The 57,671-nt window shown below is 65.6% G+C and carries 50 protein-coding genes and 1 pseudogene (2 of these 51 cut by a window edge); 29 read left to right on the forward strand and 22 right to left on the reverse strand.

Annotated features, from left to right (window positions below; all coding sequences use genetic code 11):
- Both FHW64_RS30005 and FHW64_RS30010 read right to left on the reverse strand, forming a co-directional pair.
- Positions 1–279 carry the 5' portion of an amidohydrolase family protein gene (locus FHW64_RS30005; protein WP_184532227.1) on the reverse strand. It extends 1,092 nt beyond the left edge of the window, so 279 of the gene's 1,371 nt are visible here — the first part of the coding sequence; its start codon is at positions 277–279; its stop codon lies off the left edge, out of view.
- Positions 280–293: 14 nt separating this feature from the next.
- Positions 294–1,451, reverse strand: coding sequence for a Xaa-Pro peptidase family protein (locus FHW64_RS30010; RefSeq protein WP_311733399.1), 1,158 nt, complete (start codon positions 1,449–1,451; stop codon positions 294–296).
- A 238-nt stretch (positions 1,452–1,689) separates the two neighbouring features.
- Between FHW64_RS30010 and FHW64_RS30015 the strand changes: the two genes are divergently transcribed.
- From FHW64_RS30015 to FHW64_RS30030, 4 genes are all read left to right on the forward strand, one after another.
- Positions 1,690–2,490 carry an ABC transporter ATP-binding protein gene (locus FHW64_RS30015; RefSeq protein WP_184532565.1) on the forward strand — a complete coding sequence of 267 codons (801 nt, stop codon included), beginning with the start codon at positions 1,690–1,692 and terminating at the stop codon, positions 2,488–2,490.
- Positions 2,487–3,263, forward strand: a complete 777-nt coding sequence (locus FHW64_RS30020; RefSeq protein ID WP_184532231.1) for an ABC transporter permease — start codon at positions 2,487–2,489, stop codon at positions 3,261–3,263. Before FHW64_RS30015 ends, FHW64_RS30020 begins: the two co-directional genes overlap by 4 nt.
- Before the next feature lie 197 nt (positions 3,264–3,460).
- Complete coding sequence (locus FHW64_RS30025) at positions 3,461–4,393, forward strand: ABC transporter substrate-binding protein (RefSeq protein WP_409350662.1); 933 nt, start codon at positions 3,461–3,463, stop codon at positions 4,391–4,393.
- Between the two features lie 149 nt (positions 4,394–4,542).
- Complete coding sequence (locus tag FHW64_RS30030) at positions 4,543–5,619, forward strand: LacI family DNA-binding transcriptional regulator (RefSeq protein WP_311733401.1); 1,077 nt, start codon at positions 4,543–4,545, stop codon at positions 5,617–5,619.
- A 168-nt stretch (positions 5,620–5,787) separates the two neighbouring features.
- On the opposite strand, the gene FHW64_RS30035 is transcribed toward FHW64_RS30030, so the two are convergent.
- Positions 5,788–12,636, reverse strand: a complete 6,849-nt coding sequence (locus FHW64_RS30035; RefSeq protein WP_184532237.1) for an autotransporter outer membrane beta-barrel domain-containing protein — start codon at positions 12,634–12,636, stop codon at positions 5,788–5,790.
- A 144-nt stretch (positions 12,637–12,780) separates the two neighbouring features.
- Between FHW64_RS30035 and FHW64_RS30040 the strand changes: the two genes are divergently transcribed.
- Positions 12,781–13,734: a LysR family transcriptional regulator gene (locus FHW64_RS30040; protein WP_260306499.1), complete on the forward strand. Its 954-nt coding sequence runs from the start codon at positions 12,781–12,783 to the stop codon at positions 13,732–13,734.
- A 7-nt stretch (positions 13,735–13,741) separates the two neighbouring features.
- Positions 13,742–14,134 (forward strand): VOC family protein, encoded by a 393-nt coding sequence (locus tag FHW64_RS30045; RefSeq protein ID WP_184532239.1) that lies wholly within the window; start codon positions 13,742–13,744, stop codon positions 14,132–14,134.
- A 51-nt stretch (positions 14,135–14,185) separates the two neighbouring features.
- Here the strand turns inward: FHW64_RS30045 and FHW64_RS30050 are convergent, their stop codons facing one another.
- The gene (locus tag FHW64_RS30050; RefSeq protein WP_184532241.1) at positions 14,186–15,850 is read right to left on the reverse strand and encodes an alpha-keto acid decarboxylase family protein; all 1,665 of its coding nucleotides are present in this window, start codon (positions 15,848–15,850) and stop codon (positions 14,186–14,188) included.
- A gap of 228 nt (positions 15,851–16,078) precedes the next feature.
- Here FHW64_RS30050 and FHW64_RS30055 point away from each other — a divergent pair, with 228 nt between their 5' ends.
- Together FHW64_RS30055 and FHW64_RS30060 are read left to right on the forward strand one after the other, a co-directional pair.
- Positions 16,079–17,203, forward strand: a complete 1,125-nt coding sequence (locus tag FHW64_RS30055) for a helix-turn-helix domain-containing protein (RefSeq protein ID WP_184532243.1) — start codon at positions 16,079–16,081, stop codon at positions 17,201–17,203.
- Between the two features lie 956 nt (positions 17,204–18,159).
- Positions 18,160–18,648: a hypothetical protein gene (locus FHW64_RS30060; RefSeq protein ID WP_184532245.1), complete on the forward strand. Its 489-nt coding sequence runs from the start codon at positions 18,160–18,162 to the stop codon at positions 18,646–18,648.
- Positions 18,649–19,036: 388 nt separating this feature from the next.
- On the opposite strand, the gene FHW64_RS30065 is transcribed toward FHW64_RS30060, so the two are convergent.
- From FHW64_RS30065 to FHW64_RS30125, 13 genes are read right to left on the reverse strand one after another with little or no spacing between them, the layout of a single operon-like run.
- Complete coding sequence (locus FHW64_RS30065) at positions 19,037–19,816, reverse strand: SDR family oxidoreductase (protein WP_184532247.1); 780 nt, start codon at positions 19,814–19,816, stop codon at positions 19,037–19,039.
- A 45-nt stretch (positions 19,817–19,861) separates the two neighbouring features.
- Entirely contained in the window at positions 19,862–20,653 is a 792-nt protein-coding gene (locus tag FHW64_RS30070; RefSeq protein WP_184532249.1) for an enoyl-CoA hydratase/isomerase family protein, read from the reverse strand.
- Positions 20,654–20,664: 11 nt separating this feature from the next.
- A complete protein-coding gene (locus FHW64_RS30075; RefSeq protein WP_184532251.1) occupies positions 20,665–21,327 on the reverse strand; it encodes an RraA family protein in 663 nt (220 codons plus the stop codon).
- Positions 21,328–21,332: 5 nt separating this feature from the next.
- Complete coding sequence (locus FHW64_RS30080) at positions 21,333–22,007, reverse strand: RraA family protein (RefSeq protein ID WP_184532253.1); 675 nt, start codon at positions 22,005–22,007, stop codon at positions 21,333–21,335.
- 5 nt (positions 22,008–22,012) lie between these two features.
- The gene (locus FHW64_RS30085) at positions 22,013–22,684 is read right to left on the reverse strand and encodes an RraA family protein (RefSeq protein WP_184532255.1); all 672 of its coding nucleotides are present in this window, start codon (positions 22,682–22,684) and stop codon (positions 22,013–22,015) included.
- Positions 22,685–22,705: 21 nt separating this feature from the next.
- The gene (locus FHW64_RS30090) at positions 22,706–23,707 is read right to left on the reverse strand and encodes a protocatechuate 3,4-dioxygenase (protein ID WP_184532257.1); all 1,002 of its coding nucleotides are present in this window, start codon (positions 23,705–23,707) and stop codon (positions 22,706–22,708) included.
- 21 nt (positions 23,708–23,728) lie between these two features.
- On the reverse strand, positions 23,729–24,964 hold the full coding sequence (locus FHW64_RS30095; protein ID WP_184532259.1) for a CaiB/BaiF CoA-transferase family protein: 1,236 nt from the start codon (positions 24,962–24,964) through the stop codon (positions 23,729–23,731).
- A gap of 11 nt (positions 24,965–24,975) precedes the next feature.
- Entirely contained in the window at positions 24,976–25,386 is a 411-nt protein-coding gene (locus tag FHW64_RS30100; protein WP_184532261.1) for a Zn-ribbon domain-containing OB-fold protein, read from the reverse strand.
- A gap of 5 nt (positions 25,387–25,391) precedes the next feature.
- Positions 25,392–26,594, reverse strand: a complete 1,203-nt coding sequence (locus FHW64_RS30105) for a thiolase domain-containing protein (RefSeq protein WP_184532263.1) — start codon at positions 26,592–26,594, stop codon at positions 25,392–25,394.
- Between the two features lie 25 nt (positions 26,595–26,619).
- On the reverse strand, positions 26,620–27,597 hold the full coding sequence (locus FHW64_RS30110; protein ID WP_311733402.1) for a Bug family tripartite tricarboxylate transporter substrate binding protein: 978 nt from the start codon (positions 27,595–27,597) through the stop codon (positions 26,620–26,622).
- Between the two features lie 41 nt (positions 27,598–27,638).
- Positions 27,639–28,757, reverse strand: coding sequence for an acyl-CoA dehydrogenase family protein (locus FHW64_RS30115; RefSeq protein ID WP_184532265.1), 1,119 nt, complete (start codon positions 28,755–28,757; stop codon positions 27,639–27,641).
- Between the two features lies 1 nt (position 28,758).
- Positions 28,759–29,961 carry an acyl-CoA dehydrogenase family protein gene (locus FHW64_RS30120; RefSeq protein WP_184532267.1) on the reverse strand — a complete coding sequence of 401 codons (1,203 nt, stop codon included), beginning with the start codon at positions 29,959–29,961 and terminating at the stop codon, positions 28,759–28,761.
- A gap of 10 nt (positions 29,962–29,971) precedes the next feature.
- Positions 29,972–32,068, reverse strand: a complete 2,097-nt coding sequence (locus FHW64_RS30125) for an acetate--CoA ligase family protein (protein WP_311733403.1) — start codon at positions 32,066–32,068, stop codon at positions 29,972–29,974.
- Between the two features lie 336 nt (positions 32,069–32,404).
- Here FHW64_RS30125 and FHW64_RS30130 point away from each other — a divergent pair, with 336 nt between their 5' ends.
- The 9 genes from FHW64_RS30130 to FHW64_RS30170 all read left to right on the forward strand — a co-directional run bounded on the left by FHW64_RS30130 (position 32,405) and on the right by FHW64_RS30170 (position 41,408).
- Positions 32,405–33,100 (forward strand): GntR family transcriptional regulator, encoded by a 696-nt coding sequence (locus FHW64_RS30130; RefSeq protein ID WP_260306482.1) that lies wholly within the window; start codon positions 32,405–32,407, stop codon positions 33,098–33,100.
- 32 nt (positions 33,101–33,132) lie between these two features.
- Positions 33,133–33,513 (forward strand): RidA family protein, encoded by a 381-nt coding sequence (locus FHW64_RS30135; protein ID WP_184532273.1) that lies wholly within the window; start codon positions 33,133–33,135, stop codon positions 33,511–33,513.
- 31 nt (positions 33,514–33,544) lie between these two features.
- Positions 33,545–34,534, forward strand: a complete 990-nt coding sequence (locus tag FHW64_RS30140; protein WP_184532275.1) for an amidohydrolase family protein — start codon at positions 33,545–33,547, stop codon at positions 34,532–34,534.
- A 139-nt stretch (positions 34,535–34,673) separates the two neighbouring features.
- Complete coding sequence (locus FHW64_RS30145; RefSeq protein ID WP_184532277.1) at positions 34,674–35,909, forward strand: aromatic ring-hydroxylating dioxygenase subunit alpha; 1,236 nt, start codon at positions 34,674–34,676, stop codon at positions 35,907–35,909.
- Between the two features lie 60 nt (positions 35,910–35,969).
- Complete coding sequence (locus FHW64_RS30150) at positions 35,970–36,944, forward strand: tripartite tricarboxylate transporter substrate binding protein (RefSeq protein WP_184532279.1); 975 nt, start codon at positions 35,970–35,972, stop codon at positions 36,942–36,944.
- Between the two features lie 19 nt (positions 36,945–36,963).
- Positions 36,964–38,244 carry an aromatic ring-hydroxylating dioxygenase subunit alpha gene (locus tag FHW64_RS30155; RefSeq protein ID WP_184532281.1) on the forward strand — a complete coding sequence of 427 codons (1,281 nt, stop codon included), beginning with the start codon at positions 36,964–36,966 and terminating at the stop codon, positions 38,242–38,244.
- 25 nt (positions 38,245–38,269) lie between these two features.
- A complete protein-coding gene (locus tag FHW64_RS30160) occupies positions 38,270–39,241 on the forward strand; it encodes a PDR/VanB family oxidoreductase (protein WP_184532283.1) in 972 nt (323 codons plus the stop codon).
- A 35-nt stretch (positions 39,242–39,276) separates the two neighbouring features.
- Positions 39,277–40,065: a crotonase/enoyl-CoA hydratase family protein gene (locus tag FHW64_RS30165; RefSeq protein ID WP_184532285.1), complete on the forward strand. Its 789-nt coding sequence runs from the start codon at positions 39,277–39,279 to the stop codon at positions 40,063–40,065.
- A 5-nt stretch (positions 40,066–40,070) separates the two neighbouring features.
- A complete protein-coding gene (locus FHW64_RS30170) occupies positions 40,071–41,408 on the forward strand; it encodes a 3-hydroxyacyl-CoA dehydrogenase (RefSeq protein ID WP_184532287.1) in 1,338 nt (445 codons plus the stop codon).
- Positions 41,409–41,430: 22 nt separating this feature from the next.
- Here the strand turns inward: FHW64_RS30170 and FHW64_RS30175 are convergent, their stop codons facing one another.
- Together FHW64_RS30175 and FHW64_RS30180 are read right to left on the reverse strand one after the other, a co-directional pair.
- Entirely contained in the window at positions 41,431–43,092 is a 1,662-nt protein-coding gene (locus FHW64_RS30175) for an FAD-dependent oxidoreductase (protein ID WP_184532288.1), read from the reverse strand.
- 4 nt (positions 43,093–43,096) lie between these two features.
- Complete coding sequence (locus FHW64_RS30180; RefSeq protein WP_184532290.1) at positions 43,097–44,077, reverse strand: tripartite tricarboxylate transporter substrate binding protein; 981 nt, start codon at positions 44,075–44,077, stop codon at positions 43,097–43,099.
- Positions 44,078–44,162: 85 nt separating this feature from the next.
- Here FHW64_RS30180 and FHW64_RS30185 point away from each other — a divergent pair, with 85 nt between their 5' ends.
- On the forward strand, positions 44,163–45,074 hold the full coding sequence (locus FHW64_RS30185) for a LysR family transcriptional regulator (RefSeq protein WP_184532292.1): 912 nt from the start codon (positions 44,163–44,165) through the stop codon (positions 45,072–45,074).
- Here the strand turns inward: FHW64_RS30185 and FHW64_RS30190 are convergent.
- Positions 45,049–45,981: a LysR family transcriptional regulator gene (locus tag FHW64_RS30190; RefSeq protein ID WP_184532294.1), complete on the reverse strand. Its 933-nt coding sequence runs from the start codon at positions 45,979–45,981 to the stop codon at positions 45,049–45,051. The two genes, FHW64_RS30185 and FHW64_RS30190, sit on opposite strands and share 26 nt — an antisense overlap.
- Positions 45,978–46,205, reverse strand: coding sequence for a hypothetical protein (locus tag FHW64_RS30195; protein ID WP_184532296.1), 228 nt, complete (start codon positions 46,203–46,205; stop codon positions 45,978–45,980). Before FHW64_RS30195 ends, FHW64_RS30190 begins: the two co-directional genes overlap by 4 nt.
- A 53-nt stretch (positions 46,206–46,258) precedes the next feature.
- On the opposite strand from FHW64_RS30195, the gene FHW64_RS30200 reads away from it, so the two are divergent.
- Together FHW64_RS30200 and FHW64_RS34585 are read left to right on the forward strand one after the other, a co-directional pair.
- A complete protein-coding gene (locus FHW64_RS30200; protein ID WP_184532298.1) occupies positions 46,259–46,537 on the forward strand; it encodes a helix-turn-helix domain-containing protein in 279 nt (92 codons plus the stop codon).
- A gap of 51 nt (positions 46,538–46,588) precedes the next feature.
- A pseudogene (locus tag FHW64_RS34585) lies at positions 46,589–46,771 on the forward strand (hypothetical protein); the annotation flags it as partial.
- A 38-nt stretch (positions 46,772–46,809) separates the two neighbouring features.
- Here FHW64_RS34585 and FHW64_RS30205 read toward each other — a convergent pair.
- Positions 46,810–47,493 carry a TetR/AcrR family transcriptional regulator gene (locus FHW64_RS30205; RefSeq protein WP_184532300.1) on the reverse strand — a complete coding sequence of 228 codons (684 nt, stop codon included), beginning with the start codon at positions 47,491–47,493 and terminating at the stop codon, positions 46,810–46,812.
- A gap of 206 nt (positions 47,494–47,699) precedes the next feature.
- Here FHW64_RS30205 and FHW64_RS30210 point away from each other — a divergent pair, with 206 nt between their 5' ends.
- The 9 genes from FHW64_RS30210 to FHW64_RS34590 form a co-directional block, all read left to right on the forward strand.
- Positions 47,700–48,623 (forward strand): VOC family protein, encoded by a 924-nt coding sequence (locus tag FHW64_RS30210; protein ID WP_184532302.1) that lies wholly within the window; start codon positions 47,700–47,702, stop codon positions 48,621–48,623.
- A gap of 52 nt (positions 48,624–48,675) precedes the next feature.
- Complete coding sequence (bphD, locus tag FHW64_RS30215; RefSeq protein WP_311733404.1) at positions 48,676–49,530, forward strand: 2-hydroxy-6-oxo-6-phenylhexa-2,4-dienoate hydrolase; 855 nt, start codon at positions 48,676–48,678, stop codon at positions 49,528–49,530.
- A gap of 33 nt (positions 49,531–49,563) precedes the next feature.
- Positions 49,564–50,805, forward strand: coding sequence for an MFS transporter (locus tag FHW64_RS30220; protein ID WP_184532306.1), 1,242 nt, complete (start codon positions 49,564–49,566; stop codon positions 50,803–50,805).
- A gap of 29 nt (positions 50,806–50,834) precedes the next feature.
- Positions 50,835–52,379, forward strand: coding sequence for a bifunctional 3-(3-hydroxy-phenyl)propionate/3-hydroxycinnamic acid hydroxylase (locus tag FHW64_RS30225; RefSeq protein ID WP_184532308.1), 1,545 nt, complete (start codon positions 50,835–50,837; stop codon positions 52,377–52,379).
- 34 nt (positions 52,380–52,413) lie between these two features.
- The gene (locus FHW64_RS30230) at positions 52,414–53,364 is read left to right on the forward strand and encodes an MBL fold metallo-hydrolase (protein WP_184532310.1); all 951 of its coding nucleotides are present in this window, start codon (positions 52,414–52,416) and stop codon (positions 53,362–53,364) included.
- Between the two features lie 16 nt (positions 53,365–53,380).
- Positions 53,381–54,181 (forward strand): 2-keto-4-pentenoate hydratase, encoded by an 801-nt coding sequence (locus tag FHW64_RS30235; RefSeq protein WP_184532317.1) that lies wholly within the window; start codon positions 53,381–53,383, stop codon positions 54,179–54,181.
- A gap of 27 nt (positions 54,182–54,208) precedes the next feature.
- On the forward strand, positions 54,209–55,156 hold the full coding sequence (locus FHW64_RS30240) for an acetaldehyde dehydrogenase (acetylating) (RefSeq protein ID WP_184532319.1): 948 nt from the start codon (positions 54,209–54,211) through the stop codon (positions 55,154–55,156).
- A gap of 15 nt (positions 55,157–55,171) precedes the next feature.
- Entirely contained in the window at positions 55,172–56,215 is a 1,044-nt protein-coding gene (gene dmpG / locus FHW64_RS30245) for a 4-hydroxy-2-oxovalerate aldolase (protein WP_184532321.1), read from the forward strand.
- 552 nt (positions 56,216–56,767) lie between these two features.
- Positions 56,768–57,671: the 5' portion of a hypothetical protein gene (locus tag FHW64_RS34590; protein ID WP_260306483.1), read on the forward strand. The gene runs 71 nt beyond the window's last position; only the first 904 of its 975 coding nucleotides appear in the window; the start codon lies at positions 56,768–56,770; its stop codon lies off the right edge, out of view.

A 57,671-nucleotide genomic window follows, 5' to 3' on the forward strand; every position in this document is an offset into this window, starting at 1 on the left:
CATTTCAAGCCACGTCGCCTGTTCCTCCCAGGCGGAGAAGCGCTCCGGCACACCGCGCGGCACGAGGTGCTGCCAGTTCCTGTGCTGCAGATTGATAAGGCCTGGCAGCACGAGCATGCCCGTGGCATCGAACACGCTGGTGGCACCGGCCGGACAGTCAGCCATCGCACCGACGCGGCCAATCGTCCCGCCCGGCGCGACCTCGACGAACCCACGCTCGAAGACGGACCTCTGCGAGTCCATCGTGACCACGTAGCCATTCTTGATGAGGAGAGTCATGATCGGCCACTCTTTCAATTGATCCGGATCACGTCGCTGGGCGACTTGTGGAGCGAGGCGAATCCGTTCTCGGTGACCAAGCCGGTCTCCCCCATCTGCATGCCCACCCGCTCGTCCGCAGTCGTCGGATTGGGCTGCAGGACGATCGTCATGCCGCTTTCGAGGACGAAGGGCGGCGGGGGAGCAAAACCCTTGGTTCGGAGGTTGGGCAGAAGAATGTCCACTCCAAAGCCGTGCAGCACGCTGTCCACCGACGTGAGGCCGGAGTCCTCGATAAATCCAGAGATCTCGTGGAGCTGCTGTGCCGTCGTGCCGGGCTTCATTGCGTTCGCAAGCAGCGCATGGACCTGGCACAGCACCGAGTACACACGTTCGTACTCCGGAGTCGGGTCTCCCAGAAAGAACGGGCGCAACAACTGGGCACAGTACATGCCATAGCTGACGGTGAGCTCGGTGTTGATGACATCGCCCGCCTGCAGCCGCCTGCGCGAGAGCTCCTGGTTGGGCACGCAACTGGTGGAGTGGCGCATCGAAGTGCTGTTGAGGTAGAGGAAATAGGGCTCGCACCCCTCCCGCCACGCGACCTCCTCGGACAGCACAAGCAGATCTCGCTCCTCGACGCCCGGCCGGGCTTCGCGCGCCATGGCTTCCATGACCGCGTCGCACGCTTGCGCCGCCTTTCGCTGAAAGTCCAGTTCCTCGGTGCTCTTGCGCGTGCGCAGGAATCGATAGGGCGCCGAGAGATCCGTGAAGGTCGCCGAAGGAAATGCCGTCCTGAGCGCATCCACGTCGCGATAGAAAAAGGTCCCGACCAGCCCGATCCTGGACTTGCCCAGGCCGCGCTTTTCAATCTCGGCGGCGACGACGCCCGCCGCATCCTTGCCAGCGCGGCGGATGTCCGGGATCCAGCCGTTCTCTTTCGCGCTCGCGTAGTGGTTGTAGTGGGTAATCCAATGGACCGCCTGCCCCTTCACGGGCAGCAGCACATAGGTCTCGTGGTACGGGGCAAGCTGTGAGAGGTAATGGATGTCGCCTTGGCTGTGGCGGCGGCTTCCACTGTGGCCAAAGATCAGCAAGGCATCCACGCCTGCCTCCTGCGCCATGGATCGCACCAATTGATGGCGCCGGGTCATTTCCTCGTCGGAAAACTTCGGGATTCCTTCAGTACTCATTTCAGATCTCCTTCATGCAACCGGTTGCATAGTACGCCCGAGATCCTCGTTTTGCAATAGGCCGTCGCCAGATCTCGTTAACGCATTGTCTTAGGGAAATTACGAGGTTTGATTACCCTTGACATCAGCAACTTCGCGATGCAACATGATGCAACCGATTGCATTTATAGGAGAGAACGGTGAAGCATCGCCATCACACGCCGGGTCTTCGGCGCATTCAAATCAACCGGGAGAAGACATGACGCCCCCGGCTGCGGCAGTCGGCGCCGAGAGCGCGATTTCGATCAGGGGCGTGTCCAAGCGATACGGAACCCGGCGTGGCGAGGTTCACGCGCTCGACGGCATCAATGTCGACATCAAGCCCGGTTCGTTTGTGGTCATCGTGGGACCGTCGGGTTGCGGGAAGTCCTCTTTGCTGAAGATGCTGGCGGGTCTTCAGCTCGCATCGACCGGCGAGATTCATGTCATGGGGCGCAAGCTGACCGCGCCACGCTCGGACATCGGTGTCGTGTTCCAGTCGCCGGTGCTCTTTCCCTGGCGCACAGTCATGGACAACCTCATGTTGCCCGTCGATGTGCGCAAGCTCGACCGGGGCAGCTTTCACGACCGCGCACTGGAAATGCTCAAGCTGGTCGGCTTGCAGGACTTCGCGGACCGCTACCCTTGGGAACTCTCGGGTGGCATGCAGCAGCGGGTCTCGATCGCGCGAGCCCTCATTGGCGAACCCGCTCTGCTACTGATGGACGAGCCATTCGGTGCTCTCGATGCGTTCACACGGGAGCACATGAACCTCGAGCTGCAACGCATCTGGATGAAGACGGGCAAGACCATCGTCCTGATCACCCATTCCATCTCGGAGGCGGTCTATCTTGCCGACCGCGTGCTCGTCATGTCACCTAGGCCGGGACGTTTTGTCGACGACATCGCCATCGACCTGCCGAGGCTTCGGCAATTGAGCGTCATGAGCACGCCCGAATTCGGGACCTACGTGGATCGCATCCGCGAGCTTTTCAATGTTGCCGGAGGCATCGACGCATGAACACCAAACACAACATGGCGTTGACCGCCGGTCTGCTCGCGCTTTCCCTCTTTCTGTGGGAACTGGGCGTCCGCGTCTTCGAAGTGCCCGGATACATCTTCCCGCCGCCTTCGCTCGTGCTCAAGGCCTTGTGGCGTGGCATCTCGAGCGGCCTGTATCTGGAGCACGGTGCGTACACCCTGGCTGAAACCTTTGTCGGCTTCGTGATCGCCGCGGTTGTCGGCGTCCTCCTCGGCGCCGTTGTCGCGACGAACAAGTACGTGGACTATTTTCTTTACCCGTACATCGTCATGTTTCAGGCCTTGCCGAAGGTCGCCCTCGCGCCTCTGTTCGCCTTGTGGTTCGGCCTGGGTATGCCGTCCAAGATCGTGAGCGCCGCCACCATTGCGTTCTTCCCGCTGATGATCAACACGATCGTCGGGTTGCGGTCGGCGGATGAGGACCGGGTCTTGCTGATGCAGTCGCTGGGCGCAACCAAGACGCAGGTGTTCTGGCATCTTCGGCTGCCCAATGCGCTGCCCTTCGTGCTTGCCGGCATGGACATCGCCATCGTGCTGGCGCTGATCGGCGCCATCGTCGCGGAGTTCGTCGGCGCCCAGGCCGGGCTTGGCACGGTGATCCAGCAGATGAACTTCAACCTCGACGTCTCAGGCCAGTTCTCCGTGCTGATCCTCCTGTCGGTATTCGGCCTGCTGCTCAGCCGCGTCATCGTCTTCATTCGCCGGCGCGTGCTGTTCTGGGACGCTTCGGAGAAGTCGCGAAACTCTCAATGACCATGAAGGAGATTCCTATGCATTCCCCCCTGCGCATGCATCGGGCCGTTCGCCGGATCGCTGCCGTCCTCGCCTCCACGCTGACATTCGCTGCGGCGTCGCACGCCCAGAACACGGAGCCGGCCAAGGTCCGATACGTGTTCGCGTTTCCGGTCATGTCGGTCATCGTGGCCAACCAGACCTCCATTCCCCGGTTCATGGGGTACTTCGAGCAGGAGAACGTCAGCGTTCAGTACAGCCTGACCGCAGCGGGAGGAACGGCCGGTGCCGTTCAGCTCATCGCGTCGCGCAATCAGGACATCGGCTCCGGAACCGTCAGCCCCATCCTGGAACGCGCTGCCCAAGGCAACGACGACCTTGGCATCTCCTTCTTCTACAACCAGCTGCGGGACTTCCATACGTACCTGGGCGTGTCCGCAAGCAGTCCCGTGAAATCGATTCGCGAACTGAAGGGACTGTCCATCGGCGTTCCCAGCCTGTCGAGCGATGGCGTCGTGGTCGCGCGCTACTACGCCAAGGAAGCTGGAATGGACCCCGAGAAGGACCTGAAGTTCGTGGCCGTCGGTGTCGGTGCGCAGGCCCTGCAAGCCCTCAAGACGGGGCAGGTTGCCGCCCTGTCCACCACCGAGGCACTTTTCGCGCAGATGGAGACGATGGGTCAGCAGTTCCGGATGCTACCCGTGCCCCCGGGTTCAAAGAACGCCTTCGGCCCCGGCATCTTTGCCAAGCGCGAATACATCCAGAACAACCGCAAGACGGTGGTGGGCGTCGGACGCGCCATCGCCAAGTCGACGCTGTTCATGCTGACCAACCCCGAGGCGGCTGTGCGCATCCATTGGAAGGTCTATCCGGAACAGATTCCCCAGGGCATTCCGTTCGAGCAGGCCGTCAAGGACGCGGTTCACGTCGTGAAGGCACAGCTCATCGGCCTGAAGATCGACGAGTCGGACAAGAACCAGCAGTTCGGCTACTACCGGCCCGAGTCGTGGTTCGACTTCCTGCGCATCTATGGAATGGACAATCGGATCAAGGATCCGACCAGGTTCTACACAAACGACCTGATCGCCGACATCAACAACTTCGACAAATCACAGGTCATTGAGCAAGCCCGCAATTTCAGGCTTCCGTGACCCCTTGCGGGCCGTCAGCGACGGCCCGCAGGTTCAGCATTTGATGTAATAGACGTATGACAGGTACAAAGGCCAAGCAAAGGAGCGCAGTCACTCTCAGGCAGGTTGCGGCCGCAGCGAACGTTCATCTTTCGACGGCCTCTCGGGCCATGAACCCGAAGACAAGGTCGATGATCGGCGCGGATGTGGTCAAGGAGGTCCTGGCCACCGCGGCGAAGCTTGGTTACCACTACGACACTGCAGCTGGCAGCTTGCGCAGCGGCACGTCCCATATGGTCGGGTTCGTGGTGCCCAACATCGGAAGTCCGGTTTTCGCACCGATGCTTGCAGGGCTCTCCAAGCGGCTCAAGCGCGAATCGTATTCGGTCATCACCGTGGAAGTGGGCAACACCACCGCCGGTGAACTGGAACTTGTTTCCGAGCTCTCGTCCCGCCGCATGGACGGGCTCATCCTCGCGACCGCACATCGGCAGGATCCGCTGGTTACCTATTGCGTCGACAACGGAATCTCGGCGGTGCTCGTCAACCGGGCCGAAGAGCATTCGCGGCTATCGGCTGCGGTCACCAACGATCTCGAGGCCATGCGCTTGGCTGTGGACCACCTCGTGAGTCTGGGTCACAGAAAGATCGGACACATCGCCGGTCCGCAGGATCTGTCCACCGGCTATCTTCGTCTGGCAGGATTTCGGCTCGCGCAGGCTGCGCATGGACTGGACACGGACAAGGCGTTCATTGAAGAAGCTGCCTCCTTCGATCGGCAAGGAGGACATACGGCAGCACTCAGGCTGCTGGATCGCATTCCCGATCTCACGGCCATTGCCGTCGCGTCCGACTTGCTGGCACTTGGCGCGTACGACGCACTGAGACAGCGAGGCTTGCGCTGCCCGGAAGACGTATCGATCGTGGGCCAGAACGACATGCCGTTCATTGACCTGGTATCCCCGCCCATGACCACGGTGCGTGTGGATTTCGAGGAGATGGGCGCAACCGCCGCCGAACTTCTCCTGCAGACGATGAGCCGGCAAGACCAGCCGTTGCGGAACATTGTGCTTTCGCCGTCGCTTGTGGTTCGATCATCCACCCAGCAGGTGACCAACAGTCGCCGTCCGCATTCCGGGCCAGACATCGCCGCGTCGCCCGCGAACGACGTGGGCGGGACATCCGTTCCTCCCCGCAAACCAGTTCGGCGCAACGGGCCATTGAAAAGCGGCAACTACGGCGGCTGAACCGGGATCTCCCGCATCTGCGCCAGAGCCCAAGCTCACGCCTGGAAGAGTCGCTGCGTAGCGAAGGTGATTGCGAGTAGCCGAACGTCGCAATGAAGAGATGCATCTTCAGCGGTTCCTTCCTGAAAAATTTCCCACCCCGGCACGACTGCTGGAGTGGGAGACACGTCAGAACAAGTACCTGAACTGAAGGATGCCGGCATTGGAGCGGTATCCACTCGCGTACTCGCCGTCGTACGCAAAGGTGAGCTCCTTGCCCCCGCCCAATGCCAGTGTGGCACCCAGTTGGACCTTGGCGCGCCGGGACGGAACACTGGACGCGGCCTCGAACGGCGGCACACCGAAGCTGCCCGCCCAGCCCTGCAAATGCGCTTGGCCCGTCGCGCGACCGTCGCTCGCCACGATTGCGCCGACAGCCGCAAACCCACGCAGATCCGCGCCCCCGATCGTCACCTGGTGGCTGCCGAGTTCCAGCATCGGCGAGGCCGCGAAGAAGTTCTGTGCGTTGCTGTCCATCTGAAGATTGAGCGCGCCCGCGCCCGATTCAGCGTAGTTGCCGGTTCGAACGCGCACGGCGTGCAGGTCCAGGTACGGCCGCAGGTAGAACCCGTCTGTTGGGACGCTGTAGGCGATTCGCGCATGCAGGCCGGCATGCCACATGTCGAACTCGCCCCTGGCCTGTGCGTGAATCTGGGCAAAGGCAATCTGACGGGCGTCGTCATAGCGACCGTATCCCAGGTCGGCGGAGCCCGCGATGGTCCACGGTCCGGATGCGTACTTCAGCGCACCGGCGACCGAGAGATTGTTCCCATCAATGCGGTGGTCCACCCCGTTGGCCTGCAGTTGCTCGCTCACATAGGCGATCGCGCCCCCTGCGAACCAGTTCCCGCCAATCCGCCGCTGGAGGCCGGCTTGCAGGCCGGTGTCGGACAGGCGGAAGCCGAGTTCGTCGCTTGTCGCGTTGCGCGTGGTGCGGCTGTCGACGACGCGCGCCCAGTTGCAATCGGCCTCCGGCGCGAGCTCGCCCATGGTCTCGGGGCCAGCGCAGCGCGCAGTGTTCATGCGCTCGGTCAGCGAGATGCTGCCGGCCATACGCGTCAGGCTGGCGCTTTGGAGCAGCTCGCCCGAGAGATTGTCCAACGCGCGCGCGTAGGCCGGCAGCGAAGTCAGGGTGGACAACTGCGCGTACACCGCGCCTTGCGCGGGCGTCACGCCCGCACCGAAGCCCGAGTCCAGATGCAGGGCCAGGGCATTGCGGTTGGCGCCCAGGCCGCCGAGCACCGCCGCCGTGCCGAGTTTGCTGAACGGCGTGACGCTGAGCGTAGCGCCATCGTCCGCCTTGGCCAACGCGCCGGTTGCCGCGCCGGGGGCCGCCGCGCCGCCCAGCGTGGTGCGATAGCCGAACAGCAGATTGCCGCCGCCGTCAAGCACCTTCAGCGCGGGGTCCACCGTCAGGCCCTGCGTCGCGCTGAGCACGGTGAACGTGCTCGGCGAGAGTGTGGTCGGACGCAGCTTCACCGTGCCGGCCAAGCTCGCGCTGCCATCGACCGCGATGGCGTCGTTGCGCCGGCCGATAGTGTCCACGTCGATCACGGTACGTCCGCTGGCGGACTGTTCGAGCCGGGCATGCACGCGAGTCTGGCCGAAGGCGCCTCCGCCCACTTCCAGCGTGCCGGCGTTGCTCAGCAGGCCACCGTTGCCCAGCTCGATGACACTGCCCGCGTTCAATGTGCCGCCCGCTTCGTTTGTCAAGGTGCTGCTGCCCTTGGGCAGGTGGATCGAGCCCGAGATGTTCCCGCCCGTGATGTTGATGGTCGCCGGCTGGTTGCCGGCAATCGCCACGCCAGCGCCGTTCATCGCGCTGATGAGGCCGCTGTTGTTGATCTGGTTGGTGCCAGCCCCGTCCACGAAGATGCCGATCCCCGCCGGGTCCTCCGTGCTCACCAAGCTGTTGCTGTCGAGCGAAATGGTCGTGTCGTTCACACCGTTGCCGCGGCTTTGCACGTAGATGCCGTAGGACTCTGGGCCACCGACCATCAAGGTCGTGTTGGCCAATGAAACGTTGATCGCGCCGGTGCAGGCGCTGCCGGTGCAACCGGCGTACGGGCTCGCCCCGGCAAACGCCACGCCGTTGCCGTCGCTGGTGCCGAGCAGGCCCCCGCCTCCACCGAACGACTGGGCGAAGACGCCATGCGCCCGAGTGCCCTCGGTCGAGATGATCGAACCGGTGAGATTCACCGTCACATTGCCGCCCTGCCCGCCTGTGCTCACCGGCGTCGCCTGAATCGCACTCCCGGGCTTGAATTGCGACACCGCACCGAACAGCCCCCCGCCGCCGCCGATGCTCTGGACCAAGACTCCGGCGGCGCCGTCGCCATTGGTGAAGATGCGGGCGGCCGTGGCATTGATCGCGACACTGCCGCCGCTGCCCTCGTGCGTCCCTGAGCCGAACAGCGTCGACAGGGCCGTCGGCACGTTGGAGGTTCCTGCCGAAAATCCGCCGCCACCTCCGATGCTCTGGGCCAGGACCGCGTGCGCATCCTGTCCGTTGGTGGAGATGCCGGCCGTGATGCCGGGACGGCCCAGGTTCATCGTCACGGCACCGCCGTTGCCGCTTGCGCCGCCGCTGCCGCCCAGGACCAGCGGCAACGTGACCGTGGCGGACAGCTTGCCCGAGGTGCCGTCGGTCGTCACCAACGAGCCACCGCCACCGCCGATGCTTTGTGCCAAAACGCCAATGCTTCCCTGTCCCTGCGTCTTGATTTGAGTTGACGCGCTGCTGCTGAGGCTGCTGCTGATCGTCACCGCGCCGCCGTCGCCGCCCGCGCCTCCGCGGCCGCCCAGGCTCAGTTGCATCGGATTCAGTCCGCTCGTTGCCGCATTGCTGGTCAGCACGCTGGCCGTTCCGCCGCCACCGCCGATGCTCTGCGCAACGATCCCGGACGCGTAGGCACCCTGGGTGGTGATCGTGCCCTCGTTGTCCATCGCCACGGCACCACCGTTGCCACCCGCTCCGCCCTTGCCGCCGACCACGACGGACATGTTGATGAGCGCGCCACCGGTGTTGCCCTGCACACCGGCGTCTCCGCCGCCGCCGCCGATGCTCTGGCCAACCATGCCGTTGGCCAGCACGCCCGAGGTCGTGATGGAAGCGCCGCTGGTGTTCGTGGCACTGACGCTGCCGCCGGCGCCCGCGGCGGCGCCGTTGGCCCCCAGCGTCAGCGAGTTGTTCGCCGTCGAGTTCTGCCCGATGGTGCCCGAGAAGGTGGAGGCGCCGCCCACACCGCCGCCGCCACCGATGCTCTGCACCATCAGGCCATCGGCGCGCGCGCCGGCCGTGAGGACGTTGCCCGAATTGGTGCCGCTGGCCGCGCCGCCATTGCCGCCGGCACCACCTTTGCCGCCGACGGTCAACGACAGCTGCAGCCCGGTGGCAATGCCGTTGCTGTCGTCGTCACCGCCCCCGTTGTCGGCAACGGCGAGCGAGTCCGTCGGATCGTTTCCGCCGCCAACGCCCAGTGCCTTCTGCAACTGCTTGACGTTGTTGATGTCATTCAGGGCGCTGTCGAGGACCTTGAAGACCTTGTCTGCAACCTGGGTCGCGCCGTTCTGGCCGATGCCCAGCCCGTTCGTGATGCTCCCGAGCAGCGCAGTCGCGGTGGCTCCCGGCGTGGCCGCCGTCCCGGCGCTCGATGAGCCCTTGCCTGCAAGCCCACCGCCGCCGCCGATGCTCTGCACAAGGATCCCGTCCGCGTCGGCACCGTTGGTCACCAGCGGGCCGCTGCTGGTCACTGTGGCGCTGCCGCCGTTGCCGCCCGACCCTGCGTTGCCACCAACGGTCACGGCCAGCGAAAGATCCTGGCCGTTGGCGACGGCCGTGCCGCCACCGGACGCGCCGCCACCGCCGCCGATGCTCTGCGCGAGGATGGCGCGCGCACCGTCGCCGCTCGTTCCCAGACCGGCGTTGTTGACCACCGTGACTGTGCCGCCGATGCTGCCACTGCCACCCTGGCCGCCGACGGACAGGCCGATTGACACACCCCGCGAATCCGTGCCCGAAGCCAGCGCTGAGGAATCGCCTGCACCACCGACGCCACCGCCGCCTCCGATACTTTGCGCCACGAGCGCATGGCTCGAGCCACCCATCGTGAGTACCAGTCCGCTGTTGTTCACATTCACCGCGCCGCCGGTACCGCTGGCGCCGCCGTTGCCTCCCGCGCCCACAGCCACCGACACCGTCGCGCCGTTGCCATAGGCGTAAGAGAGTGCGGAGGAGTCCCCGCCGGTGCCGCCGCCGCCCGCGATGTTCTGAGCGACAAGGCCGAGGGCACCCTCTCCCGCCGTGGAGATGAAGCCACTGTTGTTGAGCGCGACCACGCTTTGGCTCTGATTGCCTCCAGCTCCACCCGCACCGCCCACGGCCACATCGATGGCCACCGACGGCAAATTGGACCCCACCCCGAGCGACACGGCCACGTCAGTGGTTGCACCGCCATGACCGCCACCGCCCGAGATGCTCTGGGCCGACAGGCCGAAGGCGTCGTTGCCGTAGGTCGTGACCTGTGCGGCGTTGTTCAGGTTGACATTGGCGCCGCTTCCGCCGCCGCCACCTTGCCCACCCACCGCCACGCCGGCGTTCAGCACGTCGGCGCCTACCGCAAAGGTCGATCCGCCGATGCCTCCACCACCACCAATACTCTGGGCCAGGATGCCGCCCGAGCGCGTGCCGAAGGTGGTCACGAGTCCGGCGTTGTTCACACTCACCTGTCCGCCGGCGCCACCGCCCTTGCCGTCGCCGCCGATCACCAGGTGAACCAGTTCGGTGCCGATCGAGACCGCATTGCCGCCATGACCGCCTGCACCGCCAACGCTTTGCGCGACGATGCCGGCAGCCTGTGCGCCGCGCGTAATCACCGTGTCGCTCATCGCGGCGGTGCTGGCGTCACCGACCACTTGCCCGACGCGCACTGCCTGGCCATCGCCACCACCGCCGCCGTTGCCGCCAACGGCCACCGCCACGCCAACCCCAACGCTGAGCGCATTGCCTCCGCTGCCGCCGCCACCGCCGATGCTCTGCGCCAGCACGCCCGCCGAGCCACTCCCGATTGTCTGGACGGTGCCCTCGTTCCCGCCCACCGTGACTGTGCCACCCGCGCCACCGTTGTGTGCGGCGCCGCCCTGCGAGAAGAACAGGCTTGCTGCTTCGCCGCCGCCACCGCCCGCGCCCCCCACGCTTTGCACCAGCACACCATGGGCTGCCGTACCAGTCGTCGAAACTGTCCCGTCGATCAGCGCGGTCGCCGAGCCTCCGGCGCCGCCAAAGCCTGCGCCACCACCCTGGGCGCCGAGCGGCGCCGAAGCATCGCCGCCAGCCCCGCCGGCACCGCCATTGGATCGGACCAGCACGCCTGGGATCGCGTTGGCCGTCTGCGCGGGGTTGTCGATGCCGAAGCTCGCGGCGGTGCCGCCACTGATGACATGCGCGTTGGCAATGCCGCCCGAGCCGCCGTTGCCGCCACTCCCGGCCTGTGCGCCCGAAGTGCCGTATGCCGCGGCGCCTGCACCGCCATTGCCGCCAGCCGCGATTGCCGAGACGGGTGTGACGGCAGAGTTCAATGCCCCCATGACGCTCGCGGGGCCGAGGTTGACATTGGCCGCGCCGCCATCGCCGCCCGCGCCACCGCTACCGCCCGAGGTCCCAGCGGCCTGGCTGGCACCGCCCGCACCGCCCTGGCCACCATTGGCGTAGACCGCCGCGCCTTGCAGCCCCGCGGTCACCCGCGCGTTGCCTTCGATCGTTGCGGTCGCCGTGCCCGCATGGCCGCCGATGCCCCCGCTGCCGCCATTGCCGCCCGAGCTCAGGCCGCTGCCGTTGCCGTAGCCACCGCTGCCTGCGTCTCCTCCATTGCTCGTCGCCTGCACGCCTACCGCCGCTCCGTTGACCTGGGCACCCCCATTCAGCACCACGTTGAGCGTCCCGCCATTGCCGCCGTTGCCGCCGTTGCCGCCGATCGCCTGGGGTGCCTCCTGGGCGTGGCCGCCTGCACCGCCGATGCCACCGTTCGAACCGGCGTCGATGCCGTTCTGGCCGGCACCCGTCGCGCTGACCTGCGCCGCGATGGTCACGTTCACGGTGCTCGCTCCGCCGCCTTGACCGCCGTTGCGTCCATCGGCTTGCTGGGAACCTGCGTTGTCGTTGGGCCCCTGCCCCCCTTGTCCGCCCTGCGAACGAACGTACACGCCGGTCGCGGATGTGTTCACCGTGCCGCCCACATCGAGAGTGACGGATCCGCCCGAACCGCCGCCGCCCGCATAGGGCGCGAAGAAGTCGGTGCCCCCGTCTTGACCGGCGCCTCCGGTGCCCCCGAGCGACAGCGCCACGATGCCGCTGGTCGCGGCGTCCGTACTACTCACGGTCGCACTGGTGCTCACCTGCACCATTGCGCCAGCACCGCCGGTCCCGGCAGTGCCGGACTGGCCGGTCAGCGTGTCATGGCCGCCGCCTTGTCCGCCGGTGCCGCCCTGGCTCATGTAGCGCTGCACGCCGCCGTCATAGCTGCCTTGCGTGGTGACGTTCCCACCGACGTTCACGGTGATCGCGCCACCTGCTGCGCCACCGCCGCCGTCCTTTCCATGCCCGGCGACTCCCGAGTTCACGTCTCCGCCGTTCCCGCCGATCAACCGGAAGTCGATCGCCCCATAGCTACCGTCAGAGGCGATGTAAGTCGTCGTGTCGGTGAACGTGCGGTCGATCGATGCTGGCGATGGGTTTCCGCCGCCCTGGCCGCTGCCATTGCTGTTCTGCCCGCCCGTACCACCGGTCGAATTGATCACGCAGTTCTGGCCGTTGGTGGCGCTGCAGCCCGTCCCGTCATCGGCCATGGCATGACCGCTTGCCGCGAGCACCGGCAGTGCAACAGCCAGCGCCGCAAAGACTCGCTCGGAGGTCGGGATGAGCCGTGAACGCCCCGGCCGAGCGACGCCGGAAAGATGGCTCTGGAGGATGGTCTCATTCATCCGCCCGATGCTAGGAAGCGCAGCCGTCGCAAGCCATACACGTACTGTCCCAAGACATGCGCTGTGGATTCAGCAAAGGATCATCGATACTCCGCAACCAGCCGGCATCGCCGCCGCGCCCCAGGAGCAAGCGCCATCATCGAACTGCGACACCTCAGGTATTTCGTCGCCGTCGCCGAGAGCGGCGGGGTGCATGCCGCCTCGCAGCGCTTGCATGTGGCGCAGCCTGCCGTGTCGAGGCAGATCCGGGCGCTCGAAGAAGAAATCGGTGCGCCACTGTTCGAACGTTTGCCGCGCGGCCTGACGCTCACGCCAATCGGCGAGGTCTTTCTCGGCGAAGTGCACCGCACGCTGGCGGCCCTGTCGCATGCGACCAAGACGGCGCGCGACATGGCCCAAGGCAGTACAGGCAAACTCAGCATCGGCATGGTCGAGGCCGTGAGCTGGAGCGGGTTCGTTCCCGCCATCATCTCGGCCTTCCGCGAAGCCGCGCCCCACGTCGTCGTGGAACTGCGTCCCGGCCCCACCGCAGCGCAACTCAAGGCCCTGGATGCCGATGAGATCGACGCGGCCTTCCTGTACGTTTTCGACGCCGTGCCGACGACGCTGCGAGCCATCCCCTTGGAAACGCATGACATCGTACTGGCCGCTCCCCGCGACTGGACCCTGCCCGAGGAGGGCCAGCCGGTACGGGCCTGCGCGCTGAACGGCCGGCCGTTCGTCTCCTTCCCGCGGCATGTGCAGCCGCTGTTCCACGACCGGCTGGTGGCTGCATGTTCCGGTGCCGGCCTGACGCTCGACATCGTACAGGAGGCAGTGACGGACACGGCCGTGCTGTCGCTCGTTTCCGCAGGCATCGGCGCAGCCATCATCAATGCGTCCAACCTCGGCCGGCCGCCTGCGCTGGTGCAATTCCGGCCATTGGCGGATGTGTCCGTGCCAATGCCCTTCACCTTCGTCCATCGGCCCGACAAGGCCAACGCGGCACTGAATCGATTCGTCAACGTGGTGCACGCGGTGCGCGACGCGAGCGATGCCGCGGCGGTATCGCGACACGACGCCATCAGCATTGGAAAGAAGCGGCCGGCTCGAACATAGTCGTGCCATGAACGATTTCCAGCAGACTCAAAAGGCCGTCAGCGTCAACCACATCGCCATCTCGGTGTCGAACCTGCAACGGTCCGCCGAGTGGTATTGCCGCCTGTTCGGCCTCTCGGTGATCCAGCAGTCCGCGTCGAGCGTGCTCCTGGGCTTCGGAACCGGCATGCTGGTGCTGCGCGAGGACCCGAACCCCGGCACCATCTCGCACTTCATGCTCGGCGTGGAGCACTACGACGAGCAGGCGTTGAAGACGCACCTGCTGGCGCAGGGGCTCGATCCGCAGAAGGACCTGGAAAGCTTCCACGTGCGCGACCCCGACGGCCTGAATGTGCAGGTGGGCGACTCACTGCTGGGCCTGGCCGCGGGGATCGCGGAAAACGGCTTCAAGATGAAGTAGGCCGACGGGCGGCCGTCGGCGCACTTGCGGCCCGCCAGAGCCGCTGCACCGTCAGGAAGCGCCCTTGGCCGAGGGCTCCCTGCGCATCGCCTTCAATGCGTCTCCGAGCTTCTGCGCGAGCGGCGACGCGGCCAACGCATCGGTGACGATCTCGACATAGACCCCGCCGGGCGCATGCTGCGCCATCGCCAGCGCATCATCGAGTTCGCCGCAGGTGCTCACGCGCACGCTCTGCCAGTCATTGCAGCCGAACGCATGGGGCAGTTCGGTGTAGCGCCAGGGCGCGACATCGTTGTAGGCAATGTCGGGCTCGTCGCACAGCAGCCGTTCGATCAGGTAGCCATCGTTGTTCAGCACGAACACGACGGGCTTGAGCCCCAACCGACCGAACTGGCTGATCTCCTGCGCGGTCAACTGGTGCGAGCCTTCGCCAGTGAACAGCACCACGCGGCGATCCGGCGCCGCGATCTGCGCACCGAACGCAGCGGGTGTGGCCCAGCCGATCGAACCCCAGAGCGTCTGGTTGAAGAACTGCGCACCGCGCGGAAGCCTCGCGAATCCCAAGCCCATGGACACCGTGCCGGTCTCCGCGATCACGAGGTCGTCTTCGCGGATGAACCTGGCGAGGCGCGGATAGAGCGCCTGCACGTCGATGGCATCGGCGCCCTGGCCCAAGCTCTGCTCGGGCTCCCGATGCGCGATGCGTGGCCAATGGCGTCGCGGCAGGCGTTCGGCGAGTGCCGCGACCAGTTCTCCAAGCTCCACGTTGTCGAAAGTCCGGCCGTCGATCGTTGTGCGATGGTGGCCGATGGTGATCACGCGCGAAGGTTCCAGCCGCGCTGTGAATCCGCCGGTGTTGAAGTCGGTCATGGGCGCACCGATGACCAGCACCCGCTCCACACCTTCGACGAAAGCGCGCACCTCCGGGTTCATCAAGGCACCGTCGTACAGGCCGAGATAAGCGCTGTGGGATTCGTCGAGCACCGACTTGCCCATGAACATGGTCGCCCATGGCAGGCCTACGTTGTCCACCAACGCCTGTACGTGTTCGACGGCGCCGCTTCGGCCGACCAGGAAGCCCGGCAGCACGCAGGCGGAGTGCGCCTCCTGCAGCGCCGCGGCGATCGCCTCGGTCGCGCCTTGAAGCGCGGCCGGGTTGCTGCGGGGCGACTCGAAAGGCGCAAGCTCGCCCTGCACCGGCAGATTCGCCAGGTCGGCCGGAAATGCCATGTAGACCGGCCGACGGTGGTAGAGCGCCTCGGCGATCAGACGCTCCGTCTCGTACACGACATTCTGCGGCGTCATCACGGCACTGGCGCAGACGACCGGCTCGCTCATTCGGCGATACAGCTCGTAGTCCCCGTTGCCCAGCGTGTGATGCATGAGGGCGCGCGCGCCTTGCGTGGCCATGCAGGGCGTGCCGACCAGATGGAACACCGGCAGGTGCTCCGCGTAGGCGCCCGCCACGCCATTGAGTGCGCTGAGTTCGCCGACGCCATAGGTGGTGCACAAGGCGGCCACGCCTCGCACGCGAGCATAGCCGTCCGCGGCGTAGGCAGCATTCAGCTCGTTACAGCAACCAATCCAGCGCATGCCCGTGCTGTGGCAGATGGCGTCGCAGACGCTAAAGGAATAGTCACCGGGCACGCCGAAGACGTCGGTGACGCCGATTTGGGCCAGACGGTCGAGCACATGCTCGATCACGGTACGTGTCATGGAAAACCTCGAAAGTGATGCGGCGCGAGGCCGAGGCTTCGATGGTCTGTCCGGATGCGGCTTGCGTACATGTCCGTGCGTCCCAAATCTTGATCCATCGACTCAGGCGTCTCTCGTCGCTGCAATGCGCGATGCCGCGGCGGCATCGCGCAGACATTCCATCAGCATTGGATGTGAACGCGCCTTGCAGCCATAGTTCGCCCACCACAGGTCCAACAGTTCAAAGCCATGAGCTTCGATGACTTCGGGACATCCTCGTCCCTGCACGAAACGCCGGTCGTTGACGACGACCGCTTAAGCGGCACTTGCGAAATGCCTGCGCCAGCGTCCTCGCTTCCCAACATCTCCTTCGACGTCGCGCGATGGCGCGCCGGTGAGCGCCTTGCGCGTTGGCGCTCGATGGTAAGCACCTGCGATGTCGAGACGCCGCTGCGTCCGATCGGTGCGGAGTTCACCAGCCATGGCAGGGCCTGGCACCTGGGCAAACTGGTCGCACTGCAATTGAGCATGGGATCGCAGGTCCATCGCCGCACGCGGCGCCACGTGCTCAACGATCAGATCGATCACTACCGCATCGCCCTGCTGGTGGACGGCCGCCAGCACTGCGACCTCGACGACGGCAGGCGTATGACGATGGCGCCCGGCGACCTCCTGATCACCGACATGGCGCGCCCGGAATGCCTGCACGTCGACAGCGACAAAGCCGAGAACATCGTGCTGTACATTCCGCGCGAGATGCTGGACGAGAGCCTGATGCATCCGATGCCGCTGCACGGCACTGTACCCCGGGGAGTGGCCGCTGATGTGCTGGCCGACCACCTGCACACCATGATCCGCCACCTGCCGCGCACCGCGCCCGACGAGGCGGCCGCGATGACGGCGGCGACCATCGCACTGGTCGCGGCGAGTATCGCGACCTCGCGCCGGATCAACGAGGCATCGCACCCAGCCGTCGAGAGCACCCTGCTGCGCCAGGCCTGCCGCCATATCGAACTCCACTTGAACGAAGAGACGCTTTCCGTGGCCTCGGTCGCGAAATTCTTTCAACTCTCGCGCAGCAGCCTCTATCGCCTGTTTGCGCCGTTGGGCGGGGTAAGCTCCTACATAAAGGAGCGGCGACTCTTGCGCGTGCACGCCGCCCTTGCTCGCTCGACCGGACCACTGCGGGTCCAACGCGTTGCAGAGGCTCACGGATTTCAGGCCTTTGCGCACTTCAGTCGCGGCTTTCGTGAGATGTTTGGTTATCCCCCCTCGGAGGTTAGACGTCATAGCGTCCTAACGAGCGTGGTGGGAGCGTCGCCCGCACGGTCGCTTCGATCGGTAGACGCATGGCTTCGCTCTTTGCGCGACTAGTTTGAAGGCCCAGTAGATGGTATGGGCGCCTCCGCCTGGCAAGGTTCGCCCCTTCTGTTCTCGGCCAATAAAAGCGTAAACGGCGGGTAAGGGCCATCATTTCTAACCGCAACGTCGGGGGGAACCCACGAAGTCGTAAACGTGGATTTTCGACTCCATGCGCTTGTCGCTCAACCATCTGTCTCTCGTCAGCTTCCGACGATCAGGGCCGCAGTCTCGCGGCCCGACGTTCATTTTTCCGCATCGGCCCCTCCTGATCCCGCCCAAGATGGCCGGCAGCAGCTTGCCATCCAGAGCCCAATAGGCGCACGAATGATTGGCGAGTTCGAGGTTCCTGTTCTCAAGACGAGGTCGCGGTGGATCAGCCTTGCCAGCGAGGGGCCGGAGCCTCAAGCACCCAGGGCCAGGGCTGGCACGGCAGCCCGCCGGCGACGCAGAGGTGGCACGCGCACGGTCAGGTGGCCAGTCTCGTGGTTCCGCAGGCCGTCATGGCCAGTGCGGCGAGCCGGCAGCCAAATTCCGTCCTCGTCCGTCACGAGTCGATCGCCGACTTGACCGCGGAGGCGCACGTGTTTCGCTGGGTCTCGGAATCCGGCAGATGAGGATTCTTGTCGACGGATCGCGGCCGCCGACCAAATTACACGCGCTCTCTCGACAGCTAGAACAGGGAACGGACTTTGCGACCGCACTTCTTGAGTTGCTCGACCAGTTACCGGGTCCGCAGAGTTGGAAACAGCCAACGACGCCCCGTCTCGTTCGCCGCAGCCGCGGCCGCTGTGGCCGCCCTCAATGTCTTGACCGATCGGCGAATCCCGTCAACTTCGTTGCGATGATGGGCGCTGTTCTTGCGTGCCAAAGCGGCGTAGAGTCCAGACGGGTCTTCCGGTGCGCCTCTCACGCAGTATCTAGACGATAGCTCGCTCAGCGCCTTCTATACGAAGCAAGGCGCCAACGTCGTGATGATGGACTTCTTGAAGGTGAAGGGCCGGGAGCCGTCCTGTGAACCCTATCCCAAGCCCGACGGATGGCCAGAAACATCCAACCCTTCGCGCATCAAGGCGCGTCGCATGGAGTTGGAAAGCCAGGTGCAGTGGTTGAAGGATGAGGGGTTCAAGAAAATCTACGTGTCAGGTCACAGCGAGGGTGGCCGTGTCGTGCAAGGCCTGAAGGCGGAAGTGGCGGGAGTTTTCATCCATGGAATGGATTGCAAGTCTTCCCGCGCGGAGTTCTGGGATCCGAACCCCAAGAACAGGATCATGGTTTTCGTGTCTTCGAAGGACCCCTGGCTTGGCTACCCAAGCTATGCGGTTCGTGGGTGTCGGTCGCTGTTCAACCGTAGCTATGTGGAAGACTACTGGTCGAGCCATCCTACGCATTCACCGCTGGTTGAGCAGGAGTGGCGCGACGTGATCTCGCGAGTGCTGAAGCGGACTGAACCGCAGTAGGGTCTGCAGGCAGACCAACCGCCTTTCCCGCGAAAGGCACACAGTTCGAGCCAATGCCGCTCCAATGTCCAACCGCGTGAACGTGGTGCACTTCGCGCCCTCGGGTGCGTGCTGATGCTTGGATCAGTTCCAGCATGTGAGCAGAGGAATTCATTCTGCCCGCACGTAAGGCGACGGGTGTTGCAAGCAAGGAGCAAACAGTTCCCTTCAGGCTCCTATTCGAGGCGATCACGGAAACCGGGCCCATTTTTGCTTCCGTTGTTCTTGAGGGCGCAAAGGAGCGTGAACTCTCGAATGGTCGGATTGGATGATCGCGCCCGACGCGCTCGTCAATGGCGACTTGCCACCGGCAAATGCGATCCGGGTACAGAGCGCCGGCCCAGCATTCTCAAATCAATCCAGCATATGAGCCGCCATCGAGCTGCAGATTCTGGCCGGAGACGAAACTAGCCTGCTCGCTGCACAGATAGGCGCAGGCATCGCCGAGTTCGGACGGCTTGCCGAAGCGCTTGGCGGCGATCGTGTCGGCGATGCACTTGCGGGCCTCGTCGATCGTGATGCCGTCGCGCTGAGACATGCGCTCCGCCATGAAGCGCTGGCGATCCGTATCGAAGCGCTCCGGCAGCAGGTTGTTGATCGTGACGTTGTCGGCGACCGAATCGTTCTGCACCGACTTGCTGAGCGCGGTGAGCCCTGCGCGCACCGCGGCCGACAGGCCCATCATCGCGTGCGGCGACTTCACCATCGCCGAGGTGATGTTGACGATGCGGCCGAACCTGCGCGCGCGCATGCCGGGCACATACGCCCTGATCAGCATGATGGGCGCGAGCATGTTGGCCTCCACCGCATCGCGCCAGTCCTGGGCAGACCAGTCTGAGATCTTGCCCGGCTCCGGGCCCGCGTTGTTGTTGACCAGGATGTCGGCCTCCGGACACGCCGCGACGAGCCGGGCGCGACCCTCTTCCGTGGTGATGTCGGCAGCCACGATGGCAGGACGATGACCCGTCAGTACCTCGACCTGCGCTGCGGCCTCCTCCAGCTTGCTCTCGCTGCGTCCGTTGATCCAGACCCTACAGCCTTCGCGCGCGAGTGACATGGCGCACGCAAGGCCAAGGCCTTGTGACGATGCGCAGACGACGGCCTTGCGGCCCTTGATCCCCAGGTCCATCGAGTCTCCTTGTTCAGAATCCGCTTGTTGAAATGCGGCAGGCCTTCATGCGCCGGTAAATCGAGGTCGGCGTTTCTCCTGGAATGCGGCGCGGCCTTCGGCGAAGTCCCGGCTTTCCGCAGTCAACGACTCGCGCGCCCGCATGCCCGCCAGATCAACCTGTCCGGCTGCTATCTCATTCAGGGAACGCTTGGTGGCCTGGACTGCAAGAGGCGCAAGGTTCGAGACTTCGTCGACCAGACCATCGACAACGCCTGCGAACTCCGACGGTTCCGAAATCTGCTCAAGGCACCCCATCCGCAGCAGCATTTCGGCCGTGAATGGGCGCGCGGTCAGGAACGCACGTTTGGCACCCGCAAAGCCCATCCGCGCCACATAGCGCTGCAGTCCGCCCGGGTAGTAGTGCAGGCCCAGTGCGGTCGCGGGCATGCGGAATTCGATCCCCGCCAGCCCGATGCACAGGTCGCAGGCCAGCACGAAATCAGTGGCGCCGCCGTACACGCTGCCGTTCAGCGCGCAGACAGTGACGGGACGCAACGCCGCCAGCGCATCCGCCACTCGCTCGAACAGGCTGGGGTCTTCGGTTTCGCTGTCGAAGCTGCCGATGTGATAGCCCGCGCAGAACACCGGCCGGGGCTGGCCCTGCGTGTTGGCCGTCAGCTTGACCACGCGGATGGTGGTGTCCGCGTCGATGCGCTCGAAATGGCGCAGCAGCGCGCGCAAGTCGCCGCTTTCCAGGCGATTGCGGTGCGCGGGTCGATTGAGCGTGAGGGTCGCGACGCAGCCATCCACCGACAGGAGCGGCTCGGACGAAGGCATTGATTCAGTTGAAACCATGCACGCAGCTTTCATTGCCAGCCGTAGACGTTCAGCGTGCTCTCGCCAGCCTCCAGTCGGCGCAGGATGGCAGCTTCCTCGTCTTCACGCTTCCTGCCAGCCGCGATCACCTCGGCGGCGCGCGCCTGTGGAATGGCGACTACGCCATCGAAGTCGCCCACCACGAGGTCGCCCGCCTGAACGATGACTTCGCCCATGGTGATCGGGTGATTGATCCAGCCCGTGGCGCCGAAGTCCTTGCCGGTGCCGCGAATGCACAGACCGCGCGCAAAGACCGGAAAGCCGATCTCGCCGAGCAGCACACCATCGCGCACGCAACCGTCGATGACGAGTCCCGCGAGTCCGCGAACCTTGGCCATGGTGGTCATGATCTCGCCCCAATAGCCGTGTTCGTACACGCCGCCGGTGAAGACCACGAGCACGTCGCCCGGCCGAGCGACATCGAGTGCGCGATGCAGCCACAGGTTGTCACCGCCAGGCGAATGCACGGTGAGCGCGGAGCCCGCGAAGCGGAAGTGCGGTGCCACCGGACGGATGGCCGAAGGCAAAGCGCCGATCTTCTTGCCCGCTTCATGCAGCGTCGCGGTGGGCAGGCTCGCTGCGTCGGCCGCGAGCGAGGGGCTCAGGCGCTCGAAGTCCAGACGGGTGGTGAGGGCCGGGTCGTGCTTCTTCATGCGAGTCATGCGTCCTGGCGCGTCTGGAGCTGGTGGTACTTGAACTGCCTGCGCGCTTCGTCGAGCCGCATGCCGCCGCGCACCGCTTCTCGGATGTGGCTCTCGGCCGCATCGATGGCTTCCGCGGCTTGCAGCACCTTGTCCTCGTGCTCCTTCGGAATCACGATCACGCCGTCCGAGTCGCCAATGACGATGTCGCCGGGTGCCACGCGCGCATCGCCGATGTTCACCGGCACGCCGGTCGCCTCCACCTGCACGCGGTCCTTGCCGGTGCGCATCCAGTGGTCCTTGCTGAACACCGCGTAGCCCAGTTCCCGACACAGGTAGGTGTCGCGGCAGACGCCGTCGATCACGGTGCCCGCAATGCCGCGGCGGTGCGCGATCTCGGTGAGGATGTCGCCCCACACGGTCGCGTTCTCGCGGCCGCCGTTGTCGAGCACGATCACGCTGCCCGGCGGCACGTCGTCGATGTAGTCGCCCACGGTGCCGGGCGGGCTGCCCGCCGGGCCGTAGAGAAGCGTCCATGCGCGTCCGGCCATGCGGAAGCTGTTGTCACGCGGCTTGACGCGGTAGCACTGGCCCGCAATGCCGAGCTTGTCGAGTGCGTCGCTCAGGGTTGCGGTGTCGAATCGCGCGGCGCGCGCGACATTCAGGTCGGTGGTCTCGGTCTTTGCGTCCATGGTGTTCACTGCTCCAGCATGTGTTCGTAGTTGCCGCCCATCACCTCTCCGATGGGCGTTCCGCCGAGGATGGCCTTGGCCATGGCGGCTTCCTTGGCGACGATCGCCTCGGCCGCGTCGAGCACCCTCTCGATGTGCGCGGCGGCGATGAAGATGACGGCGCTCCTGTCGGCAAGCACGTAGTCGCCGGGCCATACCGCCACTTCGTTGCCGGCGGCGACGCCGATGGTCACGGGCACCTGCACGCCGAGTTCGACGACGCGGCCGCGCGCGGTGCGCGAGGTCAGGCTGCGGCTGAAGATCGGAAACTCGTAGGCCATGGCCTCGTCGACGTCGCGCAGCGGGCCGTCCGCCACAACCCCGGCCACGCCGCGCACTTTGGCGCCCAGCGTAAGCAGCCCGCCCCAGCAGCCGGCCTCGATCCCCGAGCGCTGCTCGACGACGATCACGTCGTCAGGGCCTGACTGCTCGATGGCGGTGCAGCCGAGGTGCTTCGGCGGCCCCGGCGGCGGTGTGCCCGGCCCCACCTTCATCGTGACGGCGCGGCCAGCGATGCGGCCTGCGCCGCTGCGCTGCGGCAGTCCGGTCACCGCGCCCGGAAGCGTCAGCTTGTCCAGCGCGTCGGAAACCGCGCAGACATCGAGTCGGCGCAGGCGTTGTACGTTCGGATCGCTCATGTGTTCGTGAGGAGTGAGATTTCAGGGAAGCGTCTTCCAGGCCGCGAAGGCAAGACCGGTGCCGGTGAGAGCCGGCGTGCGGTAGCCCGGCACGTATTCGACCCATTCCACGTCGAGATCGCGTGCCATCTCGCCGACCACCAGCCAGTTGCGGATCTCGGAGCTGCCCGCCTGCAACTGCTTCGGATCGAGCGAAGCGAGCGTGGCGCTGTCCTTGGCACGGATCGCGTCGATGATCTTGTGGTCCAGCGCCTCGTCGACCACGAAGTGACTGAGGCCACCGGAAGCGATCACGCCGACGCGGATGTCCTGCGGCCACTCCGCGATGAGTTCACGCAGCGCCTTGCCGAGCGCGACGCAGCGGCGCGGCGTTGGCTGGTTCGGCGGATCGAAGGTGTTGAGGATCACCGGGATCACCGGCAACGCATGCTCGCCAAGCAGTCGGCGGTGAATGAACTGGAAGGCGTGACCTTCGAACTGGCCGCGTTCGAGCCCATCCATGGCGGCAATGTCGAAATCGCGATCGCACAACTGCCGGATCAGCCATTCGGCGAGATCGCTCTTCACCGGGTATTCGCGATCCACCTCGGGTTCGTGCCGCCACATGCGTGCGGACTTGACCCAGTTGTCGCCGGGCGCGGCCGGCTCGCGCGCTGTATTGCGGATGGTCTCGCCGAAGTAGATGGCGAAGGCAGGGTTGTTGGTGGTGCGGAAGAGCTCGGTCTGGTCGTCGCCCACGATCAGCAGCACGTCGAGCCGCGCCTCGCGAATGCGGCGTCCGAGTTCGTCCATGGCGGCCTGTGCGGCGTCGAAGCGCTGGCCCATCTTCTCGGGTGTGACCATCGCCTCCGAGTCGGACGGCGCAGCGGCGAGGAGCGCTTCGTAGTCGGTCTTTTCGCCGCTCTTGTCGTAGTAGTGCGGATTCTTCGTGTCGATGACACGAAAGCCGTGCTGCCAGTCCTCGCGCTGCGAGACCAGCATGATGCTGTGGGACGAGCCGAAGGCGGCTGCGAGTTGTGCCATGGGTGTTCTTTCGAATCGCTTTCAGACAACGAAGCGCGCACGCAATTGCGCGATCCGTTCGGGACCGTAGCCGAGATCGCCCAGGATTGCATCCGTCTGATCGCCCTGGTTCGGTGCCGGCGTCATCGGCCCGCTGCTCCGCGGGTGGCGCGAGAACTGCATCGGCAGCCCCACCACCGAGATGTCGCCGAGTTCGGGGTGGTGCATCCGGCGCGCCATGCCAAGGTGCTGCACCTGCGGATCGTCGAACATGCGGTCCACCGTGTGGATCGGTCCGCAAGGCACGCCGGCCTTGAGCAGGCGCTCGGTCCATTCGGCGGTGGTCCGCGTCCTGAACACTTCGCCAACGGCAGCGTTGACGCGCGCACGGTTCTGCACCCGCTCCGGATCGGAGCCGAAGCCCGGCTCCTGCACGAGATGCGGCACTTCGAGCGCTTCGCACAGGCGCCGCCACATGGTCTGGCCGATGGCCGCGAGGTTGATATGGCCGTCGCGCGTCTGGAAGACACCCGTGGGCACCGTCAACGGATGTTCGTTGCCGGTGGCTTTCGGGACCTTGCCGTCAATGAGCCACTGTGCGGCCTGGAAGTCGAGCATCGCGATCTGCGCCTCAAGCAGCGAGGTCTGCACCCATTGCCCTTCGCCCGTCGCGTCGCGTTCCAGCAGTGCGGCCATGATCGCCTGCGCGCAGAAGTGGCCTGCGCACAGATCGGCGATGGGGATGCCCACGCGCATCGGGCCATCTTCGGGCTTACCGGTCACGCTCATCAGCCCGCCCATGCCCTGCGCGATGGAATCGAAGCCGGGCCAGCCCGCATACGGGCCATCCTGGCCGAAGCCCGAGATGCTCGCGTACACCAGCCGGGAATTGATCGCGCGCAATTCGTCCGGCCCGATGCCGAGGCGGTACTTCACGTCGGGCCGGTAGTTCTCGATGAACACATCCGCCTGCGCGACGAGCCGGTGCAGGATTTCACGGCCCTCCGGCTCCTTCATGTTGAGCGTGAGGCTTTCCTTGTTGCGATGCAGGTTCTCGTAGTCGGCACGGTTGTGGTCGCGCCCGCCGATCATGTCGTCGCCACCGGGCGCACCGGGCGGGATCTCGAGCTTGATCACACGCGCGCCCAGATCGGCGAAGGTGCGGATCGCGGTCGGGCCGGCACGCACGCGCGTGGCGTCGAGAATCGTGAACCGCGACAGCGGGCCTTTGCGCGCCGGGTCCGCGCCAGTCGTCTTCTGGTTCTGGGTGTGGGGCATTCGGATCTCCATCAGGCGGGCGTGAACATCGGCACGGCATGGCCGCCGTCGCTCGGCTTGAAGACCACGCGTACCGGCTGGCCGATGGAAACCGCCGCCGGATCGCAGTCCACCAGGTTGGTCATGAGCGTCACACCTTCATCCAAGGTCACGAAAGCCAGCGTGTAGGCGGCTTCGCCCTTGCCCATGGTGCTGAACGAATACACGGTGCCGGTGCCGGCGGCTTGCAGCCATTCGGTATCGGCGCTCAGGCAATGCGGACAGATGTCGCGCGGGTAGTGATGCACTTCGCCGCAGGCCCTGCACTTCTTGACGAGCAGGCGGCCCTCGTCGGCGGCAGTCCAGTAGTGCAGCGATTCGGGCAGTACGCGGGGCGCGGGGATGCGGCGTGCGGTGCCGGTGGTGGTCGGGGAGCTGCTCATAGCGCTCAGAGCCTTTCAAGAATCAGGGTGCCGGCGGTATGGCGCGAAGCCAGGGCGCCGCCGATGCCGTTCGCCAGTGCGAGGCTGCAGTTAGGCACCTGTACCGCAGGATGGGCTTCGCCGCGCAACTGACGCACAGCCTCGATGATCTTGGTGACGCCACCGCGGTTGGCCGGATGGTTGTTGCACAAGCCGCCCCCGTCGGTGTTGAAGGGCAGCTTGCCGACGCCGGAGATCAGGTTGCCGTCGGCCACGAAGCGGCCGCCCTCACCCTTCTTGCAGAAGCCGAGGTCTTCCAGCTGCATCAGCACGGTGATGGTGAAGCTGTCGTAGAGCGATGCGTACTGGATGTCGGCTGGGGTCACGCCGGCTTCGGCGAAGGCCAACGGACCCGACCAAGCGGCGGCCGAATACGTGAGGTCGAGCTTGCCGCCCATTCCATGCTTCGGTGCTTCACCGGTGCCGCGCACCTTGACCAATGGACGCTTCAGGTCGCGCGCAATCTCCGGACGCGCGACGATGATCGCGCCGCCGCCATCGCTCATCACGCAGCAATCGAGCCGGTGCAGCGGATCGCTCACCATGGGCGAGTTCACGACGTCTTCAACGGTCACCACTTCCCGAAGCATCGCGTTCGGGTTGTGTTGCGCGTGATGCGATGCGGCGACCTTGATCCACGCAAGCTGTTCGCTGGTGGTGTCGAACTCGTACATGTGGCGCTTCGCGACGGCGGCGTAGAGGTTCTGCGTCGCCGGGCCGTAAGGCAGCTCGAACGCCAGTTCCGGCGCATCCGGATCCGGGGGCCTCAACGCGAGCGGCGCTTTCATGCCGTTGCTCTTCGCTGCGGCCTGCGCGGCCGCCATCTGCGCGCGCGGCCGTCCGGCCAGCGTGATGAGCGCGACGTTGCAGCGTCCCGCCGCGATGGCCTCGGCTGCATGCGCCACATGCAGGATCGGCGCCGACCCGCCGCACTCGGTCGAATCGACATGGCGCAGCTTGAGGCCGAGATACTCGGCGATCGTGGTGGTGCCCAGACCGGGCGCATCGCCGGCGCAGAAGTAGCCGTCGATGTCGTGCTTCGACAGGCCGGCGTCTTCGAGCGCACCTTTGGCCACGTCGGCATGCAGGCGCGCCACAGAGAGGTCGTCGGCCTTGCGCGTGGGATGTTCGTAGGCGCCGACGATGTAGGCGGATCCGTTGAGGCTCATCTTGCTGTCTCTCGCTCTCGGTGGGTCACTGGTCGGGGGTAAAGCCGGACGCTTTGATGACAGGCCCCCAATAGGCCAGCTCCTTGCGTTCCAGCTTGTCCATCTCCTCGCCGGGGCGGAAGTCGGGATTCAGCGTCGCCTTGTTCATCAGGATGTCGCGCACCTCGGGCAGCTCCAGCACCTGCTTGAGCGCGTTCTGCATGCGGTCGAGCTGCGCCTGCGGCGTTTTCGCAGGGGCCCACATGCCGGTCCAGGCGTCGCCGGTGTCGATGTCGATGCCCTGTTCCTTGAAGGTCGGCACATCGGGCATCAGGGCCGAGCGCTTGCCGCCGAAGACGCCCACGATGCGAACCTTGCCGGTGCTCTGGTGCGGCAGGATGTCGCCCGCCGTCATCACGCCGGCCGGCACCTGTCCGCCCAGCAGATCGGTGACCAAGGGGCCGTTGCCACGGTAAGGAACCATCTGCAGATTCGCGCCGATCGCCTTGCCGAGCTGGATGCCGCTGAAGTGCGTGTGGCCACCCGCGCCGGCCGTTCCGAAACTGGCCTTCTGCGGGTTCGCCTTGACCCACGCCACGTAGTCCTTTGCGGTCTTGATGCCGGTTTCCGTGTTCACCGCCAATGCCAGCGGGTAAGACACCAAGACCGCCACGGGTGCGAAGTCCTTGAGCATGTCGTACTTCAGCGTGGCTGGCGGATACAGCAGCGTCTGGAACAGCGGCGTGGCGTTCGGCGCGATCATGAATGTCTGCCCGTCCGGCGCGGCGGACTTGAGCGCCTGCGCCGCCAGCCGGCCGCCGGCGCCCGGCTTGTTCTCGATGATGATGGGCTGCTTGAGCACCACCGACAGCTTGTCCGCGAGCACGCGCGACGCCGTGTCGGTCGAGCCACCGGGCGGAAACCCGACAAGCAACTTGATGGGCTGGTCGGACTGCGCGCCAGCCGTCATCGAGAAGCCGAGCAGGGCAGCGAGCAGCGCCGCATTGAAAGTCTTGCGATTCACGTGGTTGTCTCCTTGTGTGATCTCCAAACCGGGTGCCGGACTCAAGCAGCGGGCTGCGCCATGCGCTGCAGGTGCCACGCGGCGTCCCCGAAGAGCTGGCCAATGACCATGAGCCGCTTGGCGTAGTGCCCGACGCGGCATTCGTCCGTCATGCCCATCGCGCCGTGCATCTGGATGGCGCCGAGTGCGATCTGGCGCCCCTGCTGGCTTGCAAGCACCTTGGCCGCTGACACCAGGCGGCGGCGTTGAGCAGGGTCGCCGGCCTCGACCGCCATCGCGGCGGCGCAGGCCATGGACTTGAGCTGTTCCAGAGCGATCGCCATGTCAGCCAGCCGGTGCTGGAGCACCTGGAACTTCGCCAGCGGCGCGCCGAACTGCTTGCGTGTGCGCAGGTGCTCGGCGGTGTGCGCGACGAGCGCTTCGACCGCGCCCACGGCTTCGGCGCACAGGGCTGCGATGGCTGCATCGAGCGCCGCCTCGATCGCTTCGCCAGCCGCTGCGCGTGTGCCCAGCAGGCGTTCGGCGCGGACCGGCACGCGGTCGAAGCGCACATGCGCGGCGCGGCGGCCGTCGAGCGTGTCGAAACCCTGCAACTGCACGCCGGGCGCGCGGGCGTCCACCGCGAATACGCTGAGCCCGGAGTCGTCGTCGACGTGTGCCGTCATGAGCAACAGGTCGGCCGTGTCGCCATGGAGCACGAGCGTCTTCCGGCCATCGAGCACGTAGCCGCCCAGCGTTCCCGTAGCCCGGGTGCTCACGCGATGCCAGTCGTAGCGCATGCCGTTCTCGTAGAGCGCCACCGCGGACTGGAGGCGACTCTCGGCCATGGCGGGCAGCCATTGCCGTTGCTGCGTCGGCGATGCCAGCCGGCGCAGCAGCTCGCCCGCCATGACGGTGCTCGCGACGAAGGCGCCGCCGCCCAGCGCGCGGCCGAGCTCCTGCGCCACCAGCATCACCTCGATGGCGCCTTGCCCGGTGCCGCCCATGTCGGCTTCGAAAGGCAGCCCCAGCACGCCGAGTTCTGCCATGGCGCTCCAGCGCTGGGCCGACTGCGCGGGCGTCTCGGCGTTGCCACGGTGTTGGGCGGGGTACTCGCCGTCGCAGAAACGGCGCACCGCATCGCGCAGCGCCAGGTGATCGTCGTTGAGGGAGAAGTCCATGTCAGTTGCTCCACGGTGCGTCGAGCGCGGCGCGCGCGATCAGGTTGCGCTGGACTTCGTTGGTGCCGCCGTAGATCGTCACCTTGCGAGAGTCGAGGCAATTGGCAGCGAGCGCCACCAGCGACTCGCAGGTCGCCGCCTGGTCGAGTTGTTCGAGAAACTGCGCCTCCTGCGAGAACGGCACGGCATCGGGGCCGGCGATGTCCACCAGCGTCTCGTAGATGGCCTGACGCAGCTCGGTGCCGCGCACCTTGAGCATCGACGCCTCCACCGCGGGGATGGGGCTTTGCTGGTTCGCGCTCAGAAGGCGCAGTGCGGTGAATTCGAGTGCCATCAGCTCGACCTCGAACTGCGCGAGGCGCGTCTGCAGCACCGCGTCGTCGTCCAACCCCTGCTGCGACGCCAACCGGCGTGCGCGTGCCAGTTGTTGCTTGCACGATCCGATGCCAGCGATGCCGGTGCGCTCATGGCCCAACAGGTACTTGCCATAAGACCAGCCCTTGTGCAGCTCGCCCACCAGGTTTTCGACCGGCACGCGCACGTTGTCGAGATAGCACTCGTTGAGGTCGCTGCCGCCTTCGAGCATGCGGATGGGCCGCACCGTCACGCCGGGCGTCGCCATGTCGATCAGCAGGAACGAGATGCCCTCCTGCGGCTTGGCGGCCTCCGGGTCGGTCCTGACGAGCGCGAACATCATCGAGCACCACTGCGCGTATGAAGTCCACACCTTGTGGCCGTTGACCACGAAGTGCCGGCCGTCGGGTTCGAGCACGGCGGTGGTCCGGACCGCCGCGAGGTCGGAGCCCGCGCCCGGCTCCGAGAAGCCTTGCGCCCACCAGGTGTTGCTCTGGCGGATGTCGGGCAGGTACTTCCTCTTCTGCTCGTCGGTGCCAAAGGCATGCAGCACCGGGCCGAGCATCTGGATGCCGCTGGCGATGATCCGCGGCGCGCCGCCGAGCAGCGTCTCCTCGTCGAAGATGTAGCGCTGCACATGGTTCCAGCCCGGTCCGCCGTGCTCGACCGGCCATGCGGGCGTGAGCCAGCCGCGCGCTTCGAGGATGCGGAACCAGGTGACGTAGTCGGCATGCTCCAGACGCAGGCCGAGGTCGACCTTGCGGCGGATGTCTTCCGGAAGATGTGTCCTGACGAATTCGCGCGCTTCCAGTCGGAAGGCTTCGTCGGCGGGTGAGAACTGCAGCTTCATGCGCGACACCTCAAGCCGTGGCGACGACCAGCGCATCGAGCGCAAGCACCGCCTGCGTCGCGCTCGCCGGATAGGCAACGAGCGGGTTGATGTCGATCTCGCTGATCTGCGGATTGGCGCGCATCTGCTCGCCGACCAGCGCGACCACGCGGGCAATCGCCTTGAGGTCCACCCCAGCTTCGCCACGCGTGCCGCGCAACACCGCGGCGGCCTTGAGGCGGCCCAGTTCGACAACGATGTCGTCCTCCGCCATGTCGGCCGGGATCAACCGCACATCCTTGAGCGCCTCGATCCAGATACCACCCAGCCCCACCAGGACGACGGGGCCCCATTCCGGATCGCGCTTGGCACCCACCACCAGTTCGAGGCCGCGTGGTCCCATGGCCTCGACCAGCGCGCCGTCCAGCGCCAGCTCCGGACGGTGGCGGCCAACGTTGTCATGCAGACGCTGCCAGCCTTCGCGCAGCGCGGCCTCGTCGGCAAGACCGACGAGCACGCCACCGACATCGCTCTTGTGCGGCAGTTCGCTCGCCTGCGCCTTGAGCACGACCGGAAAGCCGATGTCGCTTGCGATGCGCACCGCTTCGTCGGCACTGCGCGCCAGCGCGCCGCGCGGCACCGTCAGGCCGGCGCGCGCGAGCCAGCCCTTGCCCAGGTATTCGGCAAAGATGCCGTTCGCGGGTATCGGCCCGGGCAGCGGCACGGGCCGGGACTGCCCCTGCGACGCACGCGCGGCCCGTTGCAGCGCTTCCCCGTAGGCCGCGACGCGATGCAGCGCGCGCAAGGCGCGATCGGCCGAGCGGAACAGCGGCACGCCGCTCGCATGAATCGCCTCGGTGAAGAAGGGCTCGATCGGACTGGCATCGCCCGTCAGCACCAGCACCGCAGGCTTGCGGGCCTTCGCGATGGCGGGAACGATGTGCTCGGCTTTGTCTTTCTGCGCCACCACCGGCCCGACCGGAATCGCCAGCACGATGCTTCCGATGCGTGCGTCTTCCAGCATGGTCAGCAGCAGTTCGCCAATCAGCCCGGGCTGGCGCACGCCGATGGTGGTGTAGTCCAGCGGGTTCTCTGCCACTGCGTAGGCCGGCAGCATCGCGCGGAGCTTGTCGACCGTGGCGGGCTGCAGTTCCGGCAGTTCCAGGCCGAGGTCGTCGGCGAAGTCGAGCGCGATGTTCTTCATGGCGCCGGAGCCGGTCATGAAGGCGGCGCCGCCCACCGGCGGCTGCGGATAGCGCAGCAGGATCGCGGTGGTGTCCAGCAGTTCGTCTAGCGACTCCACCACCACCACGGCCTCGCGGCGCAGCAACGCCGTCGCGGTGGCGTGGTCGCCGGCCAGCGCGCCGGTGTGCGATTGCGCCGCCTCGCGCGCACGCTCGCTGCGCCCCGGCATCAGCAACACGACCGGCTTGCCTTTGGCGCGTGCTTCGGCGGCCAGCTGCAGGAACAGGCGCGGCCGACGGATCTGCTCCGCGTACACGGTGATGACGCGGGTCTGTGCATCGCCGATGTAGTGCGCCACCACGTCCTCGGCACAGAGCGACACCTCGTTGCCGGTCGAGAACACCGACGTCACCGGCACGCCGTTGCCCAGGAAGGCGTCGCGCAAGGTCGCTGCCATGAAGCCGCTTTGAGCGACGACGCCGACACCGGGGCGCCGCTCGCGCTCGCGCGCCGCCAGCGGCTCGAAGGTCACGGGCACGCCGGCCGCCAGATTGGTGAAGCCCATGCAGTTCGGCCCCACGAGCACGATGCCGGCTTCCTGCGCGACCTGGGCCAGCGCCTCCTGCCTGGCCTGGCCCTCCTCGCCCGCCTCGGCATAGCCCGATGCGAACAGCACCGCCGCGTGGCAACGCCGCGCCGCGAGCGCCTTCACGGCATCCAGCACACCCACCTCGGGAATGGCGAGCACGGCCAGGTCGATGCCCTCGGGCAGCTCGTCGACCGACTTCACGCATGCGCGTCCGTTGATTTCCACGCTACCGCGACTCACCAGGTGCAGCGCGCCCTCGTAGCCGAAGCGTTCCAGGTTGCCCTGGACGAAGCCGCCGAAGGAGCGTGGGTCGGCCGACGCGCCCACGATGGCGATGGACCGCGGCGTCAGCACATGCTGAAGGTTCAGTCTCGCAGCGGGGAGACAGGATGCTCGAGAAGCTTGCAAATCGAGGTTGGCATTCATACAGGCCATTGTGGCATACACAAACAGACTGTCAACACACCAGAAAACCGTACCCACGGCGTTACGCCTTGAACAAAACCCGAGGTTTTCACTCTTGTCAACGCAGTGAGCGCTCAAGTTCCCCGCGCTCTTGGTCAGGGAAAATCCCTAGAAAAGCCCAGATTTGGCATCCTTTCAAATAGTTCTTGCATACCACTGGTCGCAAGTGGTATGTTTCGGACCATGCAAACAGAGCACGACCCCTCACTTCCCGACGAAGACACCTTGAGCGACGAATCGCGTCGACGCGGCGGCCGCGCCAACGAGATCCGCACCGTGCTGCAGGACGAGATCGAGAGCGGCAGCCTTCCCCCGGGTGCACCGCTGGACGAGCGCGCATTGGCCGCGCGCTTCCAGGTGTCACGCACGCCGGTGCGCGAGGCCTTGCAGCAACTGGCGGCGCGCGATCTCGTGCGCATCGCGCCGCGGCAGGGCGTGAGCGTGGCGCGGCTGTCCATCAACCAGGTGCGCGCCATCATGGAAAGCATCGGCGAGCTGGAAGCGCTGGCCGCCAAGCTCGCCGCGCGGCGCGTGGACGAACCCCTGCGCAAGAGGCTGGACGACGCCATCCAGCGTTGCCAGGACGCCGCGGTGCAGGGCGGCGCGGCCGAATACGCGATCGCCAACACCTTCTTCCACGAAACCGTCTATGACGGCGCGCGCAATCCCTATCTGGCGGAGCTCATCCGCAACGCGCGCCGGCAAATCCAGCGTTACCGCCTCAAGGACTTCCACACCAAGGCGCAGATCAGCAAGTCGCTGCAGGACCACCTGCGTGTGGCACGCGCGGTCCAGGAGGGCGACGAGGCACTCGCCGCCCACGCCATGCTGCTGCACGTGCCGTCGGGCTCGACCGGCTTCTCGGAATTCCTGGCCCGCATGCCGATGAGCTTCTTCGAGAGCGAAGCCACGGACCACTGATCCCCTGATCTCCCTACTTCGCAGGAACTCACATGACCGGTCGCTCCATCGACTTGCCTGGTGCTTCGCACAACGCGCCGATCCCCGCCGGGGCGCGCGTCGGCAACGTCCTCTGCTCGTCCGCCATCTCAGGCAAGGACCCCGCCAACGGCCAGTTGCCGGACGACATGGCAGCGCAGGCCCGCCACGCATTCGCCAACTTGCGCGCCCTGCTCGAAGCCGGCGGCGCCACGTTGTCCGACGTGGTCAAGCTCTCCGTCACCGTGCGCGACAACGCGGTGCGCGACGCGGTCAATGCCGAGTGGCTGGCCGCATTCCCCGATCCCCACGACCGCCCGGCGCGCCATATCACGGTGTACCCGCTGCAACACGGCATGTGGCTGCAGCTCGAAGTGATGGCCGTCATTCGATAACCCCGAGAGACATACCCGAAAGCGCTTCTTCATGATCATCGATTCCCACGCCCACATCGTCATGCCGCCCGAGAGCTTCCGCTTCATGGCGGAGCTGGTTGGCGGCCGCGCCAATCCCAATACGCTGCCCAAGATTCCGGACGCCTCGGTGCGCAAGGTGGCCGAAGAGCTCGTGAAGAGCATGGACAACGTCGGCACCGACATCCAGTTCATCTCGCCGCGTCCCTATCTGCAGATGCACTCCGTCAAGCCCGGTCGCGTGACCGAACTGTGGACCACGCACTGCAACGACCTCATCGCACGCTTCGTCGAGATGTTCCCTGACCGCTTCCGCGGTGTCGCAGGGTTGCCGCAGTACATGGACGAGCCGCTCGAGCTGCGCGCGATTCCCGAGCTCCGCCGCTGCGTGACGCAACTCGGCTTCGTCGGCTGCCTCATCAACCCCGATCCGACCGAGGGGCTGGGCGATCCGCCCGGGCTGGGCGATCCGTTCTGGCATCCGCTGTACAAGGCGATGACCGAGCTCGACGTGCCCGGCCTGATCCACTCCGCAGGCAGCTGCAGCGCACGCGAGTCGTACACGCTGAAGTTCATCAACGAAGAAAGCATCGCGGTCGTCTCGCTGCTCGGCGCGAAGACCTTCGACACCTTCCCCGACCTCAAGATCGTCGTGGCGCATGGCGGCGGCGCGATCCCCTACCAGATGGGGCGCTTCCGCTCGTGGAACGTGCGCAAGGGCGAGAAGGAGACCTTCGACGAGCAGTTGAAGAAGCTCTACTTCGACACCTGCAACTACAGCAAGGAAGCCATCGAGCTGCTGCTGAAGGTGGCGGGCACCGACAACGTGCTCTTCGGCACCGAGAAGCCCGGCACCGGCAGCTCGCGCGACCCGATCAGCGGGCGCGACTACGACGACATGAAGCCGGTCATCGAAAGCATCGAATGGCTCACCGACCGGCAACGCACCGACATCTTCGAATGCAACTGCCGCCGCGTGTATCCGCGCGCCTTCAGGGAATGAACACCCCCCAAGCCGCTTCGCGGCTCCCCCCTCTCTCGCCTTCGGCGGGAGGGGGGCGCACCCAGCGGCCCGGCAAAGCCGGTTCCGCGGGTGCCCTGGACTGGGTTGCAGCGCTATTGAAATCCGAGGAGACACTCTCATGCCGATGAGCAAGGAAGACAACGATCTGCTGACACGCGTGGAGAACGGCGCCCCGATGGGCGAGATGATCCGTCAGCACTACTGGCTGCCGGCCGTGCCTTCGTCCAAGCTGGAAGCCGACGGCGCGCCGGTGCGCATCCGCCTGCTGGGCCGCAACTACGTGGCCTTCCGCGCCACCGACGGCGCGGTCGGCGTGCTCGACGAGCGCTGCCCGCATCGCAAGGCCTCGCTCGCGCTGGCGCGCAACGAGGACAACGGCCTGCGCTGCATCTATCACGGCTGGAAGTTCAACGTCAAAGGCGAGGTTGTCGAGGCCCCGAACCACACGGGCGACCAGACGCAGTTCTGCAAGCATGTGCGCGTGAACCGCTACACCGCGGCCGATCGCGGCGGCATCGTCTGGGTCTGGCTCGGTGAGGGGGACGCACCACCGCCCTTCCCCGACCTGCCTTTCATCGACCTGCCCGCGCACCAGCGCTCGGTGACCAGCGCCGAGGTGCCGACCAACTGGGTGCAGGGTGTCGAAGCCTCGATGGACTCGTCGCATGTCGGCGTGCTGCACGAGTCGACCACCCAGATCACCGCCGGCGGTGGCAACGAACGCATGCTGATGACCAAGGCGCTCGCCCCCAAGCTGGAGTTCGAGGAGCGTCCCTATGGCTACCGCTACGCCGCGCTGCGATCGTTGCCCGACGGCCAGGTGTATGCGCGGGTCAACAACTTCGTGATGCCGTGGTACGGGATCATCTGCCCGCCCGACGCCAACGGGCCCACCACCGTGTTCTTCTCGACCCCGGTGGACGATGTGACGCACCGCGCCTGGTTCGTGCACTTCAACCCGAATCGCCCGCTGGGCATGACGGTGATGTCGGCTTCGCCCGATGTGTGGAATTTCCCGCCACTGCCGCCGGGCGGCCCCGAGGAGAACTGGGGCCAGAACCGCGACCTGATGAAGCGCGGCCACAAGACCGGGTTCCCGCAGCACCTGGGCACCGAGGACTTCGCGATGTTCCTGAGCCAGGGGCCGATCGTCGACCGCACCGACGAGCAACTGTGCTCCGCTGACGGCGCGGTATTGCGCGTACGCCAGATGCTCCTGAAGGCGGCGCGCGAGTTCATGGAAGGCAAGCAGCCCACGATGGCGCATCACCCGGAACTCGACTACCGAAAGATCCGTTCGGTAGGTGGCGTGATCGCCAGTGCCGGCGAGTGGCGGCAACTGGCCGACGCCTGATCCGCCAATCCCTCATCACCCCGAAAGGGCGCGCAAGACGCCCTCCTTGGAGACAACACGATGAAACTCAACAGGCGCCACCTTCTGACCTATGGCGCGGCCGTTCTGGCCGTCCCCCAGGCCATTCATGCGCAAAGCAAGTCGGTGATTCGCATCGTCGTCGGCTTTCCGCCGGGCGGCGCGACCGACGCGATCCTGCGTGCGGTTGCGGACCGGTTGCCCTCGCTGCTCGGGCAACCCGTGATCATCGACAACAAGCCAGGCGTGGGCGGACGCATCGCGGCCGATATGGTGCTTGCGGCGCCGGCCGACGGGCTCACCTACATGGTGGCGCCCAACGCGACGCCGACCTTCCAGATGCTGGTGTTCGGCCACGAAGTGCGCTGGAACATCGTGAAGGACTTCGCGCCGGTGGCCACGCTGGCGACGTACCCGCTGGGCATGGGTGTCGCGAACAACACCGGCGCGACGAACGTGCGCGAATTCATCGAGTGGGTTCGCCGCAATCCCGGCAAGGCCAGCTTCGGTACGCCAGGGCTGGGCGGACAGAACCACTTCCTCGGGGTACAGCTCGCGAAGACGGCAAACATCGACCTGCCGGTGACACCCTACAAGGGGACGCCGCCGATGGTCACCGACCTGGTCGGCGGGCACGTGCCTTCGGCCATCAGCCTGATCGACAGCATGATGCCGCACCACCGTTCCGGTCGCATCCGCGTGATCGGCATCTTCACCAAGGAACGCTCGCCGCTGATCCCCGAGATTCCCACCTTTGCCGAGCAGGGCGTGGACGTGACCTCGGGCGAAGGCTGGACCGGCATGTGGGCGCGCGCGGGCACGCCGCCCGCGGAGATCGAACGGATGCAGAAAGCCTTGCAGCAGGCGCTGCAATCGCCGGAGGTCAAGGACGCGCTCACGCAACGCCTGTGGGTGCAGCCGGACTTCCGTCCCGGCGCCGAGATGGATGCGTTGCAGCGCGCCGAGCTCGCGCACTGGGCGCCCATCATCAAGGCCTCTGGCTTCAAGCCCGAATGAGCAAGGAGACGACACCGTCATGCTGACCCCCGAAAAGAACGGCCAGTTGACCGAAGTTGGACCGGGCACGCCGATGGGCGAAGTGCTGCGGCGCCACTGGCACCCGATTGCCGGCATCGACGAGCTGGAGCGCGACCCCGTCAAGCCGGTGCGGCTCATGGGCGAGGACCTCGTGCTCTTCAAGGATCTCGGCGGCCGCTACGGTCTGGTGGACCGACAGTGCGCGCACCGCCGCGCCGATCTGTCGTATGGCTATGTCGAGCAGGAAGGCATCCGCTGCCACTACCACGGATGGCAGTTCGATGCGAAGGGTGCCTGCGTGGCGCAACCCTTCGAGGATCACGTCGATCCCACTGCACGCCTGCGTTGCAAGGTGCGCCTGAAGGCCTATGAAGTACGGCCCATGGCCGGCCTGCTGTGGGCCTACATGGGACCGCAGCCGGTGCCGGAGCTGCCCGACTGGGAAGCCTTCCACTGGTCCAATGGATTCGTCCAGGCGGTCTTCTCCGAAGTGCCCTGCAACTGGCTGCAGACGCAGGAAAACTCCATCGACCCGGTGCACTTCGAATGGATGCATGCCAACTGGAGCCGCCGCCTGCGCGGTGACGACGGCGGCTATGCACCCGCACACCTGCAGCTCGCGTTCGAGGAGTTCGAGCACGGCTTCGTCTACAAGCGGATCAGCGAAGACACCAACGAGCAGCACCCGCTCTGGACCATCGGCCGGGTCTGCCTGTGGCCCAACGGCTTCTTCCTGGGCGATCACTTCGAATGGCGCGTGCCGATCGATGACGAGAACACGCTGAGCGTCACCTGGTCGTTCATCCGCGTGCCGCGCGAATCCGAGCCGTTCGTGCAGAAGACCATCCCCACGTGGCACAGCCCGATCCGCGACGCCGCGACCGGCCGCTGGATCACGAGTCACATCATCAACCAGGACATCGTCGCCTGGGTCGGCCAGGGACGCATCGCGGACCGTACGCGCGAGAACCTCGGCGCCAGTGATCGCGGAATCGCGATGCTGCGGCGCCGGCTGTTCGAGGACATCGATGCGGTGCAGTCGGGGCGCGACCCCAAGGGCGTGCTCCGCGCCAGATCGAAAGAACCTCTTTTCCTGCCCAGCGACTCGCGCGATTTCTTCCTGAAGGGCCTGCCGCTGGCGGACTACCGGCGACACCCCAAGTGGAATCGGCTCCTGACCCATTTCATCTTCCACGCCGGGCAACCCGAGTGGGTCCAGCGCGAGCACACCGAGGCGATGGGCGTCGCGATCGAGCCGATGGCCGTCCTCGACCTCTGACCCTCTGCATCCGGGAGACAAGACCATGAGCAACAACGAAGCACTGATGCAGGTCCGCGTGCGGGCAGTGACCTATGAGGCCGACGGCATCCTCGGCTTCGAACTCGTTCCGATGCCGCCGCTCAAGGAGCTGCCGCTCTTCACTGCCGGTGCGCACATCGACCTGCACCTGCCGAACGGTCTGTTGCGCAGCTACTCGCTGCTCAATGCGCCCAGCGAGCGGCATCGCTATCTCATCGGCGTCAACAAGGACGCCAAGAGCCGGGGCGGTTCGCGCTACATGCACGAAGTGCTGCGCTCCGGCGAGACATTGACCATCAGCGCGCCACGCAACAACTTCCCGCTCGACGAGACATCGACGATGAATGTCTTCATCGCAGGCGGCATTGGCATCACGCCGATCATGAGCATGATCGCGCGCAGCCAGGCACTGGGCACGCCCTGGCAGCTGCACTATGCGGCGCGCACGCGGCGCAACGCGGCCTTCCTGGATGCACTGCAGGGCTATCACAACCAGCCGAACGTCGACCTGCGGCTCAACTTCGACCAGGAGGCCGGCGGGCAGATGCTGGACATCACGGCGATCGTGCAGTCGCTGCCGGCCGGAGCGCACGTCTATTGCTGCGGACCACTGCCCATGCTCGCGGCCTACGAGCAGGCGACCGCCGGATTGCCGCCCGGGCAGGTGCACATGGAGTACTTCGCAGCCAAGGACGCCGCTGCTACGGACGGCGGCTTCATCGTCGAGCTGGCGCGTTCCGGCAAGCAGGTGGAAGTGCGCACCGGGCAAACCATCCTCGACAGCCTGATGGCCGTCGGCATCGAACCACCGTACTCATGCCAGGAAGGCATCTGCGGCACCTGCGAGGTGCGGGTGCTCGAAGGCATTCCCGACCACCGGGACCTCGTCCTGAGCAATGCCGAGAAGGCCGCGAACGATCGGATGATGATCTGCTGCTCGGGCTGCAAGACGGCGAAGCTGGTCCTGGACCTCTGATCCACCAAACGAACACTTCAACGCAAGACCCCTCAATGAGCGAACCCCTCATCACCTACGAGCTCGACGGCAACATCGCGCTGATCGGCCTGAATCGCCCCGACAAGCGCAATGCGATCAACGATCCCCTCATCGACGAACTGCGGGCCGCCGTGCTGCGCGCGCATGACGAAGCGGACGTCGCCGTCCTCTTCGGGCACGGCAGCAACTTCTGCGCAGGCCTGGACCTGGCCGAGGCGCTGGCACGCGCGACGGGCCAGATCAAGCCGTCTCGCAAGCGGCGGCGCCACAACTGGCACGAGGTGTTCGATCTCATCGCGCGCGGTCCCATTCCCTTCGTCGCGGCCCTGCACGGCGCGGTGGTAGGCGGCGGGCTCGAACTGGCGATGTCGGCTCACTTGCGCGTGTGCGACGAGTCCGCGCTTTTCGGTCTCCCCGAGGGGCAGCGCGGCATCTTCGTGGGTGGCGGCGGCACGGTGCGCATCCAGCGCGTCGTCGGCACCACGGTCATGACGGACATGATGCTCACCGGCCGACTGCTCTCGCCCGCCGAAGGCCTGCAGGAGCATGTCGTACGCTATGTCACGCCTGCTGGCGAAGCGTTGGCGAAGTCGAGAGAGCTTGCCGCCCGCATCGCGAAGAACAGCCTCGAAACCAACTGGATGATCATCAACGTCCTGCCGCGCGTGCAGGACCTGTCGCATGACGACGGCCTGTTCATGGAGCAGCTCAATTCGGCCCGCGCACGGCCGCCCGAGGCCGAGAAACGCCTGCGCGAATTCGTGGACGGCAAGGCCGCGAAGATCCAGGACAACCAGGGCTGATTCACATGGGCACGACCGACCTCTTCACCGTCACTGATGCCGAGCGCGAACGCGCGCTAGCCCACGCAAGAGCCGCCACCGCCGAGGCGAGCCACATTCCCGACATCCCGGCCGATACACCGCTGCGTCCCATTCACCGGGTTGCCGTGATCGGCGCGGGCACGATGGGCGGCGGGATCGCGATGGCGCTCGCGAACATCGGCATCCCGGTCACGCTGATCGACGCCAACCAGCAGGGACTGGAGCGCGGCCTCGAGCGCGTGCGCGACAACTATGCGGGCAGCGTCGCGCGCGGCAAGCTCGACCCCGGCGAACGCGACCGACGGCTTGCGCTGATCACTTGCACGCTGCAGATGTCCGCCGTCAAGGACGCTGACCTGGTGATCGAGGCGGTGTTCGAGGACATCGGCCTCAAGCAGGACATCTTCCGGCAGCTCGACCGACTGGCGAAGCCGGGCGCCATCCTCGCGACCAACACCTCGGGCCTCGACGTCGACCAGATCGCGGCGGTGACCACACGTCCGCAGGATGTGGTCGGGGCGCATTTCTTCAGCCCTGCGCACGTGATGAAGCTGCTCGAGGTCGTTCGGGCAAAAGATACCGCGCCTGATGTGATCGCCACGTTGATGGACCTTGGCAGGCGCATGGGCAAGGTGGCGGTGCTGTCGCGCATCTATCCAGGATTCATCGGCAACGCGCTGTTCCGCAACTACACCCGCGAGGCCCACTTCCTGGTGGAAGACGGCGCGCTGCCGCACGAGGTGGATGCCGCATTGAAGAAGTTCGGCTATGCGATGGGCATCTTCGCGGTGCACGACATGGCGGGCAACGACGTTGGCTATCAGACGCGGAAAGCTCAGATGGCCACACGGCCCACCGACCGCCGATGGAACGACCTGATCCTCAAGCTGTGCGACCAGGGCCGCTTCGGGCAGAAGAGCGGCAAGGGCTGGTATCGCTACGAGAAGGGCGACCGCACGCCGCAACGCGATCCGGAACTTGAAAATTTCGTCGCCGAGGAGTCAGCCCGAATGGGCATCGAGCGCAAGACGATGAGCGAAGACGACATCATCAAGCGCTGCCTGTACGGCATGATCAACGAAGGCGCGAAGCTGCTGGAGCAGCAGATCGCGCTGCGGCCCGGCGACATCGACATCGTCTACCTGACGGGCTACGGCTTTCCCGCGCATCATGGCGGTCCGATGTACCTGGCCGATCGCATCGGCCTACCCAGCGTGCTGGCCGACATCCGTCGATTTCACGCGCAGGACGGCTTCTGGTGGCAACCCGCGCCGCTGCTTGTGCGGCTGGCGGAGGAGGGAAAGACCTTCGGCGATCTCTGAGCGTGGGTACCGGCCCGTCCGTTCAACCACGCTCTTGTGCGGGCCGTGCTCCGCGCAGCATGTCGACGAGTGCCATGGCATCTGCCGGCGCCGAATTCGATCGCCAGGCAACGTGCTGATCGTCACGGCACAGCACGAGCTTGTGCTGATAGGCGTCCGGCACCTTCTCTCCCGACAGGTCCAGGACCCGGAGCGGTACACCGCGTGATGCCGCAGCGGATCGAAATGCCTCGATGTCGACAGCGGGGTCGAAGCGCAGGAGCGTATAGCCGGCACCGAACGCGTCATAGAGCGATCTGCCGTCAGACAACCAGAAGTGAGGCGTGCGACATCCCGGCACCGTCGAAGGCGTGAAGCTCCCCATCGAATACTCAGGGGGGCTCTCGCCATCGCTGGCGATGATGGGCGACCCCACGTAGTAGTAGCCGAAATTGAGACCGGCGCAGCAGTACTGCTCCACGTTGAGGTCATAGGCCTCGCGCCCGATCCGGTCGCGAGCAGCGGCGCCTTCGGCGCTCGGCTCTTCGATGTTCGCGGGCACGGCACTTCGCGCCTTGATCATCTTGGCTGCATGGTTCATGGCGAAGTGGGAGACCTGCGCGGTGATGGGCTGCCGCTCGGCTTCATAGGCATCGAGGATCGACGCTTCGCCCCAGCCCTGGACGCGCGCAGCGAGCAACCAGGACAGGTTGAGTGCATCAGCGATCCCCGCGTTCATCCCGTAACCGGCGTAAGGCACCCAGAGATGCGATGCGTCGCCGGCGATGAATACGTTTCTGTCACGGAACCGATCGGCGACCAGACGGCGGCCGACCCAGTCTTCCTTGCTGATGACTTCGTATTCGAAATCCGGATCGACCCCGAGGATCTGTCGGATCGACCAATCGCGATCGACAGACTCGAAGTCCAGTTCGGCGGGATTCAGATGGTTGTGCACCAGCCAGGTTTCTTTGCCATCAATGGCGAAGACAGTACCGCAACGACGTGGATTGACCGAGTAGTAGCACCAGGAGGGCTTGCCGGGAAGCATGCTTCGCAGTTGCGGTGCCCGAATGAATGTCGATTGCACACGCTGGACCACCGCCGTGCCTTCCAGCTTCGATCCGATGGCCTTCCGAACCGAGGAACTTCCGCCGTCGCAGCCGACAAGAAAGCGGCAACGAATGGTCCGAGGTGTTTCGCTTTCGAGGTCGAGCGCTGTGGCTTCGATGCCGTCTGCACCCTGTGTAAACGAGGTGAGCTGCGTGCGATTGAGCAACGTCACGCCGGGAAGGGCTGCCGTGTGCTCCAGCAATACTGGCTCCAGGTATAGCTGGTTGATCCGATGCGGAGGCTCGGGCGTGGGCCACCACGTGTCCGGACCTTCCTTGGAGGTGTACCGCTCGCCACGCCCCGGGATCGGGATACGAGAGAGCTCCGTCCCCGTCATGCTGGTCCTGAAGGTCACGTCGTTGGGATAGTCCTCAGGCAAGCCCGTGCTGCGCAGCTTCTGCGCAACCCCCAGGCGACGGAAGCGTTCCATCGTTCGGGCGGCAACGTGGTTGCATTTGACATTCGGCGGCTCCGCATAGGCGCGCACCTCGACGATTGCCACTTTCACGCCTCGCGACGCAAGATCCATCGCCAGGGTCAGCCCCACCGGCCCTGCACCCACGACGAGGACGTCTGCTTCAATAGTTTCCATTTGATCAATCGAGCTTGATGTTGCTTTGCTTGATAACCTTCGCCCACTTGGCCGTCTCCGAAGCGATGAACGAGCCCATGGCCTCCGGTGAACTCGGAGTGGGTTCAACGCCGAGATTGCGCATGTTTGCCTGGATCGTCGGGTCGGTCAGCGCGTCGGAGAGCGCGGCGTTGATGCGGGCGATAGCAACGGCGGGCGTCCCGGCGGGTGCAACGACACCGAACCACCCAGTGGAGTCGTAGCCGGTCAGGCCCGCCTCCGACATCGTGGGGACCTCCGGCAGTTGCGGCAGGCGCTTCGGGCTGGTCACAGCGTAGGCGGTGAGCTTGCCGGCCTTGATTTGTTGCAGCGCCGAAGGCAGGTCGACCATCGCAAGCGTCACTTGCCCGCTGATCGCATCGAGTGCCGCAGGGCCAGAGCCCTTGTACGGAATCTCCACCAACTTGATGCCCGCCATCTGGCCTAGGAGCGCGGTCGACAAGTGCATGGCGGTCCCATTCCCGCCGTGCGCGATCGTGAGCTCTCCAGGCCTGCGCTTTGCCGTGTCAATGAGATCCTTCAGCGTCTTCGCAGGGAAGGACGGGCTTCCCACCAGGACGAATGGAATCGAGGCAAGCATGCTGACCGGCCGTAGGTCCTTCTGGACATCGAAAGGCATCTGTGGGTAGAGGCTGCTATTGACCGACAACGCCCCCGCCGCGACCACGCCCATCGTGTAGCCATCGGGCACCGCCTTTGCGACCATGCTCGTTCCGATGTTTCCGCCGGCGCCGGGTCGGTTGTCGACGATCACTGGCTGTCCGAGCGTCTCGTTCAGCCGCGGCACGAGCATGCGCACGACAGCGTCGGAACTGCCACCTGGTGGGAAGGTCACCACCATGCGGACGGGCTGCCGGGGAAACTTCTCCGCAGTCGATTGACCCCACGCGGCCGCCGCGACGATCGCAGCAAGAACCGCAGCAAACATGCGAGTTGACGTTCTCATCAGGTGTCTCCTTTTGAACCGGATTGCACACCGCGGCGATTCTTAAGTAAATCGAAATTAAATGAACCAGATATCATGAATTCATATGAATCAACGCCTCAAGTTCAGCCCGAGCATCCGGCAGCTCCGGGCTTTTCACTCGGTGTTCCATCTCGGAAAGCTCAGCGCCGCTGCCGAGCAGCTTTCGCTCACCCAATCCGCAGTCAGCGTCTTGATTCGTCAGCTCGAGGAGGGGCTGGGCACCCGACTCTTTGACCGGACCACTCGATCGCTTCGCGCCACCCAGGCCGCGAACGAGGTGATCTCGATCGCCGAACGAGTGCTTCGCGACGTCGACTCGCTAGGGGCTGGTCTGCGGGATCTCGGACAGCTCCGGCGCGGACGGGTGTCGCTCGCCATCACGCCCACCCTCGGCGAGATCCTGCTTCCCGCGGTGGTGCGGCGCTTCGGCAAACTGCATCCGGAGATTCGCGTCGTGGTGGACGACTGCGCCCCGGACCAGTTCGTCTCGCGCATCGTGGGCGAGCACGTTGATTTCGGTATCGGCGCGCCGGAGCGAGCGGCAGCCGACGTCGACACGGAGCGGATCATGACCGACACCCTGGCCCTCGTCTGCCGCAAGGACGATCCGCTGGCAGCGCGAGCGCGCATCCGGTGGGCAAACCTCGAGGGCGTTCCGGTGATCACCGTCAGGCCGGGATACGGAATCCGTCAGATGATCGACGGCGCGGCGGCGCAAGCGGGCGTCATGCTCGATGTCCCGAACGAGGTGACGTTCTATTCAACTGCCTTGTGGATGACCCAGGCCGGCGCCGGCCCCTCGATCATGCCGACGGCATACGCCCAGGCGTCGCGGCACAAGGACCTGCTGGTGAGACGTCTGCACGACCCTGTGATTTCAAGAGACATTTCCCTGGTCACCAAGCGCGGCCGGTCATTGTCGCCAGCTGCAGCGGCGCTCGCCGCGGCAATCAGGTCCGAGTTGGGCAAGCCATGAGGGACTTCTCCGCCTGCGCAAGCCCCGAAAGAAATTCACGCACGATCCCGAGTGCAGGAGCTTCTGTCCTGCCTTCGAGCGTGATGAAGGCGAACTGGGCGCTCAGGTCGGCGGAGGGCTCCAGCGCCAATTCGACAAGCTCGCCGCTGTCGAGCAACCGACGCGTCGTCGCGAGCACGCCGAGGAAGATGGCGTCGGTGCTGCGCACTGCTTCAATCAACGCGCCGATCTCGTCGCTGGTGACATGCAGCCATCGCTGCGGATTCGCGCCGCTGCCGTAGCGCTCGACGAGAAGGCGCGCGATGTCATCGCTCACGCCAGTCGAGATCACGGGATAGCGCCGCAGGTCTGCAAGGCGCAGCTTGCGTCGCTTCAGCAGCGGATGCCCACGCCGGCAGACGAAGCCTGAGCGCATGGTCGGCAGCACCTCGATGCGCAAGTCCTCGCGCGGAACCACGGCGCGGTAGGTCACGACCATTGCGTCGAGCGCGCGCGACCGCAGCGCGGCGCCGTGCACATCGGCCGACCCGCTGCGCAGTTGCAGTCCCACGCGCGGCTGGTGGCGCAGCATGTGAATCAGCAGTGGGGACGAGAACACCGCGCTGGGCGCCCCGCCGAGCCCGATGTGCAACGTTCCAGTCGCGCCCTCGGTCAGAAGTACCGCGCTGCGGCGCATCTCGTGCGCCTCCATGGAGATGCGCTTCGCACGTTCGAGAACCACCGCGCCGAACGGCGTGAGCTCGTTGCGCTTGCCGATCTGGTCGACAAGCGGGAGGCCAAGCTCCTGCTCGAGCATCTGGATGCTCCGACTCAATGCCGGCTGGGTGAGATGCACTTTCTCCGAAGCGCGACTGAAGGTGCAGGTCTCCGCCAAGGCAAGCAGGTGGTCGAGTTGTTGAAGGTTCATGAGGCGTGACGGCCGGAGCATGAGGGATCACCCAGGATCTCGCCGAGCTTCTTGCCCAGCACGCGTGCGGTTGCGTCAAGACTGCCGCCGGCGGCGAACGCGCTCGAAGTGCCCATGCAGACGAACGCCGAAATCAGCAGCGAGGAAAACGCGCGCCGGCCGAGCTTGGGTGCTTGAAAGGTGGAGCGGGCGCGACGCGCCAGCCCGACGATGGTCGGGATCATTGCTTGTCCCCTTGAGGATTGACTGTCTGTGAATCGGTTCAGGTGCTCAGACAGTGGCCTCGACTTTCAAGATGACCGAGCGCACGCTGCGAAGGCGCCTCGCTGGCGAAGGCACGTCCTACTCGAACATTGCCGATCAGGTCCGCCACGCCATGGCGACCCATCACCTGCAGCGGCCGGGCGCCAGCGTCGAGCAGATTGCACTCATCACGGGGTTTTCGGACTCTGCCAACTTCAGGCGCGCTTTCGTGCGCTGGACCGGCATGACGCCTGCGCAATTCCGCAGGCAACAGCTGGAGCGGCGCATGCATTCGCCGCTCCCGAGTGCGTAGGATGTCGGCTCAGCCGTTCTGCTTCGACGGGGTCGACTCTCCGGAGCGACCTCCGAGCCGACCACGGGGCTGCATCCCGCCGACGTCGACAAGTTGATGACTCAACTCCAGGGACTCGTGCAGTCTGGCAATACCGCCGTCGTTGTCGAACATGAGATGCGAGTCGTCGCTTCGTGCTACTGGATCATCGACATGGGTCCGGGCCCCGGAGACAAGGGCGGAACGATCGTGGCGATACGAAGTCGCTTGCCTCCACCGAGACGCTTCAGCGTCTATCTCGCTCCGCGCTGGCGTGCCGGCTTGGATGGCCGTGCCCTCCATTGCGCCACGGCCGCTTCACCTATCAGCGCCATGGCCTGCGTGAGCTGCTCCATATGCTGGTGCATTGTCCGCCGGTCGCCTGTCTGGATGGATACGAAAGAACCGTCGAAGCCGACCATGCCGAAATGCTCCAACTGCTCGCCCACGTGCGCGGCGGTTTCCTCGCCTTCCCCGCTGAACGCAGAGGCGATCATCAGGCGCATGTAGTCGCGGCCCTCGGCACGTACCTGCATCACGGTCTGCATCGCGTGCGGCGCTTCTGCGGCTTCGTTGCTCATCACCAGCACCAGTTGCAGACGAAGAAAGTCCTGGTGGTGCATGAACACCTCCCCGGTCTTCTGCAGGTACCAGCCCAGTCGCTCACGCGGTGAGCCGCCAACGGGCGGCTCACGATGGGCTTCGCGCATCGCGTCGAAGAACGCGCGCGCGCCACGCGCCATCACCTCTGACAGCAAGCCAGCTTTCGATTCGAAGTGGTGATAGATCGCGCTCTTGGGCAGCCCCGTGGCTTCCACCAACGCCGACATGGCCGTGCCCGCATAGCCGCGCGCCGCCATCACGCGCGCCGCCGCGTCGAGGATCTCTTGCCGGGAGCGCCTACCGCGCCGATTGCCTTGTATCGATGTCTCTTCCATGCCTGGGTATGGGCCTTTTTCAATCGTCCAAATCATAGGGTGGGTCAGTGCTGTTCCACATTTGCAGTTCCTATTTTGTACCGATCGGTTCAATACTGGTTTCCCCTAGGCGAATGTTTTGGACCAATCGGTACGATTCCCAGCCATGAACCCGGCGGCCAGAAGCCCGACCGCCGGCCCGTGAACTACGCAATGAGGAAAAGCCAATGCAGAGCGTGTCGACCTTGGGGTACATGGTCCTTGGAGTCAGTGACCTGACGGCCTGGGAAGAATTTGCTGTCAACGTGCTGGGTTTGCAGGTCGGTGCGCGAGTGCCCGGCGAGTCGCTCGGCCTGCGCATGGATGACTACGAGCAGCGGATCCTGCTGCTCCAGAGTGACCTCGACGACTTCCTGGCTGCGGGTTGGGAGTTCGAATCGAACGCGGCGCTCAATGCTTTCGTGGATCAGGCACGTGCCCGCGGCGTAGAAGTCATCGAAGAGAACGAGCAGGCGGCCGCACAGCGCCGCGTCGCGCGTCTCTTCGTCTGCCAAGACCCCGATGGCATCCGCCACGAGTTCTACAGCACCGCCTATCGTGCCCATACCCGCGACGCCTTCCGCTCGTCGGCGCTGCGCGGCGCCTTCAGCACGGGGCGGCTGGGCGCGGGCCACTTCGTGACCGTTCCCAGGCAAAGTGCGCAAGCCAAGGCGTTCTGCGAAAACATCCTTGGCCTGCAGTTGAGCGACACGATCACCGGCGATGCGGCGCCGGGTGTAAAGCTCGAAGTGACCTTCTTTCACGCCCGCAGTGGCCGCCACCATTCCATGGCGATCGCCGAGGCGCCATTCCCGGCCCCAAAGCGCATCCACCACATCATGGTCGAGTGCACCGACCCCAATGACGTGGGCATGGCATATGACCGCTGCAAGCGTGCCTGCGTGCCCATCCTGATGGAGCTTGGGCACCACCCCAACGACCAGATGTTCTCGTTCTACATGGTCGCGCCGTCCGGCTTCGCCATCGAGTTCGGCGCCGGCGGCATCGTCGTCGACGACAGCACCTGGGAGGTCAAGCGCTACACCGAATTGAGCGACTGGGGGCACGCGATGAATCCTCCGCCGCACGCCCCGGCGCAGCCCGCGCGCTGAGCCCACACGAATCCTTCAACCACCCACACGTCCCTTCCCTGGAGCCATGTCCATGACCCTCACCGAAGCCAGCACCAGCAAGTTCGTCACCATCAACGAACCCGGCCTGGAGAATTTCAGGATCCATGTCAACGACGCCGGCAGCGGCCCGGCGGTCGTCATGCTGCACGGTGGCGGCCCCGGCGCCAGCGGCTGGAGCAACTACTACCGCAACATCGAGGCGCTGGTGAATGCCGGCCATCGCGTTCTGCTGATCGACAGCCCCGGCTTCAACAAGTCCGGCGAAATCGTCACCGACGTTTCGCGCCCATTGATCAATGCGCGCGCCACCAAGGGCGTGCTGGATGCGCTGGACATCGACAGGGCCCACCTCGTCGGCAACTCGATGGGCGGCGCCTCGGCAATGAGCTTCGCGCTGGAGTTTCCCGAGCGCATGGACCGTCTGGTGCTCATGGGCCCGGGCGCGCAAGGCCCCAGCATCTTCCAGCCCCAGCTCAGCGAGGGCGTCAAGCGCATGATGAAGCTCTACGCGCAGCCCACCCCCGAGAACTTCAGCGCCATGCTGGAAGTGTTCGTCTACGCCCCCGAGGCGATCACCGATGAACTGCGCCAGGGCCGGTGGAACAACATCCAGTCGAACCTGAACCACCTGAAGAACTTCGTCGAAAGCTCGAAGCTCTGCCCCCACAGCCGGTGGGACCTGTCGGCCCGCTTCCCCGAAATCGCCCACAAGACGCTGATCACCTGGGGCCGCGACGACCGCTTCGTTCCCCTCGATCACGGCCTGCGGATGGTCAACACCTTCCAGGATGCGCGCCTGCACGTCCTGCCCAAGTGCGGCCATTGGGCCCAGTGGGAGCACGCCGGTGAATTCAATCGGCTGGTGATCGACTTCCTCAAGGACTGAGCCTCACAGCCCAAGAAAAGAACGGAGACAACCATGCTGTCGAATGTTCAGTCCGGACCAAGCGCGCACAGCGCGACCAACCTGCACGGCTGGCTACTCGTGTCCACCTGCTGGCTGGCATCGGCCGGCGCCGTGCTCATCGCGCCAGTCCTGCCCTTCATGCAACAGGCGTTCGCCGACCAGCCGCACGCCGAGGTGCTCACACTGATCGTGCTGGTGATCCCCGGTTTGATGATCGCGCTCCTTGGCCCGCTGATGGGCGCGGTGGTCGACGTCGTCGGAAGAAAGCGTCTGTACATGCTGTCGATCGCCGTCTATGCGGTCGCTGGCGCGATGCCCTTCTTCCTGCACGACCTCTACGCGATCCTCGCGACGCGTGTCGTCGTCGGCATCGCGGAAGCTGCGATCACGACGATCTCGACCGCCCTCACCGCCGACTACTTCCAGGGCAAGGAACGCGAGAAGTGGCTCACCATCCAGCTGGGTTCCGCCTCGATCGTCGCGGTGGCGATGTTCGCCCTGGGCGGTGTGCTGGGCGGGTTCTCCGCGGGCTGGCGAACGCCCTTCCTCGTGTATGGCTGCGCGGTGTTCTTCCTGCCGCTCATCGCCGCCTTCGTCTGGGAGCCTCAGGAGCGCGTCGAAGCGCCTGGCCGTGAGGTGCAAGCTCTGCCATTCCCGTGGCGTCAGATCGGTCACATCTGCGCGATGTCTCTGTTCACGGCGGTGATGTATTTCGTGATCACGATCCAGATCAGCTTCCTGCTGACGGCGCGGGGCGTCACAACACCGGCCGTCATCGGGATCGGCAGCGCGATTGCCAACGCGGGCGTGCCGTTCGGAGCCTTCGTGTTCCATCGGCTGTCGGGCTGGGCCATCAACCGGCTGATAGTCCTCTCGTTCGCGATCATCGCCGCCGGCTTCTACATCGTGTCCACCGTGGCCGACACCAACGTGCTGATCGCCGGTGCTTTCGTGGCCTGCTTCGGCGGCGGCATCGTCATGCCGCTGATGCTGAATTGGATCATGGTCCGGCTGCCTTTTGCGCAGCGCGGTCGCGGCGCCGGAGGCTACATGGCCGCTTTCTTCCTCGGCAACTTCCTCAGCCCCCTGGTCGTGGCGGCGCTGGCAGCCGAGGCCGGAAGCCTGTTCGCGTCGATCGGCTGGTTGTCAGCGATTTGCGCGGTCGTCTCCCTCGGCTTTGCGCTGCTGACGCTGCTCAAGCGCGGACCCACCGAGGCCGTGGGCACCCATGCCCAGATCCCGCTGCCGCATTGAGGCAGCCCTTCACTTCAGAGAGATACCCCATGCAAGAACAACGCTACGACGCCGACGTCGCCATCGTCGGCTACGGCCCGACCGGTCTCATCACCGCGCTCACACTGGCCAAACACGGCATTTCGTCCATCGTCTTCGAGCGGCACAAGGACATCTACCCACGCGCGCGCGCCGTGACGGTCAACGACTGGACGATGCGCATCTTCCAGAACCTGGGCGTGGACGAGCCGGTGCTCAAGTGCATCGACCCCCAGCGCGCGCTGCGATGGATGCGGTACGACGGCACGGAAATCATGCGCATCGAGCTGCCGCCGTCCACGCTGGGCGTGACGCCGCGGCAGTTCAACATCTACCAGCCGACGATGGAAGCGACCCTGCGGGAGTGTGCGGCGTCGCGTCCGGAGATCGACGTTCGCTACGGCATGGAACTCGCTGGGCTCGCGCAGGACGACGACGGTGTCACCGTGAGCGCAAGAGATCTGGCGACTGACACCACGACAGACGTGCGAGTGCGCTACGCGATCGGCTGCGACGGCGGCAGCAGCGCGACGCGCTCCATGCTCGACGTGAAGCTGCTCGGCGACACGCTGGACGTGCAGTGGATCGTCATCGACTGCCGTGTCAAGCGCTGGTGGCCCGACCGGAACCTGCTGACCTTCTGGTCGGACAAGGAGCGGCCGGTTGTGGACATCGCCCTCTCCGCTGGTAACCACCGCTGGGAGTTGCCGCTCAAGCCCGGCGAGACGGAAGCCGACTTCCAGACGAACGAACAGGTCTGGCCCTTGCTCAAGGCCCTCGGCGTGACAGAGGACGACGTGGAGATTCACCAGCACGCCTTCTATCGCCACCACACGCGGATGGCCGACACGTGGCGCGTGGGGCGCGTCTTCCTGGCTGGCGATGCGGCGCACCTGATGCCGCCATGGGCTGGCGCGGGCATGCAGACCGGCATGCGGGACGCCTACGACATCGGCTGGAAGCTGGCCGGTGTGCTCAAGGGAGAACTGCCGGCCCAGTTCCTCGACAGTTACGAGGCCGAGCGGCGCCCAAACGCGGCCTTCTTCACCCAGCTGGCAGTGGAGCTCGGCCGCGTCATCAAGCAGGAGCTGAGCGAGGAGGAGCAGGCCGCCCTCAACGCCCCGCCACCCGACCCAGCGAACCCGCCCGAGCCGCCGATGATCGCGCCGCCGGTGCTGGCCAGCGGCTGGCTGCGCGGCCCACTCTCCGACACCAGCATCGTTGGCCGCATGGCGCCGCAGCCGACGATGGGTGACACGCGCGGCGTGATGGCGAGGCTGGACACGCTGCTGGGCCACCGCTTCGTGCTGCTGGGTGACGACGTGGATCCCGCCACCCTCCTCACGGCCGAACAGAAGGCCGGCTGGGATGCGCTGGGCGCGCGCTACATCGCCGTGCGCCCGCAGGACCGGCATACCCAAGGTCCCGACGAACTGGTTGACCTCGAAGGCGTGCTGGGCCCGTGGCTGCGCAAGTACCAGGCGCGCGCCGTGGCCCTGCGCCCGGACCGCTTCGTCGCCGCGGCCGACGTCTCCGGCTTGGCCGTGCCCGCATGAACCGCGCCACCGAAATTCCTGAATGGAGATCCGCATGAAACTGAAGTCCCTCATGGGCGTGGCGCTGTTGGCCGCGGCCTTCGCCGGCAGCTCATTCGCGCAGACGCGACTCGTGACCTTGGGTACGCAGGGCGGGCCGCTGCCCTCCACCACGCGATCGCAGCCGGCCAACGCACTGATCGTGCGCGACCGGGTCTATGTCATCGACGCAGGCGACGGGGTGGTGCGCCAGCTCTACGCGGCTGGCATCGATCTGCGCCGCATCCACCAGGTCTTCATCACCCACGACCACGACGACCACAACGCCGGCTGGGGCTCGCTGCTGGGCTTGCAGTGGGACCTGAATATCTGGCCGGTGGACGTCTATGCGCCGAGCGCGCAATCCATGATGCAGGGCTTCCTGCAGTACTTCTCTGTCAATGCACGCATTCGTCAGGCTGATTCGAAGAGCGACAAGATGCCGCCCGAACAGGCCTTTCACGCGCACGACATTCAGGGCAATGGCCTTGTCTTCAAGGACGATCTGATCAGCGTCACGGCCCAGGAGAACTGCCACTACGGAACCGATCCGAACGCCGACAAGAAGCGCGATCCCAAGGACCGATCGTATGCATTGCGCATCCAGACACCGGACAAGACCGTCGTGTTCAGCGGCGACACCGGGCGCTGTCCGGCATTGACCGGCTTCGCCAAGGATGCGGACTTGCTGGTGCACGAGGTCATCGACTTGCCGCTAACCCGCGAGATGATGCGGCGTCAACACGTGCCCGATCCGGTGGCCGACGGAATGATGCGCCACATGATCGACGAGCACACGGTGCCCGAAGACATCGGCCGGCTGGCACAGGACGCCAAGGTGAAAAAGGTCGTTCTGACGCACTTGGTACCCGGCGGCGACGAGCCCGACGAACGCTACACCGACGGCGTGCACAAGTACTTCAAGGGCCCGGTCATGGTGGCGCGCGACCTGATGGTCTTCGAATGAGGGGCGGAGGTTCTCAATGAATCAGGAACTCATTGCAGACATTGCGCGCCGGCTGCGCGAGGCCGAAGCCGCAAGCAAGTCGATCGCACCCGTGCGCGAACTCGTTGCGGAAGCCGCCCAGGGTCACGACCTCGTGGCAACGGCCTACGCCGTTCAGCAATGCAACACCGCGCAGCGCATTGCCGACGGACAACGCATCGTCGGCCGCAAGATCGGACTCACCTCGCTGGCGGTGCAGCGGCAACTGGGCGTCGACGCGCCCGACTTCGGCACGCTGTTCGCACAGATGGCCGTGGGCGATGGCGAAGAGATTGCACTGACCCGCACGCTTCAACCCAAAGTGGAGGCGGAGATCGCCCTCGTGCTCGAGCGCGATCTGACGCACGAGAAGCACACCCTGGCCGACGTCATGAGCGCATGCGCCTATGCAGTCGCCGCCATCGAGGTGGTGGGCAGCCGCATCGACCGGTGGGACATTCGACTGGCAGACACCATCGCCGACAACGCGTCCAGCGGGTTGTTCGTTCTCGGCTCACGGCCCGTGCCACTGCGTGAGCTCGATCTTTCTGGCTGCGCGATGAGCATGCTGCGTGGGGATCAACCGGTATCCACCGGCACGGGTGCTGCCTGCCTGGGCAACCCGCTCAATGCAGCAGCATGGCTTGCCGACACGATGGTGCGCATGGGAACGCCCTTGCGCGCTGGGGACATCCTCATGAGCGGCGCGCTTGGTCCCATGGTGCCGGCTGAAGCCGGCGACCGCTTCACGGCGCGTATCGACGGACTGGGCGAAGTTCGCGCCGTGTTCGCTCGTTGAAGCCGCCATCCATCTGGAGTGATCCCAATGACATCCCCAACAGGGCGGAAGATTCGCGCCGCCATCATCGGCTCCGGCAACATCGGCACCGACCTCATGATCAAGCTGATGCGTCATGCCAAGCACCTGGAGCTTGGCGCGATGGTCGGCATCGACTCCGCGTCCGACGGACTGGCCCGCGCCGCCCGACTGGGCGTGCCGGTCACTGCCAAAGGCATCGAAGGTCTGCAAGAGCTGCCGAACTTTTCTGACATCGGCATCGCCTTCGACGCGACCTCCGCTGGCGCCCATGCGCACCACAACGCGTTCCTGCAGGCCCTCGGCGTGCGGGTGATCGACCTGACTCCCGCGGCCATCGGCCCGTACGTGGTCCCGGTGGTCAACCTGGACGACCACCTGGATGCGCCCAACATCAACATGGTGACCTGCGGGGGTCAGGCCACCATCCCCATGGTGCGTGCCGTTTCACGCGTTGCTCCGGTGCACTACGCGGAAATCGTCGCCTCGATCGCGAGCAAGTCGGCCGGCCCCGGCACGCGTGCCAACATCGACGAATTCACCGAGACCACTTCACGCGCCATCGTGGAGGTCGGCGGCGCAAGCCGGGGCAAAGCCATCATCGTGCTCAATCCCGCAGAGCCCCCGCTCATCATGCGCGACACGGTCTACTGCCTGGCGGACGCCAAGGCCGACCAGGAAGCGATTCGCGCATCGGTGCGCGAGATGGCCGCGGCCGTCGCGCAGTATGTTCCGGGCTACCGCCTGAAGCAGGAAGTGCAGTTCGAGCGCATGGACGCCGAACGCGCTCCACGGCCGGAAGGCACCGCCCGTCAGCCGGGCCTGAAGGTGTCGATCTTCCTCGAGGTCGAGGGCGCAGCTCACTACCTGCCGGCCTATGCTGGCAACCTCGACATCATGACCAGCGCGGCCCTGGCCGCAGCCGATCGTCTGGCGGCTCGCCAACTCGCCCGCTGACGGCAGGAGAAACCCATGTTCGACAAACACAAGAAGATCTACATCTCCGATGTCACCCTGCGTGATGGCATGCACGCGATCCGGCACCAGTACTCGCTGGAGCAAGCAGTACGCATCGCCCAGGCACTGGACGACGCACGGGTGGACAGCATCGAAGTGGCCCACGGCGATGGGCTGCAGGGATCGAGCTTCAACTACGGCTTCGGCGCACACACCGACCTGGAATGGATCGAGGCCGTGGCCGGTGCCGTGAGCCATGCCCGCGTGGCCACTCTGCTGCTGCCCGGCATCGGCACGATTCATGATCTGAAGAACGCCTACGCGGCCGGTGCGCGCGTCGTCCGCGTTGCGACCCACTGCACTGAGGCTGACGTTTCGCGGCAGCACATCGAGTGCGCCCGCGCTCTGGGCATGGACGCCGTCGGCTTCCTCATGATGAGCCACATGACCACGCCGCAGCACCTGGCGGAGCAGGCCCGTTTGATGGAGAGCTACGGCGCGCAATGCGTCTACGTGGTGGATTCGGGCGGCGCGCTGAACATGAGCGACGTGGGGGACCGGTTCAAAGCCTTCAAGGACACGTTGCGCCCTGAGACTGAAACGGGCATGCACGCACACCACAATTTGTCGCTTGGCGTTGCGAACTCGATCGTTGCATTGCAGCACGGTTGCGACCGCATCGACGCCAGTCTGACCGGCATGGGCGCAGGAGCCGGTAACGCACCACTAGAAGTCTTTGTTGCCGCAGTGGATCGCATGGGATGGAACCACGGATGTGACGTCAGGAAGCTCATCGACGCGGCCGAGGATGTCGTGCGACCCTTGCAAGAGCGCCCCGTACGTGTGGACCGCGAAACGCTGGCGCTGGGCTATGCAGGTGTCTATTCGAGCTTCCTGCGACACACCGAGGCTGCAGCGCAAAAGTATGGCCTATCCGCCTTCGACATCCTGGTCGAACTGGGCCGCCGCCGCATGGTCGGTGGACAGGAAGACATGATCGTCGACGTCGCGCTGGACCTCCTGAAGGCGCGGGGGGGCGCCGTGGCGACGGCACTATGAAGAATGCCTAAGCCAGGCTCTCGGGACATGCTCTACGCTGCCTTTGGCTGCGCCCAAGGCCAGTCGGCCGGTTGTTTTGAGGCATCCGGGTGCCCTTACCGAACGATCGCTTCTACCACCCCTAGCATGTCGCCGCCGAACAGCCCAGGCTTCTCGCGGATGTGTCCTCTGTTACGGCCTCGCTCGTCGCGAAGGCGTGTGGTCGTGAGGATCGGTCCGGGAAATTTTTAACGCCGTGTTCCCGAGCAGGGCCGCGGCCTCGAACTCCTCGGCACTCGGGCAGTCAGCGACCGGAGCGCCAGAAGCGCGCAGCCGGCAAAGGAGTCGGTACCGAGCCGCTAGATACCTGGCACGGTCGGCCAGGCGTCTCAACTCCTCGATCTCCGCATATTGATCCACTGGCCAATTCGTTTACGACTCAAATGGCTCGTTTACGACTGTATTGGGCCGTTTATGACTAAATTGGTCTTGAACAACCTTCGTGCAGCGCAAGGTGAACCAACCATGAATCACGATTAGGATCGGACTCTCTGTAACAAGGAGTTTCTCATCGTGATCCTGAGGTTCCCATCGACCGCTTGCGCCATCGCGGCAGCGGCATCCGTCCTGATTGCAGGCTGCGCGACACAGTCCAAGAAGGCTGAATCAGAACCCGTGGCTGCCGCACCGGCGCCTGCAGCGGCTCCGGCGCCAGCGCCGGCCCCCGCACCGGTCAAGCCCGAAGCTGCGAAGACCGTGCGCAAGGGCCCGCAGCCGCTCAGTTACGACGACGTGAAGAAGACGGCGCGCAGCGCAGGCAGCCATGCCGCAGCGTCGAAGCGGCTCGTGGGCAAGTCGGTGGAACTCGAGCTTGCGAAGAGCAATGAAGGTGGCCGCGTCCCCGCCAACGCCTATGCGGTGCAAGGCTCGGACGACACGTACTTCTTCTGCCGCAATGCGCCGGCCGGATTCAGCGGCGGCGAAGTGACCGCGAAGATCGTGAAGTACGCCTATCGCACCGACGCGGACATCATCGCGGTCGACCTCGATCGCTGCGTGCCGACTGCAACGCAAGCCAGCGCGCCGGCGGCTGCACCGGCTCCCGCAGCAGCACCGACGCCCGTTGCCGCGACACCCGCGCCTGCACCTGCTGCGGGCAAGGGCGGCGCCAAGCCCGGCATGGATGCGCAGGGCAATGTGATCGATTCGTCGAAGATCGAAGCCGGCAGCGGCCGCACCGTGAAGGGCATCAACGACTTCGAAGGCGAGATCACCGGCATCCCCGCGAAGAACTCGAAGTTCACGCAGTTGCAGATCGGCATGTCGCTCAGGCAGGTAACGGACCTCGCCGGCCAGCCGACCGACCAGGGCGCCTACATCACGGGCAAGGCGTGGATCCCCTTCTACTTCGGCAGCGATCGCCATCGCTTCGAGATGACCTACAAGGGCCAGGGCCGGCTGATCTTCGCGGGCGGCG

The sequence above is a fragment of the Variovorax sp. Sphag1AA genome (genome assembly GCF_014192575.1).
Taxonomy (GTDB): Bacteria; Pseudomonadota; Gammaproteobacteria; order Burkholderiales; family Burkholderiaceae_C; genus Variovorax.

Excerpts from the sequence above, each read along its gene's own strand:
- FHW64_RS30010 (WP_311733399.1), bottom strand. The coding sequence starts at position 1,451 with ATGAGTACTGAAGGAATCCCGAAGTTTTCCGACGAGGAAATGACCCGG.
- FHW64_RS30015 (WP_184532565.1), top strand. The coding sequence starts at position 1,690 with ATGACGCCCCCGGCTGCGGCAGTCGGCGCCGAGAGCGCGATTTCGATC.
- FHW64_RS30020 (WP_184532231.1), top strand. The coding sequence starts at position 2,487 with ATGAACACCAAACACAACATGGCGTTGACCGCCGGTCTGCTCGCGCTT.
- FHW64_RS30025 (WP_409350662.1), top strand. The coding sequence starts at position 3,461 with ATGGGGTACTTCGAGCAGGAGAACGTCAGCGTTCAGTACAGCCTGACC.
- FHW64_RS30030 (WP_311733401.1), top strand. The coding sequence starts at position 4,543 with ATGAACCCGAAGACAAGGTCGATGATCGGCGCGGATGTGGTCAAGGAG.
- FHW64_RS30035 (WP_184532237.1), bottom strand. The coding sequence starts at position 12,636 with ATGAATGAGACCATCCTCCAGAGCCATCTTTCCGGCGTCGCTCGGCCG.
- FHW64_RS30045 (WP_184532239.1), top strand. The coding sequence starts at position 13,742 with ATGAACGATTTCCAGCAGACTCAAAAGGCCGTCAGCGTCAACCACATC.
- FHW64_RS30050 (WP_184532241.1), bottom strand. The coding sequence starts at position 15,850 with ATGACACGTACCGTGATCGAGCATGTGCTCGACCGTCTGGCCCAAATC.
- FHW64_RS30055 (WP_184532243.1), top strand. The coding sequence starts at position 16,079 with ATGAGCTTCGATGACTTCGGGACATCCTCGTCCCTGCACGAAACGCCG.
- FHW64_RS30065 (WP_184532247.1), bottom strand. The coding sequence starts at position 19,816 with ATGGACCTGGGGATCAAGGGCCGCAAGGCCGTCGTCTGCGCATCGTCA.
- FHW64_RS30070 (WP_184532249.1), bottom strand. The coding sequence starts at position 20,653 with ATGGTTTCAACTGAATCAATGCCTTCGTCCGAGCCGCTCCTGTCGGTG.
- FHW64_RS30075 (WP_184532251.1), bottom strand. The coding sequence starts at position 21,327 with ATGAAGAAGCACGACCCGGCCCTCACCACCCGTCTGGACTTCGAGCGC.
- FHW64_RS30080 (WP_184532253.1), bottom strand. The coding sequence starts at position 22,007 with ATGGACGCAAAGACCGAGACCACCGACCTGAATGTCGCGCGCGCCGCG.
- FHW64_RS30085 (WP_184532255.1), bottom strand. The coding sequence starts at position 22,684 with ATGAGCGATCCGAACGTACAACGCCTGCGCCGACTCGATGTCTGCGCG.
- FHW64_RS30090 (WP_184532257.1), bottom strand. The coding sequence starts at position 23,707 with ATGGCACAACTCGCAGCCGCCTTCGGCTCGTCCCACAGCATCATGCTG.
- FHW64_RS30095 (WP_184532259.1), bottom strand. The coding sequence starts at position 24,964 with ATGCCCCACACCCAGAACCAGAAGACGACTGGCGCGGACCCGGCGCGC.
- FHW64_RS30100 (WP_184532261.1), bottom strand. The coding sequence starts at position 25,386 with ATGAGCAGCTCCCCGACCACCACCGGCACCGCACGCCGCATCCCCGCG.
- FHW64_RS30105 (WP_184532263.1), bottom strand. The coding sequence starts at position 26,594 with ATGAGCCTCAACGGATCCGCCTACATCGTCGGCGCCTACGAACATCCC.
- FHW64_RS30115 (WP_184532265.1), bottom strand. The coding sequence starts at position 28,757 with ATGGACTTCTCCCTCAACGACGATCACCTGGCGCTGCGCGATGCGGTG.
- FHW64_RS30120 (WP_184532267.1), bottom strand. The coding sequence starts at position 29,961 with ATGAAGCTGCAGTTCTCACCCGCCGACGAAGCCTTCCGACTGGAAGCG.
- FHW64_RS30135 (WP_184532273.1), top strand. The coding sequence starts at position 33,133 with ATGACCGGTCGCTCCATCGACTTGCCTGGTGCTTCGCACAACGCGCCG.
- FHW64_RS30140 (WP_184532275.1), top strand. The coding sequence starts at position 33,545 with ATGATCATCGATTCCCACGCCCACATCGTCATGCCGCCCGAGAGCTTC.
- FHW64_RS30145 (WP_184532277.1), top strand. The coding sequence starts at position 34,674 with ATGCCGATGAGCAAGGAAGACAACGATCTGCTGACACGCGTGGAGAAC.
- FHW64_RS30150 (WP_184532279.1), top strand. The coding sequence starts at position 35,970 with ATGAAACTCAACAGGCGCCACCTTCTGACCTATGGCGCGGCCGTTCTG.
- FHW64_RS30155 (WP_184532281.1), top strand. The coding sequence starts at position 36,964 with ATGCTGACCCCCGAAAAGAACGGCCAGTTGACCGAAGTTGGACCGGGC.
- FHW64_RS30160 (WP_184532283.1), top strand. The coding sequence starts at position 38,270 with ATGAGCAACAACGAAGCACTGATGCAGGTCCGCGTGCGGGCAGTGACC.
- FHW64_RS30165 (WP_184532285.1), top strand. The coding sequence starts at position 39,277 with ATGAGCGAACCCCTCATCACCTACGAGCTCGACGGCAACATCGCGCTG.
- FHW64_RS30170 (WP_184532287.1), top strand. The coding sequence starts at position 40,071 with ATGGGCACGACCGACCTCTTCACCGTCACTGATGCCGAGCGCGAACGC.
- FHW64_RS30175 (WP_184532288.1), bottom strand. The coding sequence starts at position 43,092 with ATGGAAACTATTGAAGCAGACGTCCTCGTCGTGGGTGCAGGGCCGGTG.
- FHW64_RS30180 (WP_184532290.1), bottom strand. The coding sequence starts at position 44,077 with ATGAGAACGTCAACTCGCATGTTTGCTGCGGTTCTTGCTGCGATCGTC.
- FHW64_RS30185 (WP_184532292.1), top strand. The coding sequence starts at position 44,163 with ATGAATCAACGCCTCAAGTTCAGCCCGAGCATCCGGCAGCTCCGGGCT.
- FHW64_RS30190 (WP_184532294.1), bottom strand. The coding sequence starts at position 45,981 with ATGAACCTTCAACAACTCGACCACCTGCTTGCCTTGGCGGAGACCTGC.
- FHW64_RS30195 (WP_184532296.1), bottom strand. The coding sequence starts at position 46,205 with ATGATCCCGACCATCGTCGGGCTGGCGCGTCGCGCCCGCTCCACCTTT.
- FHW64_RS30205 (WP_184532300.1), bottom strand. The coding sequence starts at position 47,493 with ATGGAAGAGACATCGATACAAGGCAATCGGCGCGGTAGGCGCTCCCGG.
- FHW64_RS30210 (WP_184532302.1), top strand. The coding sequence starts at position 47,700 with ATGCAGAGCGTGTCGACCTTGGGGTACATGGTCCTTGGAGTCAGTGAC.
- bphD (WP_311733404.1), top strand. The coding sequence starts at position 48,676 with ATGACCCTCACCGAAGCCAGCACCAGCAAGTTCGTCACCATCAACGAA.
- FHW64_RS30220 (WP_184532306.1), top strand. The coding sequence starts at position 49,564 with ATGCTGTCGAATGTTCAGTCCGGACCAAGCGCGCACAGCGCGACCAAC.
- FHW64_RS30225 (WP_184532308.1), top strand. The coding sequence starts at position 50,835 with ATGCAAGAACAACGCTACGACGCCGACGTCGCCATCGTCGGCTACGGC.
- FHW64_RS30230 (WP_184532310.1), top strand. The coding sequence starts at position 52,414 with ATGAAACTGAAGTCCCTCATGGGCGTGGCGCTGTTGGCCGCGGCCTTC.
- FHW64_RS30235 (WP_184532317.1), top strand. The coding sequence starts at position 53,381 with ATGAATCAGGAACTCATTGCAGACATTGCGCGCCGGCTGCGCGAGGCC.
- FHW64_RS30240 (WP_184532319.1), top strand. The coding sequence starts at position 54,209 with ATGACATCCCCAACAGGGCGGAAGATTCGCGCCGCCATCATCGGCTCC.
- dmpG (WP_184532321.1), top strand. The coding sequence starts at position 55,172 with ATGTTCGACAAACACAAGAAGATCTACATCTCCGATGTCACCCTGCGT.